Here is a 57,671-nt window from a genome sequence, read left to right as displayed (position 1 = left end):
AAAACCGGCTTTATGACTCATAACTACTCTTCATTTTCTTGCTGCAAATTTACAACCTTGATTTGTTAATTGTACTATAATGCACGGTTATAAACGCAAAAAGCAGAAAAATAAATTTTCTGCTTTTTAATATATCGGTTAAAAACCTTTTAATTACTTAACAACCTCTAATAATTCTACTTCAAAAACTAATGTAGAGAAAGGTTTGATTTTTGGTCCTTGTTGTCTGAAACCGTAAGCTAAATCCTGTGGAATGTAGAATTTATATTTAGAACCTACAGACATTAACTGTAAACCTTCTGTCCATCCTGGAATTACCTGTCCCACTCCAAACTGAGTTGGCTCTCCACGATCTACAGAGCTATCGAAAACAGTTCCGTCGATTAATGTACCGTGGTAGTGAACTTTTACTCTTGAAGTTGCTGTTGGCTTCTCTCCTGTTCCTTCTTTAATAACTTCGTATTGTAAACCGCTATCGGTTACTTTTACGCCATCTTTAGCTTTATTTTCTTCTAAGAATTTTTCACCTTCTGCCTTGTTTTCAGCGAATTTCTCCTCAGCCTGCTTTTTCATATCCTCCTCTTGCTTCTTTCTGGCTTCAGCTTGTTTCTTTTGGAAATATTTACTTAAAACCATTTGCACTTGCTCTTCTGCAATTAATACATCAGAAGAATCAGATGCATTCATAAACCCTTGCATAAAGATTTCTCTATCAACTTCTGAAGCATTCGCATTAATGTTACGGGCTACATCCATCCCTATCGCATAACTTACAGAATCTATTTCTGTTTTCAACGCTTTATTAGGAACGCCTCCATTTTGATTACAAGACACCATTGCTAATCCAGCTGCCGCAACACCTAAACATTTAATTAATTTCATTATATTATTTTTTATTAGTTTAAAAATTCGAAGGCTAAAGTAACAAATTTAATATCAGATAGCAGATAGATTTTTGCTATTTTTTAACGAAACAAACGTAAAAATTACCCTTTTTAAAAGACCTCAAACACTTTTAAAATACTTTTAAGCCCTAAAAAAATGGTAATCGCCAGAATGACGATTCCTAAAACATTTTGCTTTAAACTATTCTTATAAATTCCTAATACCGAAGTTCGGTTCATTACCCAAATCAAAAAGCCAGCAACCACAGGCAATAATATCCCATTTGCTACCTGAGCAAATTTGATGATTTCGATAGATTTAATTCCTAATGAAGAAGAAGCAATTCCAAAAATTAAAATAAACCCCCAGATGCTTCTGAAACGTATTGATTTTAAATTACTAGTCCATCCTAAACAACCACACGCCACATAAGCCGCCGCTAAAGGCGCTGTAATGGCACTGGTGATTCCAGCAGCAAACAATCCAATAGCCAAAAAGTATTTTGAATAAGCTCCAAATAAAGGCTCTAAACCTTTAGCCAAATCGGCTGCACTATTAATATCTTCAGTTTGTATAGCGGCTGAAGACACGATGACGCTCATAGACACCAATCCACCAAGGATTACCGCTACTATGGTATCTTTTCTGGCATATTTCAAATCGCTTTTATCATGCCATTTTTCTTTAACCAACGAGGCATGTAAAAACAAATTATAAGGTACAACGGTAGTCCCAATTAAACCTATAATGGTAAAAATGCTATCCTGTGGATACGTTGGCACAAAAGCACCCTTTACAATATTAATAAAATTAGGTTTAGTTAAAATTGCTGTAATGAAGAACGCCAGACTCATTAAAATAACCAAAGCTACTAACACGCGTTCAATAACTTTATAATTTCCGATGTATAATAATACAAAAGCTAAAAGGCCTATAATTACACTAAACATGTTGAACGAAAACCAACCTGTTTGAATGTTTTGATCACCAAAAATAGCTTCAAGACCTAAAACGCCTCCACTAATATTTCCCGCTTCATAGGCTGTATTACCAACCACAATAGCCGATAATATTAAAAAGACCGCTAAACCTTTAAATACAGGTGATTTTATTTCCGCCCGAATGGTCTGCGCTAACCCCTTCTGAGTAATAATTCCCAATCTTGAGGACATCTCCTGAAGTACTATGGTGGCAATAACCGATAGAGCCATCGCCCAAAGTAAGGCATACCCAAATTTTACACCTGCCAAAGTACACATCGTTACCGTACCCGGACCAATAAAAGCCGCTGCAACCAATGGTCCTGGACCTATATTTTTAAACCAATTTTTAATCATGAAAGCTATTTAAAAGGATTACTGCTTCCATAAGTTATTAACACGATATAACGGGTCGGTAGCCTGTAATAATTTATTTTTTAGCACAGGACTAAAATTAGGATTGTCCGCTAAAAACTGTTGCAAAACCTGATAAGCTTCAGGCGAAGTGTATTCTCCTATCGAAGCCACTAGCCAGGCTTTAGGAAAGAAAATATCTCCTGTCAACTGTATTTCTTCCAGTAAATCTAAACACAACCTTAAATGCTTTTGCCCCGATGCCTGACGTAACGGATGGTGAATACAATCTAAAGCATCTAACACCCAGGATTCTTTTTCACGATTTTCAGGTTTAGCCAGCGATTTCATAAAGGCATCTCTTACTTTCACATCGTTAGATAATGCAGGAAGAATAAATTCGAAATTCTTTTTTCTATCGGCATTAGTAATTTGCTCGTGCGCTATTTTTAAAATCTCATCGGCTTTCTCATGTTTATAAATGGCTAATGCCGAAGCAATACCTGTATAATCGTTTTCATTTAAATACACATTATCTAAAGTGATTGTTTTATTCCATACCTCATATAAAAAGTCTTTTCCAGACCCAGAATACGCGACACTTTTATACAAATTGAAAACCGTTTTCTTAATACTCGGATCTAAATGTTCCTTTAAACGTTCCTGCAAAAATTCTTCCAAAGGAGGAAGCATTGCATGACGTTCTTCTTCTGTAAAGTATTTCCAGAAAATACTTTTTATCTCTCCGGAAACTAAGTTGATGATTAAATCTTCATTTTCAACTTTAAATCCATTAAGTAATTGATTGAATGCGTCTATAGCTGAAATTTTTCCGCTTAACATATTTTCATATAAATTAATGTAAGCAAAACCTCGAGCCACATCATCTTTTATATCATAAATATGATGATTTTTAATATCGACAGGAAAAACACCGTACCCTAAACCATTGTAATTATAAACAATAGCTTCTGGCTTAGGCATACCTTCAAGCGTGCTTAAAGAAATTTGTTTAGCATTTAAATTTACTGATTCTAAATGTACAGAATCTTTATACACTAACCCAATATTGAACGCCTGAGTCCAGATGTTATCTGTTCCGTCTTCGGCATGTTGAGAAATTTCAAAACGTTCGATTCTCCCCGCCGAATCATAAATAATGTCATCTAAGATTACCGGACGCCCAGATTTTGTTACCCAAACTTCGCTCCATTGCTTTAAATCTATTGGGGTTTCGTTGTCTAGTAACTCTACCAAATCGTTCCAGGTCGCATTGTCGTTAGCATATGTTTTTATATAATTACGCATCCCTCGACGGAAAGGTTCTTCTCCCATAATCACTTCCAACTGACGCATCATAATAGGTGCCTTATGATAAATGATATTTCCGTAAAGCGTTCCTGCATTTTTTAAATTCCCCAGATTCTGACGAATAGGTGTTGCCCCTTGCGTTCGGTCTTCGCTATATGCCGACGGATAATGTGATGTTAAAAATTTTAAATCGTGATTAATATTCGGAAACGATCCATTAACCGTTTTATCGGCCATAAAATTGGCAAACACTTCTTTTAACCAAACATCGTCGAACCATTTCATGGTAACTAAATCGCCAAACCACATATGTGCTGTTTCATGAGCTATTAGTCGTGCACGATTTAATAAGCGTTCCTGAGTTGTTGTTCCATCTAAAAATAAAGATGATTCTTTATATTGAATGGCTCCAACATGCTCCATGCCTCCATACTGAAACCCAGGAATGGTTGCATAATCCATTTTTTGAAATGGAAACGGATATTGCGTATACTCCTCTAAAAAATTTACAGCCTTTTGATGATGTTCAAAAATAGCATCGATACTGGCTTCAATTTTTGCTGAATCGTTTTCACGATACAACAAGGTCATTTCCATATTTTCAGGTTTTTGAGATGTTTCATTAAACACACCTGCAACAAATGAAAATAAATATGTACTCATTTTATCGGTCAATCCGTAAACGTGTTTCGTATAATCATTTACTGTTTCTTCAGACACTAACGGTCCACCACATAACACCTTCCAGGTTGAAGGCGCAGTAATTTCTAAATTGTAATTTGCCTTTAAATCCGGTTGATCAAAACACGGAAATAAGGTACTTGCACGGTCCGGCACTAAAAGCGTGTATAAATAATCGTCATTTCTGTTAAGCGACACTTCACCGGCATCGAAGGAAACAATTACTTCATTGTTTCCTTTAGCTAAATACTTCTTCGGAATTATTAAGTGTTCTCTTTCATGTAAAACCTCAATTGATTTTCCATTCACTGAAACCGATTTTAAATGCGATTTATCCTCATTAAAATCTAAATACAAAGGATACTCCAAATCGTTAACCTGAAGCGATAAATGAAGTTGAGAAGCAATCGCCTTTTCTCTTTCTAACGGAATGTTGAAAGACAGATTGTAAACTACATCTGAAACCTGCTTTTTTCTGTAGGTTGCAAGTTCAGATGAAATACCTTCGACTAATAAATAATTTTCTTCCTTTGGTTTTTTATTACATGATACTACACAGGTAAGCAAAAAAACAAAAAACAAATTCCTCATGAATATAATTTAGTATGATATATTAAAAAACAACCCCGTGGTTTTATCACGAGGTTGTTACTTATTTTTTTGACCTCAATATCAAAAATCGGTTTTTACAACTACAATTTTGACTATCGAGTAAAAATAAACTTTTTTTTATTTTGATTAAGCCTCTTTAGCTGCTAAATAACGTTCTGCATCTAAAGCTGCCATACAACCGGTTCCGGCTGCTGTAATCGCCTGACGGTATACGTGATCGGCAGCGTCTCCACTTACAAATACTCCCGGCACATTGGTTTTAGCTGTTCCCGGTGTATTAATAATATAACCCGTTTCATCTAAGCTGATATAATCTTTAAAGATATCGGTGTTTGGTTTATGTCCGATTGCCACGAAGAATCCTGTTGCTGGAATTTCGTGTTTTTCGTTAGTTTTATTGTTGTGTACACGAACTGCAGTTACTACCTGTCCGTCACCAATAACTTCATCGGTTTCTGTATTGAAAAGAATGTCAATATTTGGAGTGTTAGCTACACGCTCTGCCATGATTTTAGAGGCTCTAAACTCATCGCGTCTTACTAACATGGTTACTTTTTTACATAGTTTTGATAAGTAGTGAGCCTCTTCACAAGCTGAATCTCCAGCACCTACAATCACTACTTCCTGATTTCTGTAGAAGAATCCGTCACATACAGCACATGCCGATACACCTCCACCTAACTTCAAGTATTTTTGTTCAGATTCTAAGCCTAAATATTTTGCTGAAGCTCCGGTTGAAATGATTACCGTATCACAGTGAATTTCCTTCTCATCATTCACCCAAACTTTGTGAACATCACCTGAAAAATCAACCTTAGTAATCCATCCGTCTCGGATATCAGCTTCAAAACGTTGCGCCTGAGCCTGTAACTCCATCATCATTTCAGGTCCTGTAATACCTTGTGGATATCCTGGAAAGTTCTCCACTTCGTTCGTGGTTGTTAACTGGCCTCCTGGCTGTGTTCCCTGGTATAATACCGGACTCATATTAGCACGTGCTGCATAAATCGCTGCGGTGTAACCTGCAGGTCCTGACCCGATAATTAAGCACTTTACTCTTTCTATTGTATCTGACATAATCTTTTTTCTAATTTGATAATTTAATTAAAACCAACCTTGTGTGATCTCTGCTTCAACGTGTTTATTTCCGTTGTGAACGAATTCATTTTTAGCAGCGTTATAGGTATAATCATTTTCCCAAGTCGCAAAATTTTTGGCTACCTGCTCAATCGCATCACAAACAAATTCAACTTCGGCATTGGTCATGGTTGGGTGAACCGACATACGAACCCATCCCGGGCGCTCAATCATACAACCTTCTAAAATTTTCAACTCAATAGACTTAGAAGTCGGTTGGTCTACATTTAATAAATAGTGACCATAAGTTCCAGCACAAGAACACCCCCCTCTGGTTTGTACACCAAAACGATCATTCAATAATTTAACCACTAAATTATAGTGTGCATGCTCGATATAGAATGAAATAACCCCTAAACGATCGGTGTGGTTCGGTGCTAAAATGGTTAAGTTTTTAATCGCTGATAATCTTTTGAAAATGATATCATTTAATTCATGCTCACGATCTAAGATATTTTGCACTCCCATTTTTTCTTTCAACTGAATAGATAAAGCTATTCTGATTGCCTGTAAGAAACCAGGAGTACCACCGTCTTCACGTGTTTCGATATCGTCTACATAATCGTGGTCTCCCCAAGGGTTTGTATAACTAACAGTTCCTCCTCCAGGGTTATCAGGCACTAAATTTTTGTATAATTTTTTATTAAAAATTAACACCCCTGAAGTACCAGGACCTCCCAAAAATTTGTGAGGAGAGAATGTTATAGCATCTAAATACTCTTCTTCATCTTCCGGGTGCATATTAATCTCTACATAAGGTGCAGAACAGGCGAAATCCACAAAACATAACCCGTTATTCTGATGCATGATTTTTGCTACCTTGTGATAAGGCGTTCTAATACCTGTTACGTTAGAACATCCTGTAATTGCAGCAATTTTAATTGGTGTTTCGCTATATTCCTGAACCAATTTTTCTAAAGCGTCTAAGCAAGGCAAACCGTTTTCATCAGCAGGAATAACAATCACTTTTGCTATAGTCTCCAGCCAAGATGTTTGGTTTGAGTGATGCTCCATGTGCGACACGAAAATGATTGGTCGCTTTTCATCTGGAATAGTTGTATGATCTTTTAAATTCTCGTTTACCTTAATTCCTAAGATACGTTGAAATTTATTGATGGCTCCAGTCATACCAGAACCTTCAGTAATTAATACATCATCTTTAGAGGCATTAACGTGTTTCTTGATAATCTCTCTGGCATCGTGATAAGCGTGTGTCATCACACTACCGGTGATAGAGGTTTCTGTATGCGTATTAGCAACATAAGGACCTATTTCATTTAATAACTTTTCTTCAATAGGTCTGTATAAACGCCCGCTGGCAGTCCAGTCGGCGTAAATGATTTTTTTCTTACCGTAAGGAGAAACAAAGTACTGATCTACCCCAACAACATTATTTCGAAATTGCTCGAAATATTTCTCTAATTCTGTTTCGGTTTTAGGTTGTGATTTAAAAAATCTTTTTAGTGCATTCATGCGTGAAAATTTAATAAGAGAAGCCTCCATAAAGAAGGCTTTCAATTATATATCTAAAGTTTTAAATAAGTCAATTAATTTACTGCTCGATGGTCTAGGTGCGTTAGCATCAACCACAATTCCAGCAGGATCGATAAGAATAAAACGAGGAATACCTGATACCATATAAGCTCTGGCAAAATCGTTATCCTCCTTGGCGAAAAGCTGAATTCCAGACAATTCTTTATCTTTTACCATGCGTCTCCATGTTTCATAAGCGCTATTTCTATCTAACGAAATACTCACGAAGGCAATATTCTTATTATGATACTCCTTTTCAACAGCTTTTAAATACGGGATCTCCTGTTTACATGGTCCGCACCACGTAGCCCAAAGGTCGATATATACATACTTGCCTTTTAAATCATCAAGAGACATGTTTCCTCCTGTATAATTCTCGTAGTCCACAAATTTTGGAGACTCCTGTCCTTTTAATGAAGAAACAGCCATCTTTTCATTAAACATACGGCTAAGATCCTGCTTAATTCGCTCTATTTCTGTCTCCTGACCATTAACAAACGTTGAATCTAGGTGAGCAACAGATTTTAAAAGATCTTTAAACGCTTTATCGTTAGCCTCTAGCTTCGCATTAAAAGCAGTTTCATCTAAAGTAAACAGTTCATTAAAATCAATTAACTGTTCTTTTAAAAGCCCTTTTTTCGCTAAGAAATTATTCGCTTCTGATCCTTCTCCTTCGTAAGTGATTGATTCATCAAAGGATTTGGTATCTGCTTTAATGTTAAGATCGTAACCATTTTGTAAATATACAATGGCACGCTCCTTTCCATCGTAAAGCAAATAGTTTCCATCTTCAACTTTTAAGGTATCTGAAAACGTACCGTCAGGATTTACTTTAATGGTTTTAATAATGCTTCGTTGTGCAACGCATAACGAATCTGAATTCGGATTCGTTATGGTGCCTGAAAGCGTTACATAATCTTTTGGTTCCTTTTTACAAGCAACAAGTGCCAGTGCAAAAGTTAAGGTATAGATTACTTTTTTCATGTTTGGTGTTTTAGATTACCTATTTACCAAATTTTGAAATCCCTTCGTTTAACCAAGATTTGTACTCGGCAACATCAGGTGTATATCCAACAGGATCGATTAAGCTGTTTTCCTCATGATCCATAATTACATAAAACGGCTGAGAATTTGCTTTATATCTGCTTGCCTGTAAGTCGCTCCATTTATCACCGAAGTCTTTCATAAACTTACCTGGACGAGAAACATACTCCACCTTCATATCTTCTGGAAGTTCTTTTTTATCGTCTACATAAAGTGATATTAGAACAACATCGTTCTTTAAAATCTCTAAGATTTCTGATTTTACCCAAACATTATTTTCCATTTTTCTACAGTTTACACAAGTGTAACCTGTAAAATCGATCATGACTGGTTTCCCTACTTTTTTAGCATAAGCTAAACCTGTTTCATAATCGTGGAATGCCATAATATTATGTGGTGCCATTAAATGCGCTCCTTCTGGTAACGCTTCATGACTATCGGCAGTAGCAACACCTCCACCTGCATTCTTATAACCTACACCGTAAGGTGATTCACTATAATTTGGCGGCGGTGGAAATGCACTAATTAAGTTTAATGGTGCTCCCCAAAGACCAGGAATCATATAAATGGTAAAGGTTAACGTGATAAGACCTAAACCTAAACGCCCTACCGAAATATGTGATAATGGTGAATCGTGTGGTAATTGAATTTTTCCGAATAAGTAGAATGCCAAAGCTCCGAAAACCGCAATCCATATGGCAATAAATACTTCACGCTCTAAAATATGCCATTGCATAATATAATCGGCATTCGACAAGAATTTAAATGCTAAAGCCAATTCTAAGAATCCTAAAACTACTTTTACTGTATTTAACCATCCTCCAGATTTTGGTAATGAGTTTAACCATCCTGGAAAGGCTGCAAATAATGCAAATGGTAAAGCAATAGCTAAAGAGAACCCTAACATTCCAACGATAGGTGCAATACCTCCTTTTGAAGCGGCTTCAACCAATAAGGTTCCAACAATAGGACCTGTACATGAAAATGACACAATGGCTAAAGCTAAAGCCATAAAGAAGATTCCAACTAAACCACCACGGTCTGCCTGAGAATCTACTTTGTTAGCCCAAGAGTTTGGTAACATGATTTCGAAAGCTCCTAAGAATGATACAGCAAATACCACTAAAAGCACAAAGAATATAATATTAAACCAAGGGTTAGCTGCTAACGCATTCAATGCATCGGCACCAAAAATACCGGTTACAGCTGTACCTAATAACACATAAATTACAATAATACAAATACCATAAATAATTGCATTTTTAATTCCTACCGCTTTGTTTTTACTTTGCTTGGTAAAGAAACTTACCGTCATTGGAATCATTGGGAATACACATGGTGTTAATAATGCTGCAAACCCAGATAAAAAAGCAAGAATAAAAATAGTAAACAAGCCTCTTTTAGAGTCTGATTTATCAGAACCTTCTACCGATTCTTTAACAACTGTATCATGAGTGCTGGCAGCAGCTACTTCATGAGAAGCTTCAGGAGTTTCCGTTACATGAGTTTCTTCTGACGCTGTAACATTTGCAGCTGTTTCATTTCCTGAAGCAGCAACTGAAACTTTAGGTAAATTAAATGTTAATTCAACTTCAGAAGGAGGTAAACATCTGCTGTCGTCACATACCATAAACTCCACAAAACCGTTTACTGTAGCTGCGCCTTCTTTTACCTGAATACGTTGTTTGAATGTAGCTTTATTTTCGAAATACTTAATTTCCATTTCGAAAACAGGATCCTGAATCGTGTGTCCTTCTTCCTCGGTTGTATTACCTACAATGGTGAAATTACCTTCGCTATCGTCGTAGATAAATGATGTTGCAATTGGTCCGTCGGCCGGAACATTTTGCGAATATAAATGCCAACCTTTTTCGATGGTTGCTTTAGATACTAAATTGAATTCTGTATCTGAAACTTTTTCTACTGATGTTGACCATTTTACTGGCTCTAATATTTGCGCAAACGCAGCTGTAGATAATACTAAAGCTGCGCATGCTAAAAGAAACTTCTTCATTTTAAATTTTCAAAAAATTATTTTACGTTGAATACTAAGTCTACTTCTGTAGGAGGTAAACATCTGCTATCATCACAAACCATGAATTCAACAGTACCTTTTACTTCAAACGGGGCTTTTCCTTTTAATTTAATACGTTGTTTAAAATCTGCTTTCTTCTCGAAATATGTGATCTCCATTTCGAAAATTGGGTCCTGAATAGTGTGCCCTTCTCCTTCAACAGTATTTCCTTTTTTAAGGTAATTTGCGTTTCCTTCGTAAGCAAAACTAGTTGGAATTGGTCCGTCTTGCGGAACATTTTGAGAATATAAGTGCCATCCTGCATCGATTGTAGCTGTCGCCACTAATTCGTATTCTGTAGCTGATATTTTATTTACTGAAGTGCTCCATTTTACCGGCTCTAATATCTGTGCTTGCCCTACAAATGCTGCCAATAAAGCAAAAAATAAAAATACTTTTTTCATGTGTATTAATTGTTAAGAATTAGTTTTATTGTTTTGGTTTAAATATGATTTCGTATGACTTACCACCTTTAAGAATTTGCTTAGCCATTTTTTGAATGTCTTTTGCTGTCATGTTTTTAACGATGTCTACAAAATTCTTAGGATCGTTAATATTTTCATTATATCTGAAATATCTGGTAAGCATAGCCATGTCGTAACCATTGTTATCTTTTGCCTGCTCGTTTTCTTTCAGGTAGTTTGTTCTTGTTTTGTTTAAGTCTTCTTCATTAATTGTGCCATTTGCAATTTTTTGCAATTCGTTTTTCACAATATCAACCAAACGGTCTGCCATATCCGGGTTACAATCAAAGCTAAAGCTCACGTAAGCAGCAGATTGAGGTTCTCTTGAAAAACTTGCTCCTGCTCTTGGGCTATAGGCTCCCCCTTCAGATTCTCTTACGGTTTCTGTAACACGTAATTGCAACATATCTCCTAAAACACTTGTATAAACAGCATTTTTCTTAACATAAGGCATTTCCTTTTTGTAAACCACATTTACACTTGCTTTAGGATCTTCCATAGCAATGTAAATATCTTTATCGATAGTATTAGCAACCCACTCTACTGAATTATCTTTATAACTCTCTTTTGTATTGTGTGTAGGTAAGCTGGCAATATATTTTTCTAAAAGCGGTTTTAATTGCTCTTCTTTTACATCACCTACTATAAAGAACTCGAAATCTGAAGCATCAGCAAATCTATCGGCGTAAATAGCTTTAATTCTATCGAACGATACTTCGTCTATATATTTCTGGTCAAAAATACGCTTTTTTGGGTTATTTTTTCCGTAAAGGGCATAAGTAAGACTGTCTTTCATTTTCTCACCTATATCTTTACCTCTTCTTAATAAGTAGTTATCAAGATTACTTTCTAAAACTTTGTAAGCATTCTCATCGAAACGAGGTTTAACAAAGTACACGTGCACTAACTGCAACATGGTTTCTACATCTTTGGTATTTGAACTACCTGAAACAGATTCAGAAATATCACCAAGTCCAACTTTAACATTAGCTGTTTTTCCTGCAAGCACCTTTTTTAAATCGGTTGCATTGAAATCACCTAATCCAGACATACTTACCATACCTGTTACAAAGTTAGCTGAAACTAAATCGGCATCGCTTAATAAAGACTCTCCACCGTAGCTAACAGCATTTAACGATACGATATCCTTTTGTTTATCAACAAACTTGTAGTGAACCTTTACGCCATTGCTTAAAACAAAGGTGGTTGCTCCAACTTTATCTTCATGAGATATTTTACTAATTGACCCAGGAACAATATTTAAATCTGAAACCAAAGTTTTTCCTTCTAAAGCCTCTGTATATGCTTCAATAGTATTATCGTTTTCTACAGATGCAATAATTTGTCTTACTTCGGTTTCTGTAATATTATCTTGACCTTCAACACCCGTAACATTTACAAAACGGTTATGCTTTGCATAAAGTCTTTTAATCGTGTTATGCACATCTTCTGCCGTAATTTTAGCAAATAACTGTTTTGCTATTTCGTATTCTTTCTCAACATCAGAAATGGTTGAGTTAGACAAATAGTTGCTTTGAATAGCACTTTCTATACTTTTATGACCTTTATCGTCTTTCTTAGCAATTTGGTTCTGGTAAGAGTTATCGAAAATGGTAATAGCACGGTCTATTTCAGATTGCGTATAACCAAACTTCACAGCTCTAACAACTTCAGTCAACACTTCTTTTAAAGCTTCCTTTTGCTGATTTGGCTTAGGGTAAATACTCATACTAAAAACCTTAGACGTTCTAGACAGACCACTATAACCTACTCTACCAGATAAAAATGTAGCTTCCGGCTTTTGTGACACTTCTCTAATTCTTGAAGAAAGCGCACTAATGGCCATACTTTCTAATAAAGATTGTTTTAAATCGGCAACGGTTTCATCTGCCAAAGACTTTTTATGACGAATACCGAATGAAATAGACGCTGAAGATACCTCTGGATCCATACCAAAGCTAAACATCATATCTTCATTGTCTGGAATATCTACCGTATAACGCTCTTTAGGATTTTCTACTGCAGGAATCTTTGAGAATCTGTCGATTATTTTTTGTTCAATTTCAGCAACATCTATATCTCCAATAACAGCGATCGCCTGTAAATCTGTTCTATACCAATCATGATAAAAATCGCGTAAGGCTTTGTATTCAAAACCTTCTACAACCGACATTAAGCCAATCGGCATTCTATCTGCGTATTTGGCATGGTTGTAAGTAATAGGCATTGAAACCTCATATAAACGCATTTGCCCATTTTGACGCGTACGCCATTCTTCTTTAATTACACCACGCTCATTATCAATTTCCTCATCGGTAAGTAATAAATAATTAGACCAATCTTGTAAAACAGTTAAAGAAGTATCTACTAAACCATCTTTAGTTGGAATATTGCTTAAGTTATAAACCGTTTCGTCAAACGATGTGTAAGCGTTAATGTCTTTTCCAAAAACAGCACCGTGTTTTTGTAATGTATTTAAAATACCTTTTCCTGGAAAGTGTTCGGTTCCGTTAAACGCCATATGCTCTAAGAAGTGAGCCAAACCGCGTTGGTTTTCGTTTTCTAAAATGGAACCTACATTTTGAATGATATAGTAGCTCGCTGCGTCTTTAACAACATCGGTACTTTTTATATAATAAGTCATACCATTAGGTAAAACTCCTTTTTTTATACTTTGATCTACTGGTAAGGGCTGACTTAAATCTTGTGCGGTTACACAAAAAACAGATGCTACTACTAGAACATACGATAAAACTGTCTTCATTTAATTTTGTGTTTACAATTGGTTAATTATTATTTGTTTAATAAAAGTTCAACATTTATTATAGTTTTTCTCATTTTTAACCTTTTATTAAAAATAAAGAAACTTACTACGAACATTTCCCTTACAATTTTAAACCAGCCAAAACTAAAACTTTGAATATAATTTAAGATTAGTTTTAAGAAAGTTTTAATAAAAGAGGGCCGTATTAAACAGCCCTCTTTACCTTTCCTTCAATTTGTTTAAACGACTAACTCAAACAAAATTAAATATGAAAAATAAATGCCATCTTAGTTAACATCTACATTAATAAAGACGCAGAAATTCATAAGGGTGTTGTTAATCTTTTGTTAATTTTAAAAATCTCTTCTTCAACAACTTAGCAATTTTGGATAAAATTTTCCAAAACGCTCTCATTTTCAACTTATAATTATCTTTTTAATCCTAACGACTAACACTTGTATGACGCATTTTTTTTATGTTACCCTTATTAAGAATATGTTAAATTTTATTTTTTTAAGATTATTGGTGACTTTTTTAAAGATTTTTCAGCGAGAAAGAGAATTTATTTTTAAATAGCTAATGAACTTAATAATTAAAAAAAGGGCAACTCTAAAATGAGTTACCCTTTTTTGAAAGAGTGACTAACAAAACTTATCTCTCTCGATAAGCTATACTTTTAATTTTACCAAAACCGGTATAAGTTGCTTCTAACTCTATTTGTTTATTAACCTCGGGCACATAATATAATCGCATCGCTCCGTTTGAACCATCTTGCTCAGAAGGGTCATAACTGCAAACAATTAATTTTTTATCCATACCAGCATAAACAGGATTCCACCAACTTAAAAATGGTTCAAATTTTATTAATGTTATTTCTTCACTTCCCAAATCTTCCATCAGTTTGGTTTGTTTAGTGAAAATATCATATTGATACAGCTTACTACCTACAGCGTAGAATAAATACCCATAATTTGGACTAATAGCGTAAGTCGTTGCCTTGTCAAAATCGGTCGCTTCAATTTCGCTGTAATGTTTTTGCTGCCCACTCCAACTTATAAACTGAGCAACATAAGACTTACTAGTTGCCGGGTCTTTTAACAAAGCAAATATGTTACTATAATAAAAATCACCGCCAAATGTATTATTTACCATATACAATATATCCTTGCCTGTTGTATAATCGAACAACCTTGACTCCGGAGCAGGATTAGGCATAACCGAAGAAACACCGAATTGCGAATTTCTAACAAAACGTTTATTGGTATTATCGTAAAACATAGCATAACCTCCATAAGTTAACTCCATGCACGAGATAGGAGACGCCTCAAAAGGTTCATTGTCTATATAATTTACTTTTACACCATAAAATTTACCAAGCGCATTGTAATAATGATAGAGATCTCCTCCAACATTTGCATATCCCCAATTAAATAATGTCCCCATTACTTTATCGGCCCTTAAATCTGTTGGTTGCGAGGTAACAAATTCACTCGATAAATTATAAATTGACTTCCACTCAAAGGTGTCCGGTTCTAATTTTATCGTTCCATTTCCTGAAGTAGATACGTAAATACCATAAAAGTTGGGTTTATAAGGGTAGGTGTAAACAAAATCGGCTGTACCAGATAATTCTATACCAGAACCTTCCAACACATTATAAATAGGATTAAATTCTCCCCCTACTTTAGACACCATATCTAATCTTGCTCCATTATTGGTATCACTTAACAATAACCATCCTTCTGAAAAACCAGTTACTACCTTTAGTTTAAATTTTTTATGAACCTCTAATTCGGTTGTTAAGTCCTTTACTGTATAATAAAGTTCGTATTCACCTGGTGTTAATGTTACTCTTTCCAACAAATCTCTTTCGGTAGACAACTCAAAAACCTTATCTCCCCCAATAACATTTAAAGTTTGGATGGCTTCCCACTTATAAGAATATTTTCCCTGTTCATTCTCATCTAAAGTAAAACTGAGTTCTGGAACAATATTAAAATAATCCAACTGAAGCACTTCATAATTGTCTGGCAATCCGTCAATACTAACCTCATTAATTTCTATATAATCATAGTTTCCTTCATCTTCCATACAAGCGGAAAACATCAAAACCATTACTAAAACAATAGCGTGTTTAAATTTTATATAATTTGACATATTCTTTAATTTTAAGTTATAAATAAGCAGCATAAGGCCCTAAAGTCATAGGCGTTCCGTCATCTTCCAACACCGGTGTACCACGTAATTCCTGAATTGTTAAATACTGTTTAAAGACCGATGCTGATGCACGAAATGTTAAATCGGTTTGCGGATTAACTTTATTCCAATCCGGAACAGGCACTTCTAAAACCTCAGCCCACAGATAAAGTTTTTTCTCTGAATAATCGCCTAAATACGCTGTTGGCCAGTATTGAGGTTGCGTTAAAATATCTGAAACCGCAATTTCAAATTCAGTATAACTCACCAAACGATCTCCGTTAAGCACCTTGTTGGTTTCAAGTAAATTATTATTGAAATTTTCATTCTCTTCTAATTTCAATTTTAATGATAACTCCTGCTCTTTCATATCATCTGTTCTAAGCAGAGTTACCGGCAAATAACCATTAATACTGTCTGCCTTAATCACCACTTTGTCTGGTAATGTAAAATGTACACCTTCCTGAGCTGTAGAACTACTTACAACAGAAACACTTACTTCTCTATCAAAATACTTAACTGAACCCTGTACTTTGATTGGAATTTCGTAGGTTAACTGCTTTACTTCCGGAAGTTCATAAGCAAAAGTTATTGAAGTGCTATCTATATAATCTGGATTAAGAACCAACGGGTTAAGACTTTCTACAGCCCATTTATAATAAATAACATCCTTCCCTTCAAAACCCATAATTTCGTCATTTCCACATGAAAGAAATGTTAGTACTACAGATAATGATACTGTAATTATTTTTATAATATTTTTCATATTCTGAAGTTTTATTAATTAGCGATAATCTGTTTCTGACAATGGCAGAGGCACGACGTATTGTGCTGCAGTCATATCAATTTCTGATGACGTCGTTCCACTTTGAATTGAAGACATATTCTTTCTTTTATAGTAAAAGAACAATTGTCCCTCTCCTATAAATTCCTTTCTGTATTCTTTAAATATTTCATTTTGCAAGTCAACACCAGGAATTAATTGCGTACCGTCACCTAAACCTCTTTCTTCTCTAACCGTGTTTAAATAATCTAAAGCCGTTTGCTCATCTTCCGCCGTTTCAGCCGCGATATAGTACATTTCACTCATGCGAATCAGGGGTTGCATAAACCTTGAGGTTTTATCTTTATCTTCTATATCTGCAAACTTGAAGAAGGTTTCATAGTCTTTTGATGCTTCATTAGAAATAAACCATGAATACGAAAAACGATAGTCCTGATTGTAATTTTCAAAAACTTCACCTAAACGATCTCTTAAAGGTGCCAAAATATTATCATACTCAAGACTCGCATCAAAATAACGCGTTTGGCGATTGTAAAGTTCTGTATTGTCTAATGCAAAAAGAACTTCTGTTGAGAAAATACGATCAATATCGGCCCCTCCAGAAACAATTTCTTCATCAACTACCCATGGAAAAAACTCTGTAGCTTCGTCTATTACAGCGTTAGCCGCAACAAAAGCAGCCTGATTATTTTCGGCATATAAGTTAACTCGTGCCTGCAAGGCTTTAACTGCGAAATAGTTTAAACGTAAATTTCTGAATCTAAAAAAGTTAGCACTAAAGTCACTGCCAGCACTTCTCATAGAACCGTTAACTCTTACAGGATCTTCGACCAATAATGTTTCTGCTGAATCTAAATCGGCTAAAATCCTTGATATAACCTGCTCTGCAGTTAACATTTCTGCCATTTGCGCTTTAGATTCTGTGTAATACGGAATGGCATCGTCCTGAGCATTTGTACTATAAACAGGCCCGAATAATCGTAACAAATCGAAATGCAACATCGCTCTTAAAGCATAAGCTTCACCAGCCACAATACTCTTTCTTTCTGCACTCAAAACATCTGGGTATAACTCTAATCCCAGTAGTAAGTTATTAACATTTAAAATACTCGTGTATAAGTTAGTCCAAATGGCATCAAACTTACCTTGTACGCCGCCATCAGTATAACTATAACTGGCATAAGGGTATTTTGTATGTCTGGAGTCGATATTATATTGTTGCGCCATAATCTCAATGGTATTCATGGTTAAATCGCCACCATAACCGTTTTCTGAAACTATTTTGGCATACACACCATTTAAAGCAGTATAAAACCCTTCTTCGGTACTGAACAATTGTTCCTCAAGGAACTTATCTTCCGGCTGTACATCGAGGTAATCGTCACAAGACAAAAAACCTATACACAACCAAAGACATAAAATATGTTTTATATATGTTTTCATTTTCTTTTATATTTTTTTGTTAGAACCTTGCATTTAAACTGAATGACACATTTTGAGCAAACGGATAATCGATACCACGCTCTACCTTAACTGATGACAGACGGAATGTATCATTCATATAAGCATTAAGTCTTAACTGACTTAAACCTAAACTTTTAACAAAACCGGTATTACTGAAATCATAGCCTAAATTGATGGACTCCCCAATAAGTACATTTTCTCTTTGAATAAAACGCGAAGAGATTGGTGTCGCATCAAAATTGGTAATACTTTTAAACATGGCCTCATCTCCAGGTTCTTTCCAACGTTCGGTTAATGCTCTTAAATCCTGATTACTGAAATCGTACTTACGAATATTTTCAACCTTATTAAACAATGCAGTATTTAACACATCACCACCTACTCTATAACGGAAATTAACACCAATAGATAAGTTTTTAAAACGCAGATTACTACTTACAACTCCCTCTACTGTAGGTCTGGAATTCCCCATAACTTTTACGTCATCTGAATTGTAAACATAAGTTGGCACTCCATCTAAAGTTTGAAACACCTCTCTACCTGTTCCTGGATCAATACCTAAAGATTCTACCGCCCACATATCGTCTGGACTATAACCATCTGTGTAACGAATTAAACTTGCATTTTGACGTTCCTGATCGTTAAGCGATTCTAAAATATTATTAAAGCCCCCATATTCATTTTTAAGTGCGCTTGCCGTTAAGCCAAGCGTCCAAATAAAATTCTCTTTAGGATTATAAATTGGCGATACTCTTAAAATAGCCTCTATACCTCTTGTATCCATATAACCGGCATTAATAGGATATCCGTATACTCCAGTTGATGATGGCAGGTCAATTTTAACTACTAGCGGATCTGTCTTTTTTGTATAGGCATTAAAAGTAGCATTAACTCTATTTCCAAACATGGTCATGTCTATTCCCACACTGGTTGTTAGGGTATTTTGCCATTGTAGGTCGGGGTTAGCCAAGGTATTCACGGTAACTGCCTGACCAAAAACATTTACATACTGCTCAAAACCATAAATTGTAACCGATGACAGATTTCCGAAACCTTGGTTACCCACAGAACCTATATTTCCTCTTAACCTTAACTGAGACATTACCTCTGGATTAATATTGAATGCACTATGTAAATTAACACCTGCACCTGCAGACCAGAATGGCGAATATTTCTCATTAGAGCCAAAGGAAGTAGACCCATCAAGACGATACGTTGCATCTAAAAAATATGTATTATCGAAAGCATAGTTTGCACTTGCCAATACATTTACTCTTCTATATTTACTTTGAGCCGTTGATGGCTTAGAATCTGGCTGATAACTAAAAGCATAAGCAGGATTACCATTTGTCCCTAAAGGAAATCCAACCGCTTTAACTGATAAGCGATCAAAACTTGTTTCTTCTACTTCACCACGAATATTTGTTGTGACACTGTGTTTTTCGTTAAATACCTGAGCATATGTGGCCATGGTATTTAATCTGAAATTAAAATTGTCTGTTCGTGTATTTGTGTAACTACCACGTTGTTTGTAATTGGCACCTTTAAAGTCTGTATGCTCAGGTGGTAAAAACACTTCCGTTGTTGTTATACCTTTACTAAGCTGAAGACCAGACTGTACTCTAAACTTACTATTAAAGGAATAAATAGCCTGAAGGTTGTTGGTAAGTAATAAATTATCAGTATTGTTAAGCACATTAAGTGTTCCGTTATACAAAGGATTATTGTAGCTTGTTCCAAATAACCCATCGATATCTAAAAACTTCGTAATATTTCCTTCTTCATCGGTTTTTCTGAAATAAGGATTGGCCTTCGCAAAATTTGAAAAAGAACCATAAGGCGATTCGTTTGAGTCGTACCCATTAACTCTTAATCGGTTGGTAATATTCAATTTATCTTTACGATAAGTTAAATCAATATTGGCTCCCCAGGTCTCACGATTAGAGCCTTTCATTACACCTTTAAGATTTCTATAATTCACGCCTACACCATAGGTAAAAACATTATCCCCTCCGTCGGCATAAATAGAATGTCCTTGAGTAATCCCAACCTGTAATGGTTCGTTTAACCAATACGTATCCACACCTCTTTTTACTTCTGCCAGTATGGTATTATATCTTCTATCGAATATTTTTTGATCGGTTGCATCTGCTGAATAATATAACCCTGACAGTTTCTCATATTCAAGCTTTTGCTCGGCATCCATTAAATTATAATCGGTTAAGTCTGGCATTTCTAATCGTAAATCGGCATTATACATAATTCTTAATTTTCCCGATTTTGGTTTTACTGTTTCCACAACAATAACACCGTTAGCAGCCTTTGCCCCATAAAGCGCCGTAGAGGATGCATCTTTTAAAATAGTAATAGATGCCACGCGGCTCATATCTAAATCTATAATTGCACGAAGGGTGGTTTCAAAACCATCTAAAATAAATAATGGCTGGTTTGGGTTATTCCCAAATTCATCTCTTAAATTATCTGTAGACACACTGGTTTTTCCTCGAACTTCTATATCTGGAATTCTATTAGGGTTCGATCCTAAATTATTATTTTCTACTATAACGAACGAAGGATCTAAAGTTTTTAAACTTTCTATAATATTTAAATTGCCAATGGCTTTTAACTCTTCACCTGAAACTGTTGTTACAGCCCCTGTAAAACTTTCTCTCTTTCTTTCAACAATACCGGTAACTACAACCTCTTCCAGTTCACTTAAATCCGGTTCTAGAACCACATCTATTTTAGTTTTTTCACCTACAACAATCTCTGTGGTTTTATACCCAATATAACTAAATACCAAAACGGTTTCATCGTCGGCATAAACAGCATATTGCCCATCAAAGTCGGTTGTTGTTCCTTTGTTAGTTCCTTTTATTAAAATTGTAACTCCCGGAAGAGGCATTCCGCTCTGGTCTTTTACAACACCCCTGATGGTTTCCTGAACCAGTTTGGGTTTCTTTATTATGATGGTATTAAATTCAGAAATCGAAAAATTCAAACGATTTGAAATAATACATTCTTTTAATAAATCAACAATTTTAATTTTTCCTTTTTTAAGATGTACCAAAGACATGTTTTCAAACAAATCATCAGAATAGATAAAATTATAATCTGTTTGATGACTGATCATGCTAAAAACTTGATCTATAGTCACGGCTTTATCTTCATCTACCACAATTTTGGTATTCTGAGATAACGTATTCGAGGGCGCCAAACTAAAGACTGTAAAACACCAGGAAAAAATCAGAGTTCGCATCATAATTTTTAAACACCGTTTACCCAACAAGGCACGGAGGTTAATTAAGTTAATTTTCATAAATTTGCATGAATTAGTTAGTTAAACCTTTTTAATTAATTATTTTCAATGTATAAGGAGGGAGAAATATTCACGGTCCAAGGTTTATATTCTTTTCCCTCTTTTTTTTTATTTCAAAATGATTGTTTTTCCTTTTATTTCATAAGACTCAAGCTTTTCTGTAGTCTTTATTAATTCTAATATGATTTCTAAATTTTGTTTTCGGCTTAATTGCCCGTTAAACTTTTGATGTTTAATTGATTCTCCTTCGATAATAAAGTCCACATCATACCAACGCGACAGTACCTTTATAATATCCAGCAATGGCTTTTTATTAAACATAAAGTCGCCATCAATCCAGGCTAATTCGGCATGTACATCGGTGATTGTTTTACTAATTTCTTTAGTTCTGGTATTAAAAACAGTCTGTTCTCCTGGCTCTAATAAAAATGTTCCGTTCTCACTTTCAACTTGTACTTTTCCTTCTGCTAAAGTGGTATAAATAAAGTCCTCATCTTTATATGCCTTCACATTAAACTTTGTACCAACAACTTCTATGCTTTGACTATTATTCAATACAAAAAACTTGCTTCCCTCGTTTTCATCACTTGATGATACTTCAAAATAAGCTTCCCCATAAACAAGTTCTACTTGTCTGGTCCTTCCTTTTATAAAGTTTACAGGATATTTTATTTGAGTTTCAGAGTTTAACTGAACCTTAGTACCATCAGAAAGCTCCATAGAAAACTCGCCGCCTCTTGGTATGCTTAAGGTATTATAAACAACAACATTGTTTTTTTTAGCCTGCGATTTGTAGACTATTTTTTCGCCGTTACTAACAATGTTTTCTTTCTCATAATTAGCTCCGTTTTCTAAAGCAATTTGAGTGCCATCATCTAAAGTTAAAATAGCTTTATCTACTCCAGGTAAAATTTTAGTCGTTACAAATTCTTGTGAAGATGATGATTCTTTTAAAAGCTTAGTAAAAACCGGAACGCTAAGTAAAATAACTACCATCGCTGCAACAGCATATTTCCAATATGATGATGTTTGGTTTTGAGAAGCTTTTATTTTTTCCTCAAGAAGTTCCCAGGCAGCGTCTTTATCAATATCGATATCATTTATTGAATCTGAATAGTTATTCTTGACGTGTTCGAAATAATCCCGATGTCTTTGAGATTCCTGATACCAAGATTCAAACTGAATGTTCTCCTCCTCTGTTATGGTATCGTTTAGTTTTTTAATGATTAATTTGAATTCCATTTGTTTGGTTTAATGTCTTCGTTTAACACTACGACAACACAACCTTAACAATGGGTGACAAATTTTTATAATTTTTTAACAAAAATGTTAAAAACTTTCATTTATCTCTTCAAATCGAGTAAAACTAAAACAACTGTAATCATTTCTGTAATTTTTATTTTTGATCGCTTAAGCTGCGTTTTTACCGTGTTTACAGAAACACCAAGCTCTTCAGCTATTTCAAGGTAAGTATAATTTTGAATAAATTTTAAACGGACTATTTCCTGCATTTTTTCGGGAAGCGAATCGATAATTTTTAAAATTTGATGATATATAATTTTTTTATCATCTTCTGAAGCAGTTTCAACAACATGCTCTGAAAACAATTCTATATTAAATTCGAGTAATTTAAAATTATCGGTAATCTTTATCGATTTTAAATAATTAAAACAACGATTTCTAACCATTCTGTAGAGATAACTATTTAGAGAAGTGTGCACGTCCATTTTAGAAGCATTCTCCCATATATATATGTATACCTCCTGGACTAAATCTTCGCTGGCGTCTTTATCAAATAAAAAGCCATTAGCATAAGTTACCAAGCCATTGTAATGACTATCAAACAAGTTTTTAAAAACTTGTTCATCTTTATTTCTTATGCCTTGTAAAATAAGGTTCATCATCTTGACTTAGAGCGAATTTAATTATAAATCTAATAAAAAAATCTTACATAAAACAAAACGGCAATTCATTTGAATTGCCGTTTTGTTTTTGTTTTTATTTTAAGATTTCACAATATCTAATAATTTGTGAATTGCTTCTTTATTTGATGGTCTTGGTGCATCGAAATCTACAATATTACCTTGCGGATCGATTAATATAAATCGTGGAATGGAATTTATATTATAGGCCAAAGCAAACTCAGATTTTGTAGCATTTGGAGCCAATATTTGTACGCCAGACATATTTTTATCTTTCACCATTTTGCTCCATTTTTCCTTATCGGATGGTTTATCAACAGACATACTAACAAAAACGATATTCTCATCTTTATACTCCTTTTCCAATTCTTCTAAATAAGGAATTTGAGCCTTACACGGTGTACACCAGGTTGCCCAGACATCTATAAACACATACTTACCTTTAAAATCTGAAAGCGATGTTTTAGAGCCATCATAATTTTCATAATCAACAAATTCAGGAGAAACGCTCCCTTTATCTAACTTTGTGGCAAAACTATGTTCCTTCTCATATTTTGAAGTAATATTTTTAATATAGCGCTCTGTAAAGGTATTTTCTTTTTCTATTTGCTCTGGAGTAATAGTTTTATAGGAATGCAAAGCAGTATTTAAGGTTCCTCTTAACGTATTAACATGTTCTTCAAATTCAGCTTCATCAAAACGATACCAAATTTTAGGGTCGAAACCTATATCAGAGCTGATAATTCTGTATTTCTCACTTTGATAATTATTATAATCAGCAAAGTCATTACTAAACTTTATGGTATTTTTAAAATCACTTGCATCTGCCTCTAAATAAATATTGGCTCCATTCTTGGCATATAATTTAGTCATCACCTGATCTTCGTTTAGTAACATTTGAAAATCTGATTTACCGGACTTCACAGCGAACGTATCTTTAAAGGTTCCATTTTCCTGAATGGCAATTGTTTTATTATCACCTCCCATAGTATAAAGCGTAACCTCTTTAGATTTAGCATTATGTATAGTTCCTGATATTTCAACAAAATTAGGATGTGACCGATTTGCTTTGCAGGCAAACACACCACCTACCACAATTAATAATGCTAAAGTTTTAATTTGCTTCATTTTAATTCTAAATTATCTTTTCTGTTTTTAAATATATATCTATTTCTTTTCTATTTCGATTCACCTTTGTTTTTCTCAAAAGTTTTATCAAAACCCGCACTAAATCGTTCCCATTCACTTTCGGTAAAATGAGGCTTAACTTTACTTAAAAGTTTATTAAAACCATCAATATCATTATTATTTGCAAAAACCTTTGCTTTTAAGTTCACTGTAGAAGCTATATAGTTTCGTACAGGCACATGTCCATAAGCACTGGAAAGTGATGTTGCATTTTCTATAATGTAATCGGCATATTCTCCTCCAATTCGTAGACCTGTAATGATTAAAAATGGTATTTCTTCACTTAAATTTTTCTGAGATTTTAAATACGCATCGACCACCTCGAAAGACACTTGTCGTTTGTTCTTTAGATATGCATCGTTATAAAACTGTGGATAATCACCTTGTATTTTTTTTGAATACGCTTTAAATTGTTTTTTACTCTCATTAGACTTTGCCAATTCTAATACTGCGACTAATTCCTCTACACTATGATACCCTGAAGTCACCTCTATAGTATTTCCGTTAGCATCTAAAACAATAAACGAAGGAAAACCTGTGACACCATATTTCCGGGCAATTTTCTTACCAATATCTTCCTTAAAAATATCTGATTTAAAAGCGATAAACGATGTATTTAACACCTCTGCCACTCTAGAATCAGGAAACACCTTATCGTCCATTTGCTTACAAGGAAAACACCCGGTAAAATACAAATCGACAAATATTAATTTATTTTCTTTTTTGGCTTGCATAAGTACTTCTTCCCATGATGCTTTAATAAATTTGGTTTGAGAAAAACTTGAACAACTCAATAAAAATGTAATTGCTAAAACAATTATTTTATAAAAATTTTTCATTTACATCTAATTAATTGAAAAAACAGGAGATAATGTACAATACAAAAATCTCCCATTTTAATTCATTTTTTTATTATTTCTAACGCTGTCTGTAACTAATACTTTTCACTTTACCAAAACCAGAATAGGTGTCTACTAAATTTAAAGGTTGATTTAAATTTAATACATCGTAAAACTCCAGTTTTCCTTCGGTACCATTATGGCGACCAACAATTAAATGATTTTGCATTGTAACATATTCAGCTTTACCTCCAATAAAATCATGGAATTTAAGCATGGTAATTTCGTCATTACCTGCATCTAACTCCAACCTTGTTGCCGGTATTTCAGGATTCCAATCGTATCGATATACTTTAGATCCAATATTGTAATATAAGTAACCGTAAACAGGATTAACGGTAATATTAGAAGCTTGTGCAAAATTAGGATCTGTAATTTCACCATAGTATAGCTGAGCAGAATTACTCATATTGAAAACGGCAAGATAATATTTTGATGTAGCAGGATCACGTAGTATACTAAATACAGCAGCACCGTTGTAACCACCATAATCATTACTTTTCATATAAACCAGTTCCATGCCAGTGTTGTTATAATCGAACTTGGTAGAAGCCGATGCTGCAAACGTATACATGCGCCCACGGTACGACCTTACAAAACGTTTATTAGTATTATCGTACATGGCCGAATAGGTCGTTTGCCCTCCTTTACCTATCATTGGAGACACTTCAAACTGTGTTCCTCCCAAAATATTAATCGGACTACTGTAAGCCGTACCAATAACAGTGTTATAATAATACGCATTGCCGCCAAATAAGGCAAAACCTGTTCTTCCAGATTGCGATTCTAAATTATCTAATTCCAGATCGGCAGGTTGCGGTGTTACAAATTCGTTTGCTATGGTATAGGTAGGCAACCATTCGAAGGTATCCGGATGTATCTTAGTGGTACCATTACCCGATGTGGACACATAAATGCCGTAAAAATTTATATCATATCCAAAGGTATATACAAATCCGGCTTCACCACCTAGTTCAATTCCAGAACCATCCAGTACATTATAAATAGGACTGTACTCTCCGTCAATAAGCGATATCATATCTAATTGAGGAGCATCTGTACCATCACTCAAAACCAACCAGCCTTCATAAATTGAGTTGGTAACTTCAATATCAAAACGGTATTGCGTTTCTATTCCGGTTTTTACATCCTTCACGAAATAATAACCAAAATAGTCACCTGGTACTAGCGAAATAACCTCGTCCAGATTTTTACTTTCCGATAGTTCGGTTAACTCCTGTATTCCTATTCCTGTATCTTTAACGGCAACCCAACGGTATTCATATTCTCCCATTCCACTTTCATCAAGCCTAAAATATACTTCCGGATTAATTACCAGATTATCGAATCGCTTTACAACATATTTTTCATCAATATTCCCGAATGCTACTTCGTTAATATCCTGGTAATCGTAATTACCTAAATCATCCATACAAGAAACAGCCAACATTAGCGTTACAAGCAGCGCGAACAGTTGCTGAAATTTTATTTTTAAAATCATCATGTTTAATATTTTAGATTAAAGCGGCATAAGGTCCAACAGCCATTTCTGTTCCATCATCTTCCAATACTGGCGTTCCGGCCAATTGTTGCGCTTTTAAATGGTCTCTTAAAATTCTTGTGAAAGCAAAAAGCTCCTGAATAGAAGGCGTAACGGTTAGTTTCTCAACACTTACACCAGCCAATTCGGCAATTAAATACACTTTCTTAGCAGTCCAGTTTCCTAAATAACCATCGAAAGTTCGGTTCCAATAGGCTGGTTTCGTTAAAATATCTGAGAATGAAATTTCAAACTCTGTAAAGCTTAATTCACGGTTTACGTTGTAATATTCTTCAGTAGAAAAAATAGCTGTTTTGAAGTACTCATTTTCTACAAGTTGGAATTTTAAAGACACGATACCATCTTTTAAAGAAGCATCTCTTTTTAATGTTACAGGAACATAAGCTCTTACAGAATCTGCAGGCATAACAACCGACGACGGAATTTCATAATGAACTCCTTCAACAGCAGTTGTTCCAGAGGTTACCACACTAATGTTTACATCTCTATCCATTTCAGATGTATAACCTAAAATTTTAACAGGCACATTTATTATAGTGTCTGTTACCGAAGGTAATTCTAAAGCGAACGTTACATCAATACTATCTAGGGTTTGCGAATAATTTTCTCTTCCTTCTTTTGCCCATTCGAAATAAATATTACTAATAGTAGTATCGAATACAGGCAGTTCATCTGTGGCACAAGACACTAAACTTATTAGTATACAACAGGCCAAAACTGGCATATATAAATATTTTTTCATCATCTTGCTATTTTTAATTACGGTATTCGGTTTCTGATGTCGGCAATGGCACAACATACTGATCGGCTCCCATCTGGTAAGGTGATACACCAGACGTTCCGCTTGGAATTGATTGTACATTTAAGCGCTTGTAATAAAAGAATAACTGACCTTCTCCATAAAACTCTTTACGGTACTCTTTTAGAATTTCATTTTGAATATTATCGGCAGTCGTTAAACTCTGTAAACCTCGGTTATTTCTAACCGTGTTAATATACTGCAACGCTTTTACCGAATCGGTTTCGGTTTCGGCTGCGATATAATACATTTCCGTTAATCGAATTAAAGATTGTTTAAATCTGAATGTTGTTCTGTTATCGTTAACATCAGCATATTTTAAAAACGTTTTGTACGGCTTGGCTCCAGATCCTGGTTGCTGCCAGGTTGAATTATAACGGTAATCCAGCGTATTAAATTCAAAAACCTGCTCTAAATTAAACTCATCGGCAGTTAAAATTTTATTATCTACCACTGATGGTGCAAAATAACTACGGTGTCTGTCGTACATTGCTGTATTAATTAAGCCAAACACAATTTCATTAGAAAACGAACGATCGGGATTGGCAGCTTCCGTAAATATATCTGCTTCATCGGTCCAAGGGAACCATTCCGAAGCATTTTCAATAACAAATGTAGCTGCATTATAAGCCTCCGTCGTATTTCCGGCATATAAATGTACTCTGGCTTGTAGTGCTTTTGCTGCATAATAATTAAAGCGGTACTGTCTGCTTAAGTAATACTTACTCAGATCATCAATGATTACCCCCAAACCTATATCTAAAGGTCCATACTCGATAATAATATCGTTAGCTAAAAAAGTTTCTGCTTTTTCAAGATCGCTCAACACCCTAGCCATAACCTCGGTTGCAGGTAAAAGCGGTTCTGTATCTCCGGAATTATTATCGTAATACGGAATCGATTCCTTATCTGGATTTACTGTATAAACCGGTCCGAATAAACGTAACAAATCGAAATGCAACATAGCTCGTAAACCGTATGCCTCTCCTAATACCATACTTTCTTTATCCGGGTCTAACGTTCCTGGATTCGCTTCTATACCAGCTATAAAATTGTTTATATTAAGAATGTTAACATATTGATCGGCCCAGATAGCGTTAAAAACACTTATCGCTCGAGACGATTCGTAATCGTAATTTGCAATAAGATTCCAATCATGACTTGTATTAGCCACTTTATAACGCTGCCCTAATGCTTCTACAGCCGTCATGGTTAAATTTCCGCCATAAGTGCTATTTTTTGTCATGTTGGTATAAATTCCATTTAAGGCATTTAAAATTGAGGCTTCAGACTCAAACACCTGCTCCTCTAACAATTTATCTTCTGGTTTTACATCGAGATAATCATCACAAGACACCAACATCAACAAGGTTATTAGTGCTACTATATGTTTCATATATATTTTCATGTTATTTTATCTTTTTTAGAAATTAGCATTTAAACTAAATGATATGGCTCTGGCAAATGGGTAATTAATACCTCTTTCCGATTGAATTGAAGACACTCGAAAAATATCGTTCATGTAAGCATTTAAATTTAAACGTTCCAATCCAACATATTTCATCCAAGGCTTATCTCTGAACTGATACCCTAAAGAAATAGATTCTCCTATAAGTACATTTTCTTCCTGTATAAAACGAGATGACATACGAACAGAATCAAAATTTGAGATAGATTTAAACTGAGAAACATCTCCAGGATTCTTCCAACGGTCTGTTAAGGCTCTAACATCCTGATTGAATATACGCTCATTTAATGAAATATTTTCAACCTTTTCATATAGCGCATTATTAAATACATCACCACCTAAACGGTATCTTAAATTAACACCTACTGTAAAATCTTTGTATCTGAATGTGTTTCCAATAACACCTTCGACAGATGGGCGGCTGTTTCCAATTTTCTTAATATCTTTTGAACTGTATTCAAAGGTTGGCAAACCTTCTAGAGTTAAGAATACTTCTTCTCCCGTGGCAGGATCGATACCCAGAGACTCTACAGCCCACATATCGTCTGGGCTATAGCCATCATAATAACGTTGTAACGAATTATTATTTGTAGCCTCTTCGTTTAGTTTTTGTAATAAGTTATTGAAATTATCATATTTACTGGTTACTGTTGCTGTATTTAATGTTACTGTCCAAACAATCTGGTCCTTCAAATTAAATACCGGTGAGAATTTCACCATACTTTCAATCCCGGTAGTATTCATTAATCCGGCGTTAATTGGATAAGATGTAATACCTGTAGACGATGGTTTATCTATCTTAACCACTAACGGATCGGTTAACTTTTTATAAACGTTAAATTGAGTAGTAATTCTGTTTTTTAGTAAGGTGGCTTCGATACCAAAACTGTAATCCAGAGTTTTTTGCCACTCTAAATCTGGATTTGCAAGGGTAGTTAAATCGATAGACTGACCAAAATTATTTATTCCAGTTAAATATCCGTAAATACTAGTATCTGCCAGGTTACCAAATCCCTGATTTCCTGTTTGCCCCACACTTCCTCTTAATCGTAAGGTAGACACATAATCTTCATCTAAATTAAACTGATTTGCCAGATTCCAACCAGCACCTGCCGACCAGAACGGTGTATACGGATTGTTTGATCCGAATACTGTAGAACCATCTAAACGGTAATTCAAATCTATGAAATATGTTTTATCATAACTATAATTGGCACTACCAACCACATTTACTCTTCTGTAAACATTAATTGTATTAGTTGGTTTAGCGTTTTCTTTATAGCTAAAAGCAAAGCTAGGATTCCCATTGGTTCCTATTGGAAAACCTTCTGCATTCATTCCAATTCTTCTCGTATTACTTTCTTCCACTGCACCTCTTAAATTCACTGTAAATGAGTGCTTCTCATTTAACACAGTTGCATAGGTTGCCATGGTATTAAGATTGTAACTAAATAACTCTGACTGATTAAAACTATAGGTACCTGCCTGAGTATAGTCTAAATTGGTAAATTTTGTGTTTGAAGGATCTACAAACACTTCTGCCGTAGTGGTCGCTTTGTTAATTTGAAACTGTGTGGTTAAACGCAATTTAGGCGTAATTGTTAATATAGCCTGTAAGTTATTTGTAATCTGGGTATTCTTGGTATTATCGTAAGAATTAAGACCTGCATTATACAATGGATTTGAAATCAATAGTTTACCATAACTACCATCCCAGTATTGATCAAGGTTTAAAAATCTTGAAATTTCTCCATTTTCATCGTATTTTCTAAAATATGGATTAGCCTGAGCATACAACGAGAATGAGCCGTAAGGTGACTCGTCGGCATCATAACCATTAATTCGTAGACGGTTACTAATATTTAACATTCCTTTTCTGTATGTTAAATCTAAATTAGTTCCCCAGGTTCTTCTGCCAGAACCTATCATCACACCTTCCTGGTCGCGATAATTAACCCCTACACCATAAGTAATGTTTTCTGCTCCACCACTTGCATAAAGCGAATGTGCCAATGAAGTCCCAACCTGTACTGGCTCATTTAACCAATACGTATCAACACCGCGTTCTATTTCAGCTAATATTTTATTATACTGCTGATCTAATCCAAACTGGGCCTCAAAATTCTCTGGATTACTAGCCGTCCAAAAACCGGATAATTTTTCATATTCCAGCTTTTGTCTCGAATTCATTAAATTATAATCACTTAAATCTGGAGCTTCAATTCTAAAATCGCTAGTGTAATTGATTTTTAACTGCCCCTGAGCTGGTCGCTTTGTTTCAACAACTATTACCCCATTCGCAGCTCTGGAACCGTATAAAGCGGTTGAAGCAGCATCTTTTAGTAAGGTAATAGATGCCACACGATTCATATCTAAATCGATAATCGTTCTTAAGGTGGTTTCAAAACCATCTAAAACGAACAACGGCTGATTAGGATTTCCTCCAAATTCATCGCGAATATCATCAGTAGAGATACTTGTTTTACCACGCAACTCAATATTTGGCAGTCGGTTAGGGTTCGATCCCAGTAAATTATCCTCAACAATAACAAATGAAGGATCTAAAGTTTTTAAACTTTCTATAATATTCAAGTTCCCAATAGCTTTTAATTCGTCGCCCTTTATGGTTGTAGTCGCTCCTGAGAAACTTTCCTTTTTACGTTCAACAATACCTGTAATTACAACTTCTTCAAGAGTGCTTACATCTTCTTGCAAAACAACATCCACTTTTGTTTTTCCTTCTAAAACAACTTCCATTGTTTTATATCCAATATAACTAAAAACTAAAGTGGAAGACTCATCTGCTCGTATGGCATAATTACCATCGAAATCTGTTGTTGTTCCATACTTAGTTCCTTTAACAAGCACGGTAACCCCTGGTAAAGGCATCCCATTGTTGTCGGCAACCACCCCCTTTACAATTATTTCATTTTTAAAAGTTGTGGTATATTTTGGACTTATTAAGATAATTCCTTCTTCGTTTTTTTGAAAATTATAGGTGTTACCTAATAAGGTATGAAGTACATCTAAAACATCTGCATTATTAAAATTTACAGAGACAATGCGATCAACATTTACTTCTTTATCACTATAAAAGAAGTCTACATCAGCCGATTCTGTTATTTCTTTAAGGGCTTCATAAAGTTTTACTTTACCCATTTTCAAGGTTACTTTCTGCGAAAAAGAAAAAACTGATATACTAAAAAATGCGACACATAACATGAGAGAACGCTTCATGAATCGTATAATTAAGGGGTTGTGTTTACTGAGTAACCTACAAGTTGTTGCGGTTAACTTTTTTTCCATACATTTGTGTGTTTAGTTAATTTATTGAGTTTTAATAGTTTTTATTAGCTAACAAAATCTAAATGGGGAATGTTGCAGCATTTCCCATTTTTCTGTCACTAATATTACTTGGTTAGTGTTATTTCGTATTTTCCTGAACTTGTACTTTTTGTTATTTTATAATTGACTTTAGTGGTTTTACTTATCATATTTAGCAAATAGTCTACCGGTTTATTTTTATACGCTACACCGGTAAATGTTTCGTTTTTTAAGCTTTCATTTTCTATAATGACATCTACATTATACCAACGACTCATTTTTACCAGAATCTGCTCTAAACTTTCTCGCTCGAAATAGAACTTACCTTCTTTCCATGCCGTGTAGACTTGAGTATCTACCGAAGCCACATCGATACTTGGATTCATTTTTTCAATTACGGCACGTTGTCCAGGTGCTAATATTGTACTACTTTGATCCTTTAAATTTGAATTTAATGCAATGCTTCCTTCTACTAATGTTGAAGAGAAATATCCGTCATCTTCATAAGAGGACACATTAAACTGAGTTCCGAGAACAGTGATATCTGCCGAATTGGTTTTTACTATAAAAGGACGCTTGCTTTTCGTTACATCAAAATAGGCTTCTCCTTTTAAAGTTACCACACGTTGCTCTCCTACAAATCGCTCTGGAAACTCTAACGATGTTGCCGAATTTAACCACACCTTAGTCCCATCAGGTAATTTTATTTGATACACACCACCAACTGGAACATTTAAGGTGTTTATTTTCGGCTGTTCGGTAATTAATTCGTCCTGATTTGTTAATGCATCATACACTAAACCTTCTTTTGTATTTTGAATACTTGCAAGCTCGTCTTTCGAAATTAATTCGTCCTGATGAGCCACCAAATCTACAACGCTACCATCAGATAAAACCAATGTTGCCTTTTGATCACCCGGAAGGATTTCCTTTAGAGCATTTTCTACAATAACCTCTTCATTTTTATACGTCTCATTATACACACCAATTCCAACGGCAATAAATAAAATTAATATTGCAGCATACTTAAATACCGTTTGAAGCTTAAATACTTTAGGCTCCTTACGTATTTTATTCATTAAAGTTTCGACCGTAGCTTTAGTATTCGGATGATTTACACTATAAGTTATAGCATAATTCGTCTTCACAAATTCTTTAAAGATTTGCTTATTTTTCGAATCTTCCAACCATTTTGAAAGCTGTCTTAATTCCTCGGGATTAGCCGATCTCGATAAATACTTTAATAATATATCTTCTATTTCTTTAGACATGTATTACTACGTTGTTTTTTTAATTAATACTCAACAAAAATTACCCACCCTTGCTTTTATTCTTTCTTTTTTTACTTTTTATTATTTTTTTTGTGACATTTACGAAACATTTCCTTTTTTTTGACACAAACTATTTAATGTCTGCATCACATGAGCATAATATAAATTTAATCCTTCTACTCCAAAAAGGAGATGAAGAGGCCTTTACCAACCTTATAAACACCTACCACAAGCCTCTTTTTATTTATGCACTAAATCTATGTAAAGATCATGATACAGCAGAAGACATTGTTCAAAATACATTTTTAAAAACCTGGAAATACAGAAAAAAACTAAACCCAGATTTACCAATAAAAAACCTGTTATATAAATCTACCTTTAACAATTTTATTAGTCATTACCGCAAAGAAAAGCCTTTTCAATCAATAGAAGACACTTATATTGAAGCTATAAACGAAACAATTGATGAAGATAATGGGGAAATGTTAGCTAAAAAAATAGCAATGGTTACTCAAGGGATCGAGGAACTTCCAAAAAAATGCAAGGAAATATTTTTACTGAGTAAGCAGGACGGATTGACCAATATTGAAATTGCAGAATACTTAAATATATCGGTAAAAACGGTTGAAGGCCAGATTACAAAAGCCTATCGCATTTTAAGAGACTTAATAGGAAGTCAGTTAAAGGAAATACTGTTTATTCTTTTCGATATTAAGAAATAATACTATTTCGCAATTTCATTCTCAATTAACTTTTCTAATTCCTTTATACGTTTCACTTTATTAGGCTTTCTGTACTTTTTAGCAAACTCGGTGTGGTATTTGTGATCTTTCAAAAATGTTATCTGCATTTTATTCCACTCCTCAACATCCAGATTAAACCCCTGATTATTCAATTCTTTTAAAAGCTGATCTCCGGTAACATAAAAATCTCTCCTTCCCAGATAATCCAAATCTGAATCACATATTACTTTTTCCAAGTTAGTTTTTGGAGATTGTGGCACTTTGGTGGCCAAAATCAATCCTTTAACAATTTTAATATCTTTTTCAGAGAAGTTGTACTGATGCATTAATCGCTTGGCTATAACAACACCTTTTTCTTCATGATTTTCTCTTCCAACGGTAAAGCCAATATCATGAAGTATAGCTCCTATGCGTAATAATTTAGCATGATGATTATCAATTTTTTGTCTTCGAATATATTTATTGACCACGTTAAGAACATCAAGCGTATGAATAATATTATGATAACAAAGTTCTTCAGGTAATTCTGTGTTTAAAATATGTAGAGCATGTTTTCTTAATTTTAAGTAGCCTTTCATACGCTATTGCTTTATTCTCCAACAATCATTGGATTCAACAAAGATTGAATTATAATATTTTTCCTATTAAATATAATAAATTATTTAAACAGCAGTCCTATTCAATTGAAGCCTATCTAAAAATCCCTGATCTTTTATTCCGTTTACGAAAAACATTTTCATAATTCCACGATTTTTCACTTCAATCTCACCCCGATATTTACAGTCGAAAACATCCTTAACAATATCATAAGTGTTTTCAGAAATATTAATTCTACCGGGTTCTGATAGCGACTCCATTCTTGAAGCTACATTTACAGTATCTCCCCAGATATCGTAAGCGAACTTATGAATTCCAACAACTCCGGCAACTATGGGGCCGGTATTAACACCAATACGAATATCGAATGTAGTTACATTTTTTCCGGCATTTCGTTTCGATTCATCAATAAACTGGGCAATTTCGAAAGCCGCCATAATAACTTTAAAAGGATGATCGGAAGTTGGGAATGGCAAGCCTCCGGCACACATATAGGCATCACCGATAGTTTTTATTTTTTCGATACCATATTTTTCCATGATTTCGTCAAACTTGGAAAAGTAATAATCTACACTATTTACAAGGTCTTCCGGAGACAAATCTTTAGCAAAATAGGTAAAACCTTTAAAATCGGTAAACAATACTGTAACAGATTCAAACTTCTTAGCCTCTACTTTACCTTTTTCTTTTAACTCAACTGCCGTTTCTTCAGGAAGAATATTGTGTAATAAATTTTCTGATCGTTTCTTCTCCTGCTCAATAATTAGATTTGTTGCCTTCACAAACTTATAGCGTTTATATAGTCCCACCGCTGATATAAATACAACGAGAATAGTTAACAAAGAAACCAGAATAACACTTTTTTGTCTTTTTTGCTTGAGCTGCATAATTTCTGAATCTTTCTCTAAAAGACCAATTTGATCTTCCTTTTTCTCTAAATCAAAATCAAACTGAAGTCCTCGTATTTTATCATCTGTTTCCAGGTTAAATAAAGAATCTTTTTTAGCTACGTATAATTCATTATAGTAGTAAGCTTTTTCAAAATCACTATTTATCGCATAAGTACTGGACAACCCTTTGTATATATCTCTTAACTCATCGTTAGCTTCAATACTTTTTGCTAAGGCTTCTGCCTCTTTGTAGGCTGCAACAGATTTATTAAAATTTTCTTTTCTATAAACTTCTCCTAAAGCATCCAAGGCCTGAACCACCAATAATTGCTGGTTATTTGCATTAGCCACCTCATAAGCTTCATCAAAATATTTGATAGATTCCTGAATTTCATCCTTCTTTAAAAGAACCTTACCTATTTTTATTAGATTATCTGCCCTTAATGTAACTGTTTCATTACTGGACAATGCCTCTTGGTAATAATAAAGCGCTTCATTGTAAAGTCCTTTTTTATAATAAACCTCTCCAACACCCATCAAATAACTGATAATAAGCTGCGAATCATTCAAATTATCCTTAAATTCATTACATCTATTGTAATATTCGAGAGCCTTATCATAGTTCTGCATCTCTGCATATAAGCCTCCTATATTTAATAATGCCGACGAAATTCTAAAAGGATCCTTTAATTTTTCAGAAATACTTAAAGAACGTAAATAATAATCCATAGCCCTAACATTACTTCCCTGACTATAATAGACAGCCCCCAAATTATTGACCAAATTAGCCATTCCAATAGTATCATGAATTGACTCGAATTCTTTTAAAGACTCCGTCCAGGAATTAAGTACATCTAAATATCTTCCTTGAAAATATTGAGTAAGACCAATATTATTTAAAGCATATGCTTTCCCTTTTTTAAAATCTAATTCAACAGCCAATTCATTAGCTTGTTCTGCGTACAATTTGGCTTCGGTAATATTTTCTCTTAAAACTGCTTTACTCATTGCATTTAAAGCTGTTACCATAGATGTATCTCTTACTCCTGAGTTAACAATTCTTTTAATACTATCTATAGAACTATTTTGGCCGAAACCTGAATAGGTTAACAGAAAAAATATACAAATAAGAAGTAACCCTTGCCTTAAATTCATAGAAATATTTATTCTTTTAAAATATTATAGGTTCTTAATTCTGATTCACTGGCTATCCTAACAACATATAGACCTGTTGGTAAACTTGACATATTGATTTCCTTAGTACTAAGAGGGCTATCAAATGTTCCTGCATCGATGACTACAAATCCGTACATATTAATTACCAAAACAGAAACATTATTTTCCATGATGTTTTGTTCAATATATAATATGGTTGAAACCGGATTTGGATAAACGGAATATGCCCCATCCAGTTTAGCATCACATTTACCGCTTTCACTGGTAGATGCCGAGGATACCGAACTTTTTTGTGTACCATCATAGGTTGTTAGACTCCAAACCAATTGTGTCCCATCAAATTTAATCTCAAATATTCCTTCACCTGGCATAAATACTGTTGGTAAAACACCACTATGAAGTGCACCTGTTAGCTTATTATCTTCTCCTTCATTAACATATACAGGATAATTATTATCATTTTCATATCTGTAAACTACTGTATATTTTAAATCTCCTATAGCATTCGGATCGTAAGCAACACAATCTGCATACGTTCTTACCTTTCTATTGCTATCTGAAGGGTTCACGAATACATGAGATGTATTAGAAATTATAATATAATTTTCAGGTTCTGTTATTTTAATATAATACGATCCTGGAATACTGGTATCGTTAAAACTACTACCTGAATCATCTACAAAATAATAAGGCACACCACTTGGAAAGACCGTGCTTTCATCATCACCGGAGACAAAGCCATCAAATTCGAAAGTTAAATCGGGATATTCACCTTGAAGTACAACAGAATCATCAGGAGAAATAATAACATGAAGTGTTGCAGGGGTTATGGTTAAAGTGCCATAGGATTCATCATACAAAGAATTTATAACGTAATTTTTAGGATCTCTTATTTTAATCTGATATTCACCTAATGTACTAAGCTCTGACAATTGAAACTCTTGATTATCTTTCACAAAATAGAATTGCACGCCATCAGGAAAAACAATTTCAACAGACTCCTTAGCTTCACCTTCAAATGCCCAACCATCAAATGTTGTAATATCCAAAAGCATGGCTTCAGTCAAATCAGTTCCATAAGGAATGGAAATGTTTTCTGTACTTACATTTAAATCCTTAGGATTAATAATAACATTCCCTATGCCATACGTAATATTAAAGTTTGCCGACATGGCATTTAAAAACGCTCCTGGATACACATAATTCTTATCTTCCTCTGTTGTAACCTCTACACTTGTTAGCATATTTAATGCATATATTTCAGAAATAGCCCGTTCTTCATCCGAACCATCTTCCGGAGGCGCATCTTCAGCATCTATAATAGTAAACATCTCAGCATAATCCTTAAAAGGATGTTCCGGATCATCTGAATTCACTACAGCCTGAAATTTATTAACAACCGCCTGAAACTTGTTTTCGATTCCTAACTCCACATTTCCTGAAAATAAATCTTCTGCATTTACAACTGCCTGAAATTTGTTAACAACTGCCTGGAACTTACTTGTTGTTCCACTATCAAAATCTTCTTTTGAAGATATATAATTGATTATATTTTCATTACTCAAACTAATAATATTCATTCCGTTTACTACAGCCTGAAATTTGTTCTGGATTGTACGTTCAGACGCACTCCAACTTCCACCATTCAAAAAACTCAAATCATAATTATTAACTACAGCCTGGAATTTATTAACAACTGCCTGAAACTTACTTGGAATACCATCCTTAAAATCACTGGCATGGGTTTCATCAATCAATAACCTAAATCCTTCTTCATCAGATATTCCTGTTCCATTAAATTGATAATTAAATCCAATAGTAATTGGATCTCCATAAGTATACTCTACATCTTCAGGTGTAATTATTAAATCTTTTTTAGTAATCGTCAAATACCCTATTTTACCTATTTCCGGATCTGAATCGATATAGCCTGAAACGAAGTTTACCTGATATTTTTCAGATAAATCTTCTGATAACTCTTCTGCAAATGATGGTGTAATTACATAATCGAAAACAATGGGATATTCTCCTAATGCCAATTTTTCGTCCGCTCCCGAACTTAACACGACTTCAGGAAATCCTAAAGCGGCCATAATCTCAGGAAAAGATAGGGTTGAATCACCAATATCTTCAGGAGGCAGACCTTGAACATAATACGATAAACTAATATCCTGACCATATTCAAAAACAGCATTATTTGGCACAATATTAATAGCATATCTGCCATCAGGTAAAATTTTAACCGGATCGGAAAACCCACCATTCCCTTCAGTTCCAGGTTTTGGTGCTGTATAGATTTTTAAATCCGGGTTTCCTGTAAACTCCGGAATTATTGCTATAATTTCTGTATCGGAAATCACCTGAATATCCGTAATTTCCTTACCATCAAAATATACCTTAGCCGGGTATGGCTCTTCACTTAAAGACGGAAAAAATTCTCCTATAATAGAAAGCTGAATAGGTTCTGCTCCCGGATTCCCTGTTAAAATAGTTAAAGACGTAATATTAGCTGTCTGTGCCGCCAGACTTTTAAAAGCATTTACCGTATTTAAAAACTGTGCTGCTCCGCCATCCCGAGCTGTGAAACCAACCGCTGTATTCTTAAACGTTGACAAGGCATCAGCATCGGAAAATGTTGAGGCTCCCGAACCATCAGGGTACCAATATGGTAATGCCGACTTAAGTAATGCCATGGCGGCGGCGGCATGAGGTGCTGCAGCAGAAGTTCCATAAAAATTTAGTGCATCATCTTTATCGCAAGTGTCACATGTTGCCAATTGACCAATAGTTGTGGAAGCTGTATTACCGCCATCCGGCGCATACATATCAATTTCTAAATTTACACCATCTTTTAATAACCCTCCATAACTTGAAAACGCTTCCGCTACCGGACTATCTGCAAACCTATAATCTACAGCTCCAATGGTAATGGATTCCGGTGTCATGGCATGTCCGCTAACTGTAGGTGCTCCCGTACCGAAGTACTCTGGAAATGAAAGACCATCTAGTGTACCATCTTCGGCCGTTGTTCTGAACGCAATATATCTAAATGGCACATTTGTTGGTCCGTTTGCACTCGTTATTAAAATATTCGCATCGCCTGTCCCTGTGGCTTTAAATACTATAATTTCAGTCGGGTCTCCATTCACATTTACACGATTATTACCAACTAATAATCGACCCGCATCATCAACAATATAAATATCCAAATCGTTATCGGCTCCAACCTGATTTTGTTGTGATGCCACATCTTCCTTCCATTGCAGTACAACCAAATATGTTCCCGGAACAACACTTATTTTCTGTAAATAATCCTCGGAACCATTAGAATTCGTTCCAAAAACATGAGCAACTGTAGGTGTTCCGCCTGGAATAAAATTCGTTATTGGCGTTCCTGAAGAACTGTTAAAATTAGCCTGATAACCTTTATTCGCAATGTTACCTGCGGAGGTATAATGAAATCCACCTGTTTGACTTACAAAAGCCTGAACACTCTCTGAAATTCTACCAATCCCGAAGAAGGGTTCAGTTATAAACGTTATATCATCAACTATCAAATCGCAACCAGCATCTTTTAACGCATTAAATCCCACTTCAAACTGTCTTGGAGAAGCCGTTGCGGTATGAAATGCTAAAGAAGCTCCGGGCGCTACATCATGAATAATCTGTAACATGGCACGACCTTCATCAGATGATTTATATTTATTGTCAGCTAAAACCTGAACACCAGAAGGTAATTCCCCATTTTCAACATCTAGAGCAGCATATTGCGGACCTCCCAAGGCCATATCATAACTATCAGATAACACCCCTACCTTTACTCCCGTTCCGTCTACAGGTAAAACCGTTCCATCGCTTTGAATGATTCGAAAGGATTGTCTCACCAAATCTGAAGTCTGCGCGCCATCACCTTGCGAAACAATTCCTCCGGAATTATTGTAAGCTGGATAAACGGGCCTTGCAAAATTTATAATATCTGAATAATTATTAAGGAGACATACATCAGAAGGGGTAATATACACATCAATTGCAGCCAAATTTAGATATTCAGATACAGCCAGTAGAAAATCAGAATCAGGAATATTGAAGACCGGGCCTTGTAATAAATCCAAAACCGCTTGCATTTCACCGGCCTTAGGCACAATCTCTACTAACACCTTTCCTTCATCAATTTGAAAAATTAAATCGGAAGGTGTTTCTCCTGCAACACCATCACATAAAGCTGAAAGTTTCTGACCAATAATATCATAAGATTTTCCATTATTCCCCACCACAGGGAAAACAATACCATCGCCATCATAACATTTATTCGAATTAGCATTCGCTATAACGGTATGGGTATTTCCGTTACTAATAATAGTCCACTCTACATAATCATGCGGTCCATATATCTTTGTAAACGCCTTTTCAACAGTCCCTGGCTTGAATTTATTTAAACCTTTAGCTACTTTTTTTCCGTTATTTGTTTTAACAATACTACCCGACTCATCAATCACAACTTCCTTATTAGTTGGGTTATAATAGCTAAAAGTAGCCTGATACAGACCATTGGTTAAATCTTTTACACATTCAACAACTGGCAATATATCTTTATTCTTTTGTGCAAAAGACGGTAATGAAATAAAAAAAACTATGAGGCAAAACAAAAAGACATCCTGAGGTAAGTAATTTTTTTTCATAAAAACAGATTTAATGTTAAACCCACTTTCTACGATGCGCTAATTCGTAAAAAATGATTAAAAATTACTATAACATAAATCTTAGAGAGGTTGAGAGGTGACCCGAGAAGCCTCGTAAATTTACCACAAATAATTGATTCTTAAGCAAATAAACCAATATTTAACATAGTCTCACTTTTTATGTTAATAAATTAAGTATTCATCAATAAAACCATTGATTATTTAAAAACTAACATGTTTTATTTTTTAACTGATTATCAAATACTTAACAAGCGCAATAACAAACACCAATTTTAAGCAACAAACACCACAAGAGGTTTTACTATTTCTTCACCAATACTCCAACTATATATTTTTTTGCGTACCTTAGACTAGCCTCAACCAAAACCAGAACCACCTCTTTTCGAATTAATTAGCAGCAATCTATAAGTTTCATTATTTAATTTAATGTCTATGAGTCATGTTAATTCTGAAGAGTTACACTTCAAAACCATTTTTTCGTTCAGATCCTTATCCTTAACCCTTTTAGGTGTTTGTTTTGCGGTATTTGCCATAAAAGGTTTTATGATACCCAATCATTTTCTGGATGGTGGTCTTTTAGGTATTTCCATTTTAATTCATGAGTTCTATCACATTAGTGTGAGTATACCTCTGGTTTTACTTAATCTTCCTTTTGTGTATATAGGCTATTTAAAAATTAGCAAAAATTTTGCAGCCAGCTCATTTATTGCTGTTATTCTATTAGGACTTATGATGCACATTTTACCTGTACCGGAAGTCACTAACGACCATTTTTTAACCGCAATATTTGGTGGTGTTTTTGTTGGATTAGGTATTGGATTTGTTATCCGCGGAGGCGGTGTAATAGACGGACTTGAAGTTATTGCCGCTTACACCAACAAAAATATTGGACTATCTACCGCTGAAATTATTATGACAATTAATACAACCTTATTTTTAATCATTGCCTTCTATTTAGGCATCGAAAAAGCCATGTATTCTATTGTCACATTTTATACGGCACTAAAAACATCTGATTATGTCGTTGACGGATTTGAAAAACTTATTTCCTTAACCATAATAGCCCCAGACTCTGAAAAGGTAAAATCGTTAATAGTTAACGATTTTAAAAAGGCAGTTACCGTATACAAAGGCGAACGCGGTAACTTACCTGGGTCTTACGGTATAAAACAAGACTGCGATATTATTGTTGCCGTAGTCACCAGAATTGAGGTGCATAAAATAAAAAAAGCGATTAGCAAAGCAGACCCAAAAGCCTTTATGTATGTGCAAAATATTAATGAAGTTGGAGGCGGTATTGTAAGCAAACGAAGCAACCACTAAAACCATTCATTTTTAATATTTTAATTAAAAAATAACGCCAGAGGTTCGATTCGTTTCTTGTTCGGGTTTTGTTCGAGTTTCGTCCGAGATTTGTTGAGTTATAAAAACAGGGGCATTTTCATGTATTTTATCAAAAAGTATCGCTAGACGAACAACCTCACAACTTAACTCATATTAAACCAAAGTATTAGTCTTTCCATTCAATTTTAATTCACCTAAGTTATCTAAATATTAAAATTCGAAAAGATGTAAGAAAAAGTGAAGATAATTCACTAAATTTAAGACAGAATATGTTAAACCTAAACCTTTTACAATGAAATATTTATTTATACTATTCTTTTTAGTTTCTGTTGCTACACAGGCTCAAAACGACAACTGGAAAAAATTAGCAGAAAAAACTGTTGCTTTTCAAAATGAAAAAGATAAAGTCTCACTTTCAGGCTCAGAAAAAGACATTACCAAAGTAAAAATAACCTGTACGCAGGGTACTCTGGAATTAAAAAGTGTAACCATTGTTATGGAAAATGGTGAAAAAAAGGAATATGATGCCAAAGGCCTTGGGGTTTTAACCAATGGTATGTCCTCTGTACCTTACGCCGTACCAAGTAAAGGCGATAAAGTAAAATACTTAGAAATGGAATACGACACCAAAGGAAAAGTTTTACTTACCAAAAGAGCCAAAGTCGAAGTTTGGGGTAAAAAAGGAAAAGATTAAAACATAATTAAAAGCCAGATTTTATAAACATTAAAGTGAAATCTGGCTTTTTTGTCTCTATACCTAAAGCATTTTAACAAAACATTTTATGAAAAAACTCTTAACCCTTTTCAGCCTTTTTGCTGTTTGCTTTTCTCAGGCACAGACAAAAAGTATAGACTCTACAGCTGTTTACATTCTGGATAAAATGGCAGACATCATCGGTAGTCTTGAATCTGTAAAATTCGATATTAATACAGCAACAGATAAACTAGACCATGATGGTAATTTAAGCACTTATTATGCAATGAGCCATATAGCTATGACAGGTCCTGATAAATTCACCTCAACAACTACCGGTGACTCAGGTAATTTTGGATACTGGTATGATGGCGAATATGTTTCTTATTATTCATTAAGTGAAAATAATTACGTTACTCTTGAAGCACCAGACACCATTTTAACCATGATCGACTCCATGCATACCGCATTCGATTTTAAGTTTCCGGCAGCCGATTTTTTCTACCCATCATTTACAGATGATCTTATTGAAGATTTCAACACGATAAGCTATGAAGGACAACGCAGTATTGATGGCGAAAAATGTTTCTACATTACTGCAACAAATAATGAAAAACACATTCAGCTGTGGATAACAAGCAACACAACCATGTTACCAAAACGCCTGATTATTGTATACAAAAAAGAAGGCAACTTACAGTTTGAAACTAATTTCAACAACTGGGAGTTAAACCCAAATATTCCGGAAACCATATACAATTTCACCCCGCCACCGCATGCCAGTTTAATCAGTATTATGGCAAAATCCTAACCTTAAATAAACATAACTATGAAACTTATATTAAACAGCATTAAATACTTTTCAGCTACAGCCTTAATAGTTATTTTAAGCTTGGGAACCACCGAAAACTTAAACGCACAACGCTTAAAACATCCGGTGTCAAGAGGTGGCAATACAAGCATGGCTCATAAACCGGCAAGTCGCCCGGTAAGCAGACCCACTTCAGCAAACCGAAAAGTCACAACCCCAACAAACCGAGGCGGCTCCATAAATGGTGGTCATACCAAAGTGGTTAACAGAAACAATTTACCCAACCGAAATACAAACAACAAAACGACTATAAATAGAAACAAACCGACTACAAACAATAATAACAAACAGGTTATTAACAGAAATAAACCAACAAATAACAACAATAACAAACAAGTTATTAATCGAAATAAAAATACTTCAAATGTAAAAACGGTAAATCGAAGACCTGGAAATACCGGTGGTGGGCACAATAACATTAACATTAATAACAGTCATAACAATATTAACATCAATGTTAATAACAATCACCACAACCACAGAAACACTTATGTAAGACACAGCCATTCGCATTATTCGCGACCACCTTACATTTTTGGAGGTTTTAGATTTTACTGCCACAGACCATATTTCTACCACCCGTATCGCCCATACTACTGGGGTCCACACTGGCATCCATGGGGTTATTTTGTAACCACATTAGCCACAACAGCCATTATTGTTGCCATTATTGACGACAGCAATGATAATAACGAGGAATACCATTACGACAATGGCACGTACTATTTAAAAACCGAAGATGGTTTTGAAGCTGTTCAGGCACCAATTGGTGCTCAGGTACCTTCTATCCCTACCGAGGCCGAAAAAGTCACGGTTAACGAAACCAATAACTACTATTATGGCGGTGCTTTTTATGAACAAAATGCCGATGGTTATATTGTGGTACCTGCAACAGCCGGAACCATTGTACCAAACTTACCGGAAGGTGGTGAAGAAGTTAAAATTGGCGACCAGACCTTTGTACAGTTTGGAGATACGTATTACCAACCTATTCAGGTAGACGGTAAAGACATGTACGAAATCGTAGATGTGCTTGAAGACGAATAAAAACAACACTAAAACAATTAATGGGAACACCATAGCAACCATAGCAACGCTCTCTTTTAATGAGGGCGTTTTTTTTTGAAATATAAATTCCTTACTCTTTTTTTTTTGCACAGCAAGCAAGGGTTTACTACTTTTTGTGTGTTATTGATTAATAAACAATCAACTCAAATCCAAGAACTAAAACTTTTTGAGAATACACCTTTTATTAAATGAAACCATACAAACTTCTATCTTACACTTTATTATTATCCGTTTTAATATTTTCATGTAAAACTCCAAACACTTCTGAAAAGCCACTTGAAAACACCACACTCCACCCTCCATTAATGGGATGGGCATCGTGGAACAACTATCGCGTAAATATTAATGAAGATATTATTCTAGGGCAGGCTGATGCTTTAGTAAATCAAAAATTAAATGATTATGGTTACACGTACTTAAACATAGACGATGGTTATTTTGGAGGTCGAGATGAAAACGGGAAAATAAAATCTCATGAAACTCGTTTTCCCTCTGGCATGAAAGCCATGGCGGATTATATTCACTCCAAAGGATTAAAAGCAGGCATCTATTCTGATGCTGGCATTAACACCTGCGCCTCTTACTGGGACAAAGACACTATTGGTGTTGGCATGGGTTTATACGGTCATGATAAACAGGATTTAAACTTGTTTTTAAAAGAATGGGATTTCGATTTTATAAAAGTAGACTGGTGCGGCGGCGAATGGTTAGGACTTGATGAAGAATCGAGATATACTGAAATTGGTAAACTTGCTAAATCTATAAAACCTTCTGTAATTTATAATGTTTGCCGTTGGAAATTCCCTGGCAAATGGGTGACACAAGTCGCTAATTCCTGGCGAATAAATGGTGACTTAGCAGATACTTTTGAATCGGCTTTAAAAACCATCGACGCCAATGCCGATTTATGGCCTTACAGTTCCTACGGACATTATAACGATATGGATATGCTTCAGGTGGGACGTGGTATGACTTACGAGGAAGATAAAACTCAGTTCTCGATGTGGTGTTTAATGCATTCGCCTCTTTTGTTAGGAAATGACTTAACCGCACTATCGGAAGAAACCAAAGAAATCATAACCAACGAAGAACTTATTGAATTAAACCAAAGCACATTTGTTTACCAAGCCAGAAGAGTGATTGATTACGGCGAAACTGAAATCTGGGCAAAACCGGTAGCATCAACAATGAGTGGTATTGTAGCGGTTGCTTTATTAAACAGAACTAATGAGCAACAAGACATTAGCTTTAAGTTAAAAGATATTGGAATTGACGCTTCAGAAGGTTATAACACTAAAGATTTGTGGTCTAAAGCGGTTCAGCCAACTTCAAAAGAGTCTACTATAACTAAATCGGTTGCTCCTCACGGGGTTGTTGTTTTAAAAATTACAGGAACATCTGTTCCGTATAACGTTTTTCAATATAAAGACAAAAAACAAAACTAACAGACATAAAAAAGGCTTGGATAAACCAAGCCTTTTTTTAATATTTTCAAACTGAATATTAATTGCAGTTTACAATCACTTTTACCGATTGACTACTATCTGCCTGAACTTCGAAAGCCTTAGCTACTTCGTTCAAAGGGAAACGGTGCGTAATAATTGGTGTTACATCTACTTTACCACTTTCAACTAACGCGATAGCTTCAGCGAAATCTTCATCTGTATAGAATAAAGATCCTTGTACATTTAAACGTTTGTAAACAACCAAATTAGGGTTCAACGTTGTTTCTTTACTGTAAATAGCCAAAACCGTCATTTTCCCATCAGGAGCTAAAAGTTCTAAACATTGTGCAAACAAAGCACTCACTCCCGTACATTCGAAAACCGAAGTTAAATTCGGTAATTTCCCTGTATAATCAAGAGCATTAACCTCGCCATACTGCTCAACAATAAAATCTTTTAAATTCCCATCTTTTGTTGGATTAAACGTAAACTTAGCTCCTAATGTTTTAGCTAACTCAAGACGTTTTTCACTAATATCAGTCGCGATAATATTCTCAATACCTTTACTTTTCAAAGCAGCAATAGTTACTAAGCCAATGGTACCACAACCCGACACTAATACATTATCTGATGACGTTAAATGTGTTTTATTAATCGCTGCCAAACCAACGGTTAACGGCTCTAAAAGCGCGCCTTTTTCACTGTTAATTTTATCAGATATTTTAAGGATGTTTTTCCCTAACTGTGCCTGATCAATTTTTACTTGTCTAGCAAATCCGCCAGGAGCCAACCCTAAACCTACACCATTATACATCGGATTAACCACCACGCGATCGCCAACATTTAAGCCTTCGACATCTTTACCAACAGCTGTTAACTCTCCACTAAACTCATGTCCTAAAACAGAACCTGCTGGCACCAACCCTTCGTGGTAGATATGCAAATCTGTTCCGCAAATACCGGTTGCTCCTACTTTAATTATTACGCTATCGTCTGTTAAGTTTGGTAAATCTCTTTCTTCCACTTGTATATTATGGATACCCTGGAATACACCTGATGGATTATTTTCTTTCATCTTTTCTTCGCTATTTTTTAATCATTTTATACTTATAGTAAAGATACAACCTTTACAATAGTTGATTATAAGGATTTAACAAAATACAACACTGAAAATCGAAAATTTAACAACAGATTAAGAAATTTAAGACTTTGGTAATATTGACTTATTAATCTATTACATGTGGTGTTCGTCATGAGATTCAGCCGCGTTTTCTCCAGACTGATTCATCTCCATAGCATGGTCATACTGGCAACACCCCGGTAAATTTTTATAAGCTTCTTCGCTTCCTGCAACTTTTTCTGTATCGTATCCTGAAGCAGCAATAGCCTTATGAATGGCCATAGCATCGGTTTTTGAACCATCAAAAGCGACATCGATTTTCTTTTTGTTAACATCCCAATCTGCTTTAGCTACACCTTCAACAGCATTAACTGCTTTCTCAATAGTATTTTTACACATCCCGCAATTACCGCGAACACCAAAAGACAATTCGGTTAACGCAACATCTCCAGCCATTTCTGTTTGTGTTGATTCGGCTTCTCTCTTTGTTTCATTTTTGCAGCTTACTAAACCTAACACCGCAATAACTGCTACACTTAAAATTACTTTTTTCATGATTTTTAATTTATTTGATTATTCTATATTTTGTTTTACTTCTCCACAGGTTAACATGGCGTCTCCGAAATACGGATTTAAAATTTTATCTTCTTTGCTTAACCAATAGGCTCCGTTATTATCATTGGCCATTGGGCAAAACTCTAAAAAGACTTTTTCATTTATTCCGAAGGATTGAACAGCACTTATTAAGGCATCGGACAATCCTTTAAAATACTGTCTTTGCGCTTCAATGTTAGAAGAATTTAAAATAGACGCTGTATTATTTTCTATCGCTTTTAACTGAGACATCCATCGCATGTGAGCTTCATTTTCTTTCAACAATTTCATATCGACTTTCATCAGGCTTTTTTCTAAATTTTGAGATGCCTTAGATGCGGTTTCTGTATCTCCTGCAACCAAAGCATCTTTTAAAACAATATACTGGTGATACACAGATTTTAGCTGCGACTGAAAATCTTTAGACACTGTCAACCTATTTGTTTCCTGTTCCTCAGATTCCATCTTCATTTCTTTTGGATGGTTCATCATCGATTTTTTGCCTTGTAATTGCGCTGCAGCATCAACAGTAAAGGTGCCGTTAGTAACAATTTCATCACCTGCATTTAATCCTTCTAAAATTTCAAAAGTCTCTCCTAAACGATTTCCTAAAATCACTTCACGCATTTCGAAAACAGAGGCTGTTTGACTGGCTTTTAAGTACACTACTGAACGCTCTCCCGTCCACATCACAGCGGTAGCTGGAATGGTCAACATGTTTTCATGGTGTGCATTACCTCCTTTAATTTCAGCCTGAACAAACATCCCTGGTTTAAATTCTCCATCTGTATTTTTAAGAACCACACGTAAACTCACGGTTCTGGTATTGGCGTTAAGTACCGGATCTACAAAATCGACTTTACCATGAAATACTTTTCCCGGATAAGCTTTAGCTGTAACCTCAATAGGCTGTCCTTTTTTAAACCGTGATATTTGATTTTCATACACATCGAAATTAGCCCATACCGTGCCTAAATTGGCAATTTTTAAAAGTGGCTGACCTTGTTTAATATAATCACCCTCATTGATTAATTTTTGTGTTACCACACCCGAAACAGTTGCATACACAGGAAGATTTTCCTTAACCTTTCCGGTGGTTTCAATATTATTGATTTGACTATCGGAAAGTTTCCATAATTTCAATTTATTCCTCACAGCCTGATACAAATCCGGTTGCGATTCCTTCAACGAAAACGCTGTTAACAATTCCTGCTGAGCCGCGTACAATTCTGGAGAATACACTGTAGCCAACAATTGCCCCTTTTTAACAGCTTCCCCTGTAAAACTAATATTCAATTTTTCAATTCTACCGGAAACGAAACTTACCTGAACAGCATTTTCACTTTCATTTTCAGCAATTTTACCTGATAAATTAATACCATGTTCTTCGCCGGCCGCATTTCCAACCACGGTTGTTTGAATATTAGCCAAAGCCATGGCATTTTCGGTAAGTTTAAACTGATCAGCACTTAACCCCTCTGAACCGGCTTCTGCAGGAATTAAATCCATACCACAAATAGGACAATCTCCAGGTTCAGGCTGCATAATTTGTGGATGCATCGAGCAGGTCCACATTTGTGTTTCCGATATTTCAGGATCGTGAGCATGCTCTGTTTCCTGCATTGATTTCCCTCCAAATAATACCCAACCTAACAAAAGGCCAACACCTAAAATCGCTGCATAAATTATATATTTTTTCATCTGTTAATATTTTATTGTTTTTTAATTGTCAGATGGAATGCCCTAATTTTTACATTGGTTAATATACCATGATTGATTAATAGACATTTCATTATTTATATTTTTACTTTTCTTAATCTTAATGCATTTGTAATTACTGACACCGAACTAAAACTCATCGCCAAGGCAGCAATCATAGGTGATAATAATATCCCGAAAAACGGATATAAAACACCCGCAGCCACTGGTACACCAAGCGTGTTATAAATTAGAGCAAAAAACAGATTTTGTTTAATATTCTTCATTACCGCATGACTTAAATGCCTCGCTTTTACAATACCTTGTAAATCGCCTTTTACTAAGGTTATCATAGCGCTTTCAATAGCCACATCGGTTCCAGTTCCCATGGCAATTCCCACATTGCTTTTCGCCAACGCCGGTGCATCGTTAATACCATCGCCAGCAACAGCAACCGTTCTACCTTGTTTTTGAAGTTCTTCCACTTCTTTCAATTTGTCTTCAGGTAACATACCAGCTTTAAATTCGGAAAGATTTAACTCTTTAGCCACAGCTTGTGCCGTGTCGTGATTATCACCGGTAAGCATAATCACATCAATACCTTTACTTTGCAATTTCTTTATAGCCGCTTTACTGGTTTCTTTAATTTTATCACCAATAACCACATAACCTATAACCTCATTTTCAACAGCCAGGTAGGACACCGTTTTACCTTGTTTCTGATAAGTTTTAACTTCCTCTTCCATCTGCGAATTAATATCAGCTTTTAAATAACCCATCATTTTAGGATTTCCCAAAGCCACTTTATGGTCTCCAATAATAGCTTCAACACCTTTTCCAGTCACTGCATTAAATTGCTCCGATTGCAGAGTTTTAGTTTGATGCATCTTACCATACTTCACCGTTGCTTCAGCTAATGGATGTTCACTATTGGTGTTTAAGGATACAATATATTGCAACACCTCATTTTCCGTTAGGACTTCACTAAAAACACCAATTTTTTCCACGCTTGGTTTACCTTCTGTAATGGTTCCTGTTTTATCGATAATTAAAGCATCCACTTTATTCATCAACTCTAAGGCCTCGGCATTTTTAATAAGAACACCATGCTGTGCACCGCGACCAACACCAACCATAACCGACATAGGCGTTGCTAAGCCTAAGGCACAAGGACAGGCTATGATTAATACCGCAATCGCATTAACCAAAGCAAAAACGTAAGCAGGATCTGGTCCCCAAATAGCCCAAACGACAAATGTGATTACTGAAATAATAACCACAATAGGCACAAAATAAGCAGATACTTTATCGGCTAAATTCTGAATGGGTGCACGACTTCGGCTGGCATCATTCACCATATGAATAATTTGTGATAACAAGGTATCGCTACCAACTTTTTCAGCTTTCATTAAAAACGACTGATTACCATTAATTGTTCCACTACTAACCTTATCTCCTAGCTGTTTATCTACAGGAACAGGTTCTCCGGTGATCATCGACTCATCGACACTCGAGTTTCCTTTAACCAAAACGCCATCTACCGGAATTTTGTCACCGGGTTTTACTTTAAGAATATCGTTAATTTGAATGCTATCAATTCCAACCTCAACCTCCTCATCATCTATCATTTTAATGGCTTTATTTGGCGCCAGTTTCAATAATTCCTTTACAGCTGAATTGGTTTTACTATGTGCTCGCGCTTCCAACAACTGTCCTAAAAGTACCAACGTTAAAATAACAGTTGCCGCTTCGAAATACACGTGCACTGCTCCTGATTCAGTTTTAAACTGTGCTGGAAACATATCTGGTAACAGCATACCGACCACGCTAAATACCCAGGCCACACCGGCACCAATGCCGATTAAGGTAAACATATTTAGGTTCCACGTTTTAATACTTCTATAAGCACGCTCGAAAAACATCCACGCTGCATAGAACACTACAGGAACAGACAATACAAACTGCAACATGTTCCAGTATTTTTGTTCCATAATATCGTATAATGGATTATTATGAAGCATCTCGCTCATCGCTATTAGGAATATTGGCAAGGTAAACGCCGTGGCTATCCAAAACTTTTTCAACAGCGATTTATAGGTTTTCTCTTCAGCTGATGCTTCAGGTTTTAAGGGCACGAGGTCCATGCCGCAAATTGGGCAAGAACCGGCTTCATCTTTCACCACTTCAGGGTGCATAGGGCATGTCCACTGTTCTGACGTTGTTACCAACAAATTTTGTTCTTCAACTAAATCCATCCCGCAAACCGGACAATCCCCAGGTTTACCATAAGTTTTATCACCTTCGCAGTGCATCGGGCAATAAAATACCCCTGTTCCTTTACCTTTTGGTTTTTCCACTTTTTTGGGAGCCTCATGGTGGTGATGTCCCGGCATATGAATACTGTATCTGCCGCCATCATTTTTTAATGCTAGCTGCAACCTTTCAATAGGAATGTGGTTTTCCATCTCTATCGTTGCCTCAGCCTTTGCCAAATCTACCGATGCATTGGTAACGCCTTCCACTTTAGCAAGTGTGCTTTCAACATGACCGCGACAGCCATTACAAGTCATTCCGTGTATGTGATATGTATGTTTCATGATTTACTGAATTAAATAATTAATAATGGTGGATTGTATATAATAGGCTCGTACCGCTTCAATCTGATTCATTTGAAACTTTAACTGCAATTCCTGTATATCCAGAACATCGTTAAAATTTATAATGCCTGTTTCATAACTCTTAATGAGAATGCTTTCGGCGTCTTTGGCTTGCTTTAAATTTTTAGTCTGCGTATTGAAACTAATACGTGCCGAAGTTCTATCGTTTATAGCTTTATCCAGTGTGGTTTCTAGGGTATTGTAACGTTCCTGCTTTTGAAAAACAATTTCCTGCTGCTGCAATTCGTTTTGCCTGGTTTGCGATTTGTATTTTTTATTGAAAATTGGAATGGAAACAGAAACCATCGGCATAATAATATCCTTACCATTATCCGTAAAATCCATATCAGGGCGCTTTTCAACATTGATATAATCCAATCCGAAACCAATCATTGGGCTGCTTTCCTTTTGATTTAACAACTCCGATTGTTCAACCGAATGAAACAACTTATCGTACTTTATCAATTCAGGATGTAATTCCAATTGACCTAAAGTTTCATCAAAATCTGAACTTGGAATTTCTAAGTCCTGAACCACCTCAATTCTCGTATTCTTATCTCGATTCAACAATTTATTCAACTTGGTTTGCTCGGTTAAATATTGCTGAGTCAATACCTCTTTCAACTGCTGCAAATCATTTTGACGCATTTGCAATCTCAATACGCTTACCGCGGAAGCTTTACCTACTTCAACCGAAGTCAACGCCATCGTTTCATAAGTTTTTAAAAGACTTATATTTTCAGATAACACCTTTTGTTTCGCCTGATTGGTATACAATTCGTAGTACGATTGAGATACCGAAGCCATAAGTTTTCGTTTAGCAATCACGTAGTCTTCATATTTAGCATCGGCCATAGCTCCAGTGTAATTTTCTCTTGCCGTAATATTCCCAAACCAAGGCAACATCTGTTTTGCCGACACTTTAAATTTTTGCGCTCCTGTTCTGGTTTCCGGTTCACTAACAAAATATCCAACCCCAAATTCGGTGTTTGGAACGGTATTGACTTCATTAACCTTTTCGGAAGCGATTTGATATTGCGTATCGAATTTCTGCAGTTCCGGATTATTACCTACTGCTTCATTTATTAAGGTATTTAATTCTTGTGAATATCCATTCAGCATCGAGAATAAAGAACCTAGAATAAAGACCGCTTTTATATTGAATTTTATATTCATCTTCTTTTAGTTTTTAACTTTCATTTCTGCTTTCCAGCTGTATAATACAGGCACAACGAATAAGGTTATTAAAGCTATTAACATTCCGCCAAAACTTGGAATCGCCATAGGAATCATAATATCACTGCCACGACCCGTTGATGTTAACACCGGTAACAAAGCAAGAATAGTTGTTGCCGTGGTCATTAAACACGGTCTGATACGTTTTTCTCCGGCTTCAACAACCGATGCTCTGATTTCCTTTCTAGTTTCAGGTGTGTTTCTATCGAATGTTTGCGTTAAATAAGTCGCCATGACCACACCATCATCGGTTGCAATACCGAATAAAGCAATAAATCCAACCCAAACGGCCACGCTTAAATTGATTGGATGCATTTGGAATAAATCGCGAAGGTTTTCACCGAAGAATGACCAATTTAAAAACCAGCTTTGTCCGTATAACCAAATCATAATAAATCCTCCAGCAAAAGCCACTGCAATACCAGAAAACACCATAAGAGAAGTACCTACCGATCTAAACTGAAAATACAGAATTAAAAAGATAATCATTAGCGCAAGCGGCACCACCACCGATAAGGTTTTCTCTGCTCGCAACTGATTTTCATAACTTCCTGTAAATTGATAACTAATCCCTTTTGGCACTACTAAATGGCCTGAATCGATTTTCTCCTGAATGAGTTTCTGAGCACTTTCAACTACATTAACCTCAGCAAACCCATCCAGTTTATCTAATAACACATAACCTACCAAAAAGGTATCTTCACTTTTTATAACCTGCGGACCCTGTTCGTAACGAATGGTTGCCAGTTCACTAAGCGGCACCGGACTTCCTTTTTCTACAGGAATATACACCTGTTCTAAATCGGTTGGGTTGGCACGCAATTCTCTTGGATAACGCACCCGCACCCCATAGCGCTCACGTCCTTCAACCGTTTGTGTTAACACCATGCCACCAACGGCTACTTTCAACACATTTTGTACCTGTTCGATACTCACACCATATCGGGCAATTTTATCACGATCGATATCAATTAATAAATACGGTTTACCAACAATTCTATCGGCAAAAACAGCTTCTTGTTTAACTCCTTCAGCATGTTTTAATACATTTTCAAGTTCCATCCCAAAGGCTTCAATTTGTTTTAAATCTTGCCCTTTTACCTTAATCCCCATAGGTGCACGCATACCTGTTTGCAGCATGACCAATCGGGTTTCGATAGGCTGAAGTTTAGGTGCTGAAGTGACTCCCGGAAGCTTTGTTGCTTTTACAATTTCGTTCCAAATATCGTCCGGAGATTGAATTTCAGGACGCCAGTTACGGAAAAATTCGCCATCATCATCTGGAATGAGTTGTTCTTTTGCATTTACAGATTGCCACGCTTCGTGCTCTTCCGCCCGCAATGACGTTCCGTTTTTTAACATATAGGCTCCATCGTTATTTACCTTATAACGTTGGCGAACACCACTAACATTCAGCATATATTCAGGTTTGTACTGAATAATATTTTCGTACATCGACAATGGTGCCGGGTCTAAAGCCGATTCTGTTCTTCCTGCTTTACCAACTACAGTTTCTATTTCCGGAATATTTGCTACAGCCATATCCAGTTGCTGTAAAACGCGTTTATTTTCTTCAATTCCCGAGTGCGGCATCGACGTAGGCATCAATAAAAAGGAGCCTTCATTTAGCGATGGCATGAATTCTTTCCCTGTATTTTTCATGATAAAAAACCCTACCACAACAATCGCTGATGGAACAGACAAAAACATTACTTTATTATCTAGACACCAACGCAATATTCTGGTGTAATACATTCTGAAAAGTGTAAAAACACCCAACAACCCAAAACAAATAATAGCTACAAAAATGAGATTCCAAAAAATACTCCTATCTACCCCCAGTGGTCGCCAATATTCCGCCAAAAGAAAGACGATAACTAAAGCTGAAATAATAATATTCAAGCTGTTTTTCGAAAGAACAAACTGTTTATTTAATAGTGAAATACTGTATTCTTCCTTACCTAAATACAAACTCATTATAGCAACAGCCGCAAAACCTACAAGAACAAAACCTAACCAATACCCTTTAACGATTGCTAAAATACCAACAATAAACAGTATGATATTAACACCATAATTAAGTTTCTTTTTTATATCATGCTTTTTAAAGATGAATGCTGCAAACGGTGGAATTAAAAATAAAGCCACAATAATGGAAGCTGTTAAGGCAAATGTTTTTGTGAATGCTAAAGGACGGAATAATTTCCCTTCAGCACCTATCATCGTAAATACAGGAATAAAACTAATAATCGTTGTCATAACTGCTGTAACAATGGCTCCCGATACTTCGGCAGTTGCATTATAGACCACTGTATTTATAGAATGTGTTCCATCATTTTCATCAAGGTGCCGAATGATATTTTCAGAGAGGATCACGCCTACATCAACCATAGTTCCGATTGCAATAGCAATACCAGACAGCGCAACAATGTTCGCATCAACTCCAAAGAATTTCATAGCAATAAAGACCATTAGAACCGCCACAGGCAACAATCCTGAAATAAGTATGGAAGCGCGCAAATTGAAAACCATAACCACAATAACTAAAACAGTGATTAGGATTTCTAAAGTCAGTGCTTCATTTAAGGTACCTAAAGTTTCCTGAATAAGCTCCGAACGGTCGTAAAACGGCACAATTGTTACCTGAGATATTCTACCATCAATAAGCTCCTTCGATGGTAAGCCTGAACTTAACTCGTTTATTTTTTCCTTAACGTTGTTAATAACTTCCATTGGGTTCGCACCATATCGTGCCAAGACCACGCCGCCAACAACTTCGGCACCTTCCTTATCTAACATACCAC

The 57,671-nt window shown here is 35.3% G+C and carries 38 protein-coding genes (2 of these 38 only partly in view); 6 read left to right on the top strand and 32 right to left on the bottom strand.

What is annotated here, in order from left to right:
- The 23 genes from era to R1X58_RS09015 form a co-directional block, all read right to left on the bottom strand.
- On the bottom strand, window positions 1-21 hold the start of the coding sequence (gene era / locus R1X58_RS09125) for a GTPase Era (RefSeq protein ID WP_240575306.1). 864 nt of this gene lie to the left of the window's left edge; 21 of the gene's 885 nt are visible here — the first part of the coding sequence; the start codon lies at window positions 19-21; its stop codon lies off the left edge, out of view.
- A 132-nt stretch (window positions 22-153) separates the two neighbouring features.
- Window positions 154-882 carry an FKBP-type peptidyl-prolyl cis-trans isomerase gene (locus R1X58_RS09120; protein ID WP_240575305.1) on the bottom strand — a complete coding sequence of 243 codons (729 nt, stop codon included), beginning with the start codon at window positions 880-882 and terminating at the stop codon, window positions 154-156.
- A 113-nt stretch (window positions 883-995) separates the two neighbouring features.
- Entirely contained in the window at window positions 996-2,222 is a 1,227-nt protein-coding gene (locus R1X58_RS09115; RefSeq protein WP_240575304.1) for an Nramp family divalent metal transporter, read from the bottom strand.
- Between the two features lie 18 nt (window positions 2,223-2,240).
- Window positions 2,241-4,802, bottom strand: coding sequence for a M1 family metallopeptidase (locus R1X58_RS09110; protein ID WP_240575302.1), 2,562 nt, complete (start codon window positions 4,800-4,802; stop codon window positions 2,241-2,243).
- 147 nt (window positions 4,803-4,949) lie between these two features.
- Window positions 4,950-5,900 carry a thioredoxin-disulfide reductase gene (gene trxB, locus R1X58_RS09105; RefSeq protein WP_317292968.1) on the bottom strand — a complete coding sequence of 317 codons (951 nt, stop codon included), beginning with the start codon at window positions 5,898-5,900 and terminating at the stop codon, window positions 4,950-4,952.
- A gap of 27 nt (window positions 5,901-5,927) precedes the next feature.
- Window positions 5,928-7,433, bottom strand: coding sequence for an aminotransferase class V-fold PLP-dependent enzyme (locus R1X58_RS09100; RefSeq protein ID WP_240573474.1), 1,506 nt, complete (start codon window positions 7,431-7,433; stop codon window positions 5,928-5,930).
- Between the two features lie 45 nt (window positions 7,434-7,478).
- Window positions 7,479-8,477 (bottom strand): TlpA family protein disulfide reductase, encoded by a 999-nt coding sequence (locus R1X58_RS09095; protein WP_240573475.1) that lies wholly within the window; start codon window positions 8,475-8,477, stop codon window positions 7,479-7,481.
- A 19-nt stretch (window positions 8,478-8,496) separates the two neighbouring features.
- Window positions 8,497-10,551 (bottom strand): protein-disulfide reductase DsbD family protein, encoded by a 2,055-nt coding sequence (locus tag R1X58_RS09090; protein ID WP_240573477.1) that lies wholly within the window; start codon window positions 10,549-10,551, stop codon window positions 8,497-8,499.
- Between the two features lie 17 nt (window positions 10,552-10,568).
- Window positions 10,569-11,015 (bottom strand): protein-disulfide reductase DsbD domain-containing protein, encoded by a 447-nt coding sequence (locus R1X58_RS09085; RefSeq protein WP_240573479.1) that lies wholly within the window; start codon window positions 11,013-11,015, stop codon window positions 10,569-10,571.
- Window positions 11,016-11,040: 25 nt separating this feature from the next.
- Window positions 11,041-13,839, bottom strand: coding sequence for a M16 family metallopeptidase (locus R1X58_RS09080; RefSeq protein ID WP_240573480.1), 2,799 nt, complete (start codon window positions 13,837-13,839; stop codon window positions 11,041-11,043).
- A 651-nt stretch (window positions 13,840-14,490) separates the two neighbouring features.
- The gene (locus R1X58_RS09075; protein ID WP_240573498.1) at window positions 14,491-15,996 is read right to left on the bottom strand and encodes a PKD-like family lipoprotein; all 1,506 of its coding nucleotides are present in this window, start codon (window positions 15,994-15,996) and stop codon (window positions 14,491-14,493) included.
- 16 nt (window positions 15,997-16,012) lie between these two features.
- The gene (locus tag R1X58_RS09070) at window positions 16,013-16,801 is read right to left on the bottom strand and encodes a DUF4843 domain-containing protein (protein ID WP_240573499.1); all 789 of its coding nucleotides are present in this window, start codon (window positions 16,799-16,801) and stop codon (window positions 16,013-16,015) included.
- 18 nt (window positions 16,802-16,819) lie between these two features.
- Window positions 16,820-18,262: a RagB/SusD family nutrient uptake outer membrane protein gene (locus R1X58_RS09065; protein WP_240573500.1), complete on the bottom strand. Its 1,443-nt coding sequence runs from the start codon at window positions 18,260-18,262 to the stop codon at window positions 16,820-16,822.
- A 19-nt stretch (window positions 18,263-18,281) separates the two neighbouring features.
- Window positions 18,282-21,545, bottom strand: coding sequence for a SusC/RagA family TonB-linked outer membrane protein (locus tag R1X58_RS09060; protein WP_240573501.1), 3,264 nt, complete (start codon window positions 21,543-21,545; stop codon window positions 18,282-18,284).
- Between the two features lie 165 nt (window positions 21,546-21,710).
- Window positions 21,711-22,844, bottom strand: a complete 1,134-nt coding sequence (locus R1X58_RS09055) for a FecR family protein (protein WP_240573502.1) — start codon at window positions 22,842-22,844, stop codon at window positions 21,711-21,713.
- Window positions 22,845-22,945: 101 nt separating this feature from the next.
- Window positions 22,946-23,506, bottom strand: a complete 561-nt coding sequence (locus tag R1X58_RS09050) for an RNA polymerase sigma-70 factor (protein WP_240573503.1) — start codon at window positions 23,504-23,506, stop codon at window positions 22,946-22,948.
- 99 nt (window positions 23,507-23,605) lie between these two features.
- Window positions 23,606-24,652: a TlpA family protein disulfide reductase gene (locus R1X58_RS09045; protein WP_240573504.1), complete on the bottom strand. Its 1,047-nt coding sequence runs from the start codon at window positions 24,650-24,652 to the stop codon at window positions 23,606-23,608.
- 50 nt (window positions 24,653-24,702) lie between these two features.
- Window positions 24,703-25,551 carry a thioredoxin family protein gene (locus tag R1X58_RS09040; protein WP_240573505.1) on the bottom strand — a complete coding sequence of 283 codons (849 nt, stop codon included), beginning with the start codon at window positions 25,549-25,551 and terminating at the stop codon, window positions 24,703-24,705.
- A gap of 79 nt (window positions 25,552-25,630) precedes the next feature.
- The gene (locus R1X58_RS09035) at window positions 25,631-27,115 is read right to left on the bottom strand and encodes a PKD-like family lipoprotein (RefSeq protein ID WP_240573506.1); all 1,485 of its coding nucleotides are present in this window, start codon (window positions 27,113-27,115) and stop codon (window positions 25,631-25,633) included.
- Window positions 27,116-27,125: 10 nt separating this feature from the next.
- Window positions 27,126-27,917: a DUF4843 domain-containing protein gene (locus R1X58_RS09030; protein ID WP_240573507.1), complete on the bottom strand. Its 792-nt coding sequence runs from the start codon at window positions 27,915-27,917 to the stop codon at window positions 27,126-27,128.
- 10 nt (window positions 27,918-27,927) lie between these two features.
- Window positions 27,928-29,367: a RagB/SusD family nutrient uptake outer membrane protein gene (locus R1X58_RS09025; protein WP_240573508.1), complete on the bottom strand. Its 1,440-nt coding sequence runs from the start codon at window positions 29,365-29,367 to the stop codon at window positions 27,928-27,930.
- Window positions 29,368-29,394: 27 nt separating this feature from the next.
- Entirely contained in the window at window positions 29,395-32,598 is a 3,204-nt protein-coding gene (locus tag R1X58_RS09020) for a SusC/RagA family TonB-linked outer membrane protein (protein ID WP_240573509.1), read from the bottom strand.
- 251 nt (window positions 32,599-32,849) lie between these two features.
- Window positions 32,850-34,034, bottom strand: a complete 1,185-nt coding sequence (locus tag R1X58_RS09015) for a FecR family protein (protein WP_240573510.1) — start codon at window positions 34,032-34,034, stop codon at window positions 32,850-32,852.
- Between the two features lie 137 nt (window positions 34,035-34,171).
- Here R1X58_RS09015 and R1X58_RS09010 point away from each other — a divergent pair, with 137 nt between their 5' ends.
- Entirely contained in the window at window positions 34,172-34,756 is a 585-nt protein-coding gene (locus R1X58_RS09010) for an RNA polymerase sigma factor (protein ID WP_240573511.1), read from the top strand.
- Window positions 34,757-34,758: 2 nt separating this feature from the next.
- Here R1X58_RS09010 and R1X58_RS09005 read toward each other — a convergent pair whose 3' ends face one another.
- From R1X58_RS09005 to R1X58_RS08995, 3 genes are all read right to left on the bottom strand, one after another.
- Window positions 34,759-35,355, bottom strand: coding sequence for an HD domain-containing protein (locus R1X58_RS09005; protein WP_240573512.1), 597 nt, complete (start codon window positions 35,353-35,355; stop codon window positions 34,759-34,761).
- Window positions 35,356-35,439: 84 nt separating this feature from the next.
- Window positions 35,440-37,419: an adenylate/guanylate cyclase domain-containing protein gene (locus R1X58_RS09000; protein WP_240573513.1), complete on the bottom strand. Its 1,980-nt coding sequence runs from the start codon at window positions 37,417-37,419 to the stop codon at window positions 35,440-35,442.
- Between the two features lie 8 nt (window positions 37,420-37,427).
- Window positions 37,428-42,119 carry a S8 family peptidase gene (locus tag R1X58_RS08995; RefSeq protein WP_240573514.1) on the bottom strand — a complete coding sequence of 1,564 codons (4,692 nt, stop codon included), beginning with the start codon at window positions 42,117-42,119 and terminating at the stop codon, window positions 37,428-37,430.
- Window positions 42,120-42,572: 453 nt separating this feature from the next.
- On the opposite strand from R1X58_RS08995, the gene R1X58_RS08990 reads away from it, so the two are divergent.
- From R1X58_RS08990 to R1X58_RS08970, 5 genes are all read left to right on the top strand, one after another.
- Window positions 42,573-43,463 carry a YitT family protein gene (locus tag R1X58_RS08990; RefSeq protein ID WP_240573515.1) on the top strand — a complete coding sequence of 297 codons (891 nt, stop codon included), beginning with the start codon at window positions 42,573-42,575 and terminating at the stop codon, window positions 43,461-43,463.
- 313 nt (window positions 43,464-43,776) lie between these two features.
- Entirely contained in the window at window positions 43,777-44,178 is a 402-nt protein-coding gene (locus R1X58_RS08985) for a hypothetical protein (RefSeq protein WP_240573516.1), read from the top strand.
- An 88-nt stretch (window positions 44,179-44,266) separates the two neighbouring features.
- Window positions 44,267-44,989, top strand: coding sequence for a DUF2092 domain-containing protein (locus tag R1X58_RS08980; protein ID WP_240573517.1), 723 nt, complete (start codon window positions 44,267-44,269; stop codon window positions 44,987-44,989).
- 18 nt (window positions 44,990-45,007) lie between these two features.
- Window positions 45,008-46,096 carry a DUF6515 family protein gene (locus tag R1X58_RS08975; RefSeq protein WP_240573518.1) on the top strand — a complete coding sequence of 363 codons (1,089 nt, stop codon included), beginning with the start codon at window positions 45,008-45,010 and terminating at the stop codon, window positions 46,094-46,096.
- Between the two features lie 209 nt (window positions 46,097-46,305).
- Window positions 46,306-47,562, top strand: a complete 1,257-nt coding sequence (locus tag R1X58_RS08970; protein ID WP_240573519.1) for a glycoside hydrolase family 27 protein — start codon at window positions 46,306-46,308, stop codon at window positions 47,560-47,562.
- Window positions 47,563-47,620: 58 nt separating this feature from the next.
- On the opposite strand, the gene R1X58_RS08965 is transcribed toward R1X58_RS08970, so the two are convergent.
- The 6 genes from R1X58_RS08965 to R1X58_RS08940 form a co-directional block, all read right to left on the bottom strand.
- Window positions 47,621-48,637 (bottom strand): zinc-dependent alcohol dehydrogenase, encoded by a 1,017-nt coding sequence (locus R1X58_RS08965; protein WP_240573520.1) that lies wholly within the window; start codon window positions 48,635-48,637, stop codon window positions 47,621-47,623.
- 159 nt (window positions 48,638-48,796) lie between these two features.
- Window positions 48,797-49,237: a heavy-metal-associated domain-containing protein gene (locus R1X58_RS08960; RefSeq protein ID WP_240573521.1), complete on the bottom strand. Its 441-nt coding sequence runs from the start codon at window positions 49,235-49,237 to the stop codon at window positions 48,797-48,799.
- Window positions 49,238-49,255: 18 nt separating this feature from the next.
- Window positions 49,256-50,977: an efflux RND transporter periplasmic adaptor subunit gene (locus R1X58_RS08955; protein WP_240573522.1), complete on the bottom strand. Its 1,722-nt coding sequence runs from the start codon at window positions 50,975-50,977 to the stop codon at window positions 49,256-49,258.
- A gap of 95 nt (window positions 50,978-51,072) precedes the next feature.
- Window positions 51,073-53,571 (bottom strand): heavy metal translocating P-type ATPase, encoded by a 2,499-nt coding sequence (locus R1X58_RS08950; RefSeq protein WP_240573523.1) that lies wholly within the window; start codon window positions 53,569-53,571, stop codon window positions 51,073-51,075.
- A gap of 3 nt (window positions 53,572-53,574) precedes the next feature.
- Window positions 53,575-54,807 carry a TolC family protein gene (locus R1X58_RS08945; protein WP_394804305.1) on the bottom strand — a complete coding sequence of 411 codons (1,233 nt, stop codon included), beginning with the start codon at window positions 54,805-54,807 and terminating at the stop codon, window positions 53,575-53,577.
- Between the two features lie 6 nt (window positions 54,808-54,813).
- A protein-coding gene (locus R1X58_RS08940; RefSeq protein ID WP_240573524.1) for an efflux RND transporter permease subunit crosses the window boundary here: on the bottom strand, window positions 54,814-57,671 show its 3' portion. 868 nt of this gene lie beyond the right edge of the window; the window shows 2,858 of its 3,726 coding nt (coding positions 869-3,726); its start codon lies off the right edge, out of view — the gene reads right to left on this strand; it ends in the stop codon at window positions 54,814-54,816.

It is taken from the genome of Aestuariibaculum lutulentum, assembly GCF_032926325.1.
In the GTDB taxonomy this organism is placed as follows: domain Bacteria; phylum Bacteroidota; class Bacteroidia; order Flavobacteriales; family Flavobacteriaceae; genus Aestuariibaculum; species Aestuariibaculum lutulentum.
Note: the sequence above shows the minus strand (reverse complement) of the source record. Positions and strands in the feature narration are given on the sequence as shown.

What these genes read in the sequence shown, in the direction of transcription:
- R1X58_RS09120 (WP_240575305.1), bottom strand. Translation starts at nt 882, where the DNA reads ATGAAATTAATTAAATGTTTAGGTGTTGCGGCAGCTGGATTAGCAATG.
- R1X58_RS09115 (WP_240575304.1), bottom strand. Translation starts at nt 2,222, where the DNA reads ATGATTAAAAATTGGTTTAAAAATATAGGTCCAGGACCATTGGTTGCA.
- R1X58_RS09110 (WP_240575302.1), bottom strand. Translation starts at nt 4,802, where the DNA reads ATGAGGAATTTGTTTTTTGTTTTTTTGCTTACCTGTGTAGTATCATGT.
- trxB (WP_317292968.1), bottom strand. Translation starts at nt 5,900, where the DNA reads ATGTCAGATACAATAGAAAGAGTAAAGTGCTTAATTATCGGGTCAGGA.
- R1X58_RS09100 (WP_240573474.1), bottom strand. Translation starts at nt 7,433, where the DNA reads ATGAATGCACTAAAAAGATTTTTTAAATCACAACCTAAAACCGAAACA.
- R1X58_RS09095 (WP_240573475.1), bottom strand. Translation starts at nt 8,477, where the DNA reads ATGAAAAAAGTAATCTATACCTTAACTTTTGCACTGGCACTTGTTGCT.
- R1X58_RS09090 (WP_240573477.1), bottom strand. Translation starts at nt 10,551, where the DNA reads ATGAAGAAGTTTCTTTTAGCATGCGCAGCTTTAGTATTATCTACAGCT.
- R1X58_RS09085 (WP_240573479.1), bottom strand. Translation starts at nt 11,015, where the DNA reads ATGAAAAAAGTATTTTTATTTTTTGCTTTATTGGCAGCATTTGTAGGG.
- R1X58_RS09080 (WP_240573480.1), bottom strand. Translation starts at nt 13,839, where the DNA reads ATGAAGACAGTTTTATCGTATGTTCTAGTAGTAGCATCTGTTTTTTGT.
- R1X58_RS09075 (WP_240573498.1), bottom strand. Translation starts at nt 15,996, where the DNA reads ATGTCAAATTATATAAAATTTAAACACGCTATTGTTTTAGTAATGGTT.
- R1X58_RS09070 (WP_240573499.1), bottom strand. Translation starts at nt 16,801, where the DNA reads ATGAAAAATATTATAAAAATAATTACAGTATCATTATCTGTAGTACTA.
- R1X58_RS09065 (WP_240573500.1), bottom strand. Translation starts at nt 18,262, where the DNA reads ATGAAAACATATATAAAACATATTTTATGTCTTTGGTTGTGTATAGGT.
- R1X58_RS09060 (WP_240573501.1), bottom strand. Translation starts at nt 21,545, where the DNA reads ATGATGCGAACTCTGATTTTTTCCTGGTGTTTTACAGTCTTTAGTTTG.
- R1X58_RS09055 (WP_240573502.1), bottom strand. Translation starts at nt 22,844, where the DNA reads ATGGAATTCAAATTAATCATTAAAAAACTAAACGATACCATAACAGAG.
- R1X58_RS09050 (WP_240573503.1), bottom strand. Translation starts at nt 23,506, where the DNA reads ATGATGAACCTTATTTTACAAGGCATAAGAAATAAAGATGAACAAGTT.
- R1X58_RS09045 (WP_240573504.1), bottom strand. Translation starts at nt 24,652, where the DNA reads ATGAAGCAAATTAAAACTTTAGCATTATTAATTGTGGTAGGTGGTGTG.
- R1X58_RS09040 (WP_240573505.1), bottom strand. Translation starts at nt 25,551, where the DNA reads ATGAAAAATTTTTATAAAATAATTGTTTTAGCAATTACATTTTTATTG.
- R1X58_RS09035 (WP_240573506.1), bottom strand. Translation starts at nt 27,115, where the DNA reads ATGATGATTTTAAAAATAAAATTTCAGCAACTGTTCGCGCTGCTTGTA.
- R1X58_RS09030 (WP_240573507.1), bottom strand. Translation starts at nt 27,917, where the DNA reads ATGATGAAAAAATATTTATATATGCCAGTTTTGGCCTGTTGTATACTA.
- R1X58_RS09025 (WP_240573508.1), bottom strand. Translation starts at nt 29,367, where the DNA reads ATGAAACATATAGTAGCACTAATAACCTTGTTGATGTTGGTGTCTTGT.
- R1X58_RS09020 (WP_240573509.1), bottom strand. Translation starts at nt 32,598, where the DNA reads ATGGGTAAAGTAAAACTTTATGAAGCCCTTAAAGAAATAACAGAATCG.
- R1X58_RS09015 (WP_240573510.1), bottom strand. Translation starts at nt 34,034, where the DNA reads ATGTCTAAAGAAATAGAAGATATATTATTAAAGTATTTATCGAGATCG.
- R1X58_RS09010 (WP_240573511.1), top strand. Translation starts at nt 34,172, where the DNA reads ATGTCTGCATCACATGAGCATAATATAAATTTAATCCTTCTACTCCAA.
- R1X58_RS09005 (WP_240573512.1), bottom strand. Translation starts at nt 35,355, where the DNA reads ATGAAAGGCTACTTAAAATTAAGAAAACATGCTCTACATATTTTAAAC.
- R1X58_RS09000 (WP_240573513.1), bottom strand. Translation starts at nt 37,419, where the DNA reads ATGAATTTAAGGCAAGGGTTACTTCTTATTTGTATATTTTTTCTGTTA.
- R1X58_RS08995 (WP_240573514.1), bottom strand. Translation starts at nt 42,119, where the DNA reads ATGAAAAAAAATTACTTACCTCAGGATGTCTTTTTGTTTTGCCTCATA.
- R1X58_RS08990 (WP_240573515.1), top strand. Translation starts at nt 42,573, where the DNA reads ATGAGTCATGTTAATTCTGAAGAGTTACACTTCAAAACCATTTTTTCG.
- R1X58_RS08985 (WP_240573516.1), top strand. Translation starts at nt 43,777, where the DNA reads ATGAAATATTTATTTATACTATTCTTTTTAGTTTCTGTTGCTACACAG.
- R1X58_RS08980 (WP_240573517.1), top strand. Translation starts at nt 44,267, where the DNA reads ATGAAAAAACTCTTAACCCTTTTCAGCCTTTTTGCTGTTTGCTTTTCT.
- R1X58_RS08975 (WP_240573518.1), top strand. Translation starts at nt 45,008, where the DNA reads ATGAAACTTATATTAAACAGCATTAAATACTTTTCAGCTACAGCCTTA.
- R1X58_RS08970 (WP_240573519.1), top strand. Translation starts at nt 46,306, where the DNA reads ATGAAACCATACAAACTTCTATCTTACACTTTATTATTATCCGTTTTA.
- R1X58_RS08965 (WP_240573520.1), bottom strand. Translation starts at nt 48,637, where the DNA reads ATGAAAGAAAATAATCCATCAGGTGTATTCCAGGGTATCCATAATATA.
- R1X58_RS08960 (WP_240573521.1), bottom strand. Translation starts at nt 49,237, where the DNA reads ATGAAAAAAGTAATTTTAAGTGTAGCAGTTATTGCGGTGTTAGGTTTA.
- R1X58_RS08955 (WP_240573522.1), bottom strand. Translation starts at nt 50,977, where the DNA reads ATGAAAAAATATATAATTTATGCAGCGATTTTAGGTGTTGGCCTTTTG.
- R1X58_RS08950 (WP_240573523.1), bottom strand. Translation starts at nt 53,571, where the DNA reads ATGAAACATACATATCACATACACGGAATGACTTGTAATGGCTGTCGC.
- R1X58_RS08945 (WP_394804305.1), bottom strand. Translation starts at nt 54,807, where the DNA reads ATGAATATAAAATTCAATATAAAAGCGGTCTTTATTCTAGGTTCTTTA.